Origin of the sequence: Amycolatopsis roodepoortensis (genome assembly GCF_014873915.1) — a bacterium.
GTDB classification, from domain to species: Bacteria; Actinomycetota; Actinomycetes; order Mycobacteriales; family Pseudonocardiaceae; genus Amycolatopsis; species Amycolatopsis roodepoortensis.
Map to the genome: position 1 here is coordinate 3,019,464 of NZ_JADBEJ010000005.1, position 57,671 is coordinate 3,077,134.

28 protein-coding genes and 1 pseudogene (2 of these 29 cut by a window edge) are annotated in these 57,671 nt (G+C 69.6%); 1 reads left to right on the top strand and 28 read right to left on the bottom strand.

Features of this window, described 5'->3' with window-relative positions; genetic code table 11:
• The 5 genes from H4W30_RS33575 to H4W30_RS33595 all read right to left on the bottom strand — a co-directional run.
• A protein-coding gene (locus H4W30_RS33575) for an alpha-hydroxy acid oxidase (protein WP_192746240.1) crosses the window boundary here: on the bottom strand, positions 1–88 show its 5' portion. Its footprint begins 986 nt before the window's first position; only the first 88 of its 1,074 coding nucleotides appear in the window; it begins with the start codon at positions 86–88; the stop codon falls past the left edge of the window.
• The gene (hppD, locus tag H4W30_RS33580) at positions 85–1,143 is read right to left on the bottom strand and encodes a 4-hydroxyphenylpyruvate dioxygenase (protein ID WP_192746241.1); all 1,059 of its coding nucleotides are present in this window, start codon (positions 1,141–1,143) and stop codon (positions 85–87) included. Before hppD ends, H4W30_RS33575 begins: the two co-directional genes overlap by 4 nt.
• Positions 1,144–1,244: 101 nt before the next feature.
• Complete coding sequence (locus H4W30_RS33585; RefSeq protein ID WP_192746242.1) at positions 1,245–2,435, bottom strand: cytochrome P450; 1,191 nt, start codon at positions 2,433–2,435, stop codon at positions 1,245–1,247.
• Between the two features lie 14 nt (positions 2,436–2,449).
• Positions 2,450–4,186 carry an amino acid adenylation domain-containing protein gene (locus H4W30_RS33590; RefSeq protein WP_192746243.1) on the bottom strand — a complete coding sequence of 579 codons (1,737 nt, stop codon included), beginning with the start codon at positions 4,184–4,186 and terminating at the stop codon, positions 2,450–2,452.
• A complete protein-coding gene (locus H4W30_RS33595; protein WP_192746244.1) occupies positions 4,183–5,013 on the bottom strand; it encodes an alpha/beta fold hydrolase in 831 nt (276 codons plus the stop codon). Before H4W30_RS33595 ends, H4W30_RS33590 begins: the two co-directional genes overlap by 4 nt.
• 170 nt (positions 5,014–5,183) lie before the next feature.
• On the opposite strand from H4W30_RS33595, the gene H4W30_RS33600 reads away from it, so the two are divergent.
• Entirely contained in the window at positions 5,184–6,470 is a 1,287-nt protein-coding gene (locus tag H4W30_RS33600) for an aminotransferase-like domain-containing protein (RefSeq protein WP_192746245.1), read from the top strand.
• 425 nt (positions 6,471–6,895) lie between these two features.
• On the opposite strand, the gene H4W30_RS33605 is transcribed toward H4W30_RS33600, so the two are convergent.
• From H4W30_RS33605 to vanH, 23 genes and pseudogenes are all read right to left on the bottom strand, one after another.
• Complete coding sequence (locus H4W30_RS33605) at positions 6,896–7,936, bottom strand: methyltransferase (RefSeq protein ID WP_192746246.1); 1,041 nt, start codon at positions 7,934–7,936, stop codon at positions 6,896–6,898.
• Positions 7,937–7,999: 63 nt separating this feature from the next.
• On the bottom strand, positions 8,000–9,847 hold the full coding sequence (locus tag H4W30_RS33610; RefSeq protein WP_192746247.1) for an ArnT family glycosyltransferase: 1,848 nt from the start codon (positions 9,845–9,847) through the stop codon (positions 8,000–8,002).
• A gap of 13 nt (positions 9,848–9,860) precedes the next feature.
• Positions 9,861–10,679, bottom strand: a complete 819-nt coding sequence (locus H4W30_RS33615) for a PIG-L deacetylase family protein (protein ID WP_192746248.1) — start codon at positions 10,677–10,679, stop codon at positions 9,861–9,863.
• Positions 10,680–10,743: 64 nt separating this feature from the next.
• The gene (locus H4W30_RS33620; RefSeq protein WP_192746249.1) at positions 10,744–11,868 is read right to left on the bottom strand and encodes a glycosyltransferase; all 1,125 of its coding nucleotides are present in this window, start codon (positions 11,866–11,868) and stop codon (positions 10,744–10,746) included.
• Positions 11,869–11,888: 20 nt separating this feature from the next.
• On the bottom strand, positions 11,889–12,701 hold the full coding sequence (locus H4W30_RS33625) for a class I SAM-dependent methyltransferase (protein WP_264082897.1): 813 nt from the start codon (positions 12,699–12,701) through the stop codon (positions 11,889–11,891).
• A 25-nt stretch (positions 12,702–12,726) separates the two neighbouring features.
• The gene (locus H4W30_RS33630; RefSeq protein WP_192746250.1) at positions 12,727–13,941 is read right to left on the bottom strand and encodes a glycosyltransferase; all 1,215 of its coding nucleotides are present in this window, start codon (positions 13,939–13,941) and stop codon (positions 12,727–12,729) included.
• Between the two features lie 15 nt (positions 13,942–13,956).
• The gene (locus H4W30_RS33635; RefSeq protein WP_192746251.1) at positions 13,957–15,174 is read right to left on the bottom strand and encodes a glycosyltransferase; all 1,218 of its coding nucleotides are present in this window, start codon (positions 15,172–15,174) and stop codon (positions 13,957–13,959) included.
• 21 nt (positions 15,175–15,195) lie between these two features.
• Entirely contained in the window at positions 15,196–16,353 is a 1,158-nt protein-coding gene (locus H4W30_RS33640; protein ID WP_192746252.1) for a glycosyltransferase, read from the bottom strand.
• A 12-nt stretch (positions 16,354–16,365) separates the two neighbouring features.
• On the bottom strand, positions 16,366–17,607 hold the full coding sequence (locus H4W30_RS33645; RefSeq protein ID WP_192746253.1) for a cytochrome P450: 1,242 nt from the start codon (positions 17,605–17,607) through the stop codon (positions 16,366–16,368).
• A 220-nt stretch (positions 17,608–17,827) separates the two neighbouring features.
• Positions 17,828–19,024 carry a cytochrome P450 gene (locus tag H4W30_RS33650; RefSeq protein ID WP_192746254.1) on the bottom strand — a complete coding sequence of 399 codons (1,197 nt, stop codon included), beginning with the start codon at positions 19,022–19,024 and terminating at the stop codon, positions 17,828–17,830.
• The gene (locus tag H4W30_RS33655) at positions 19,014–20,171 is read right to left on the bottom strand and encodes a cytochrome P450 (RefSeq protein WP_192746255.1); all 1,158 of its coding nucleotides are present in this window, start codon (positions 20,169–20,171) and stop codon (positions 19,014–19,016) included. Before H4W30_RS33655 ends, H4W30_RS33650 begins: the two co-directional genes overlap by 11 nt.
• Before the next feature lie 23 nt (positions 20,172–20,194).
• Positions 20,195–21,370, bottom strand: coding sequence for a cytochrome P450 (locus tag H4W30_RS33660; protein ID WP_192746256.1), 1,176 nt, complete (start codon positions 21,368–21,370; stop codon positions 20,195–20,197).
• Between the two features lie 325 nt (positions 21,371–21,695).
• Positions 21,696–21,905 (bottom strand): MbtH family protein, encoded by a 210-nt coding sequence (locus H4W30_RS33665; protein ID WP_126733878.1) that lies wholly within the window; start codon positions 21,903–21,905, stop codon positions 21,696–21,698.
• Positions 21,906–21,919: 14 nt separating this feature from the next.
• Positions 21,920–27,469 (bottom strand): non-ribosomal peptide synthetase, encoded by a 5,550-nt coding sequence (locus tag H4W30_RS33670; protein ID WP_192746257.1) that lies wholly within the window; start codon positions 27,467–27,469, stop codon positions 21,920–21,922.
• Positions 27,470–27,557: 88 nt separating this feature from the next.
• A complete protein-coding gene (locus tag H4W30_RS33675; protein ID WP_192746258.1) occupies positions 27,558–39,530 on the bottom strand; it encodes a non-ribosomal peptide synthetase in 11,973 nt (3,990 codons plus the stop codon).
• A 460-nt stretch (positions 39,531–39,990) separates the two neighbouring features.
• Positions 39,991–49,289 (bottom strand): annotated as a pseudogene (locus H4W30_RS33680) (amino acid adenylation domain-containing protein).
• Between the two features lie 32 nt (positions 49,290–49,321).
• Positions 49,322–51,268: an ABC transporter ATP-binding protein gene (locus H4W30_RS33685; protein ID WP_192746259.1), complete on the bottom strand. Its 1,947-nt coding sequence runs from the start codon at positions 51,266–51,268 to the stop codon at positions 49,322–49,324.
• Positions 51,269–51,547: 279 nt separating this feature from the next.
• Entirely contained in the window at positions 51,548–52,375 is an 828-nt protein-coding gene (locus H4W30_RS33690; protein WP_192746260.1) for a prephenate dehydrogenase, read from the bottom strand.
• Positions 52,376–52,563: 188 nt separating this feature from the next.
• Entirely contained in the window at positions 52,564–53,697 is a 1,134-nt protein-coding gene (locus H4W30_RS33695; RefSeq protein WP_043829840.1) for an IS701 family transposase, read from the bottom strand.
• A 141-nt stretch (positions 53,698–53,838) separates the two neighbouring features.
• Entirely contained in the window at positions 53,839–54,636 is a 798-nt protein-coding gene (locus H4W30_RS33700; RefSeq protein ID WP_371878873.1) for a helix-turn-helix domain-containing protein, read from the bottom strand.
• A 1,333-nt stretch (positions 54,637–55,969) separates the two neighbouring features.
• Positions 55,970–56,578, bottom strand: coding sequence for a D-Ala-D-Ala dipeptidase VanX (gene vanX, locus H4W30_RS33705; protein ID WP_192746261.1), 609 nt, complete (start codon positions 56,576–56,578; stop codon positions 55,970–55,972).
• Entirely contained in the window at positions 56,575–57,615 is a 1,041-nt protein-coding gene (vanA-Ao2, locus tag H4W30_RS33710; protein ID WP_192746262.1) for a D-alanine--(R)-lactate ligase VanA-Ao2, read from the bottom strand. The genes vanX and vanA-Ao2 overlap by 4 nt, the downstream gene beginning before the upstream one ends.
• A 1-nt stretch (position 57,616) precedes the next feature.
• Positions 57,617–57,671: the 3' end of a VanH-AOV family D-lactate dehydrogenase gene (gene vanH, locus H4W30_RS33715; protein WP_192746263.1), read on the bottom strand. It continues 977 nt past the right edge of the window; the window shows 55 of its 1,032 coding nt (coding positions 978–1,032); its start codon lies off the right edge, out of view; its stop codon occupies positions 57,617–57,619.

Consider the following 57,671-nt stretch of genomic DNA (forward strand, 5'->3'; position numbering starts at 1 on the left):
CGCTGCCCCCGGCGAGAAAATCCCAGATCTCGCCGGGGAGGGCCGCCCGCGCGGCACGTTCGAGGTCGTCCAGGCAGAGGGGGGTCATCGCTGGGCGGGGCCCAGCTTGCTCTGCCCGGTGCGCTCAAGCTCCACGGCTTCGTACAGGGCCTTGATGTTGGAGCTGCCGAAAGTGCCCGCGCCCTGGCGCTCGATGATCTCGAAGAAGATCGTCTTGCGCGGGTGGGTGGAGGCGGTGAAGATCTGGAACAGCTGGCCGCCGTGGTCCTCGTCGGCGAGCAGCTTCGTCTCGCGCAGGTCGTCCAGCGAGTGCGTCTCCAGCTCGATCCGCTCGCCGAGCAGGTCGTAATAGGTGTCCGGGGTCTTCAGGAATTCCACGCCACGAGCGGAAAGCTCCTTGACCGCGCGGACCGCGTCCGGGCTGGTGAACGCGATGTGCTGGACGCCGGAGCCGTGGTGCTCCTTGATGAAGTCGTCGATCTGGCCGGGGTCGGCGGTCTTGTCGGGCTCGATCAGGGTGAGGGTGACCGCACCCGACGCGCTCTGCACGACGGTGGAGTTCATCGCCTGGGCACCGACCACGATGTGCTCTTCGAAGATCTGCTTGAACCCGAGGGCCCGCTCGTAGAAGGCCACCGTGGAGGCGAGGTCGCCGGCGTTCAGGCAGACCGCGAAGTGGTCGATCTCGTTCAGGTCCACGCCGCCCTTGCCACGGAAGGCTTCCGGCGTTTCCCCGGTGCCGTCGCTCTGGATCAGGGTGTGCACGACATCGCCGAAACCGCTGACGGTGGCCGTGACCGAGTCCGCGCGCTTCTCCGGCTCGCGGATGGCCTGTGCGCCGGCCTTCACCGCGGTCTCGAAGGCGGCGGCCACGTCGGGGGTGCGCAGCGCGATGTCCGCCACGCCCTCGCCGTGGGTCTGCAGGTAGGTCGCGCCCGGGTGCCGGTCGGTCAGCGGCTCGGTGAGGACCAGCGCGATCCCGGCGTGCCGCAACGTCACGCTCCGGTGGTCCTCCGACCGGTCCGTGGCCGCGACGGAGAAGTCGTACCTGTCCATCCATCCGGACGCGGCGGCCTCGAGGTCGGCCACGTACATCTCCACATGGTCGATCTCGAAATTCTGCGTGTTTTCGTGAGCAGACAAGACATTCCTCCGTGGAATAGATGTGATCCTCATGGCAAGGATGGCGCGAAGCCGGTTACGCATCAATGCTGTCCGCTTGACAGATGGTCCTAATAGGACAGTCAGCGGCCGGTGAACCGCACCGGGAGCTCCCGGTACCCCTGCACGACGACCGCCCGCAACCAGGACGGCTCCTTCGTCAGCTCCACTCGCGACACTCGTGCGGCCACTTCCCGCAGCACGACCGCCAGTTCGATCCGCGCGAGCGCGGACCCGAGGCAGTGGTGCATACCGTGGCCGAAAGCGATGTGCCGATTGGGTTTCCGCCCGGGGCGGAACGTGTCCGGATCCTCGAACACGGCGGGATCCCGGTTCGCCGCCGGCAGCCACGCGACCACCGGCGTCCCCAGTTCCAGGTCGCGGCCGTTGAGGGTGACCTCCCCCGTCGTCACGCGCAGGACGTGCATCGCGGGCGACGTCCAGCGCAGCACCTCGTCCACGACGGTGTCGACGTCCACGTCGCCGTCCCGCACCTGCGCCAGGAGCCCTGGCACGGTGGCGAAAGCGTGGACCGCGCCGGTGATCGCGTGCCGCGTCGTCTCGTTGCCGCCGATCAACACGTTGTCGCAGTTGAGCAACACGTCGTCGATCGACAGCTCGTCGTCGGAGAGCAAAGTGCTGACGAGGTCTTCGCCGGGGCTCTCCCGACGCGCGGTGATCAGTTCGTCGAAATAGACGAGGATCTCGGTGTGCGCCTGACGCGGCGTCATCCCGTCGAACAGCTCGTCCTCGCCGCCGAACGCGTGATTGGTCAGGTCGATGAGCATGTCCTGGTCCTCGGCGGGCACCCCGAGGATTTCGCAGACGACGGCGGCGGGGATCCGCGGGCCGATCGCCGCGGCGACGTCGCACACGTCGCCGTCGAGCACCCGGTCCAGGACGGCGGACACCTCCGTCCGCACTCGCTCCGAGAGCTTGCGCGCCGCCGCCCTCGAAAGCAGCGGCCCGACCAGCTTGCGCAGCTTCCGGTGCTGGTCCTGTTCGGAGACCACCATCATCTGGCCGCCCGAGTTGTCGGGATGATCGCGGTCGAACCCGATCATCATCCCGTATTCGGAGGTGAACGGGGCCGACGGCCCGAGCACCGCAGCGCACGCCCGATGCGAGAACACGGACCAGAATCCGCCGGGCGAGCTGCCCGGCTCGCTCCACACCATCGCGTCTTCCGCCGCGTACTCGCGCCACCGGTCGTGCCGGTCCAAGCTCGTGTAGAGGTCGGGATTTCCGAGGTCGACGGCTGTCGTCGTCTGCATGACTGGTCTCCAGGTCAGGTGTGGGCGCCGTCGAGCACCTTGGCCAGCCGGGCCACCGTCGGCGCGTCGAAGAACGCCTGCACCCTCAGCCGGATCTTCAGGCGTTCCCGGATCCGGCTCACGAGCCGGGTGGCGAGCAGCGAATGGCCGCCGATCTCGAAGAAGCTGTCGTCCACGCCGACACTGCTGACGCCGAGCACCTCGGCGAACAGCTCGACCAGGATGATCTCCGTCGGGGTGAGCGGTTCCCGGCCCGCCGCCGCGCGCCCGGCGTGCTCCTCTTCGGGGGTGGGCAGGGCGACCCGGTCGATCTTGCCGTTGGGCGAGACCGGCAGGCTCGGCAAACCGACGATCACGTCGGGCACGAGATAGCCGGGCAGCTGCGCGCGAAGCGGCGTCAGGAGGCGTTCAGCGGGGACACGCTCGCCGCCGGTGCCGACCACGTAGGCGACGAGCCGGTTCTCGTGCTCGGTCACCACCGCCTGGGCCACCCCGTCGACCGCCAGCAGCGCGGCCTCGACCTCGCCCGGTTCGATCCGGTGGCCGCGCACCTTGAGCTGGTCGTCGACCCGGCCGACGAAGACGTACTGGCCGTCCGCACGCGTCCGGACCCTGTCCCCGGTGCGGTACATGCGGCCGCCAGGGGCGCCGAAGGGATCCGGCAGGAACCGTTCCGCGGTCGCGGCCGCTCTCCGGAGATAGCCGCGGGCCAGGCCGGGCCCCACCGTGTACAGCTCGCCGACGTCCCCGTCCTCGACCGGCCGCAGCCTGTCGTCCAGGACATAGGTGCGGACACCGGTGATCGGCCTGCCGATCGGCGGCGTCTCCTCACCGGTCAGCGGTTCGCTCGCGGTGACCGCGACCGTGGTCTCGGTCGGGCCGTAGGCGTTGATCATCACGCGGTCCACCGCCCACCGTTTCGCGACCGGGGCCGGGCACGCCTCGCCGGCGACCAGCAGGGTCAGCCCGGTGGGCAGGCCACCCGACTCCTCCAGCGGCGCCAGCGCGGACGGCGGCAACGTGACATGCGTGATGCGCTGTTCGCGTACCAGGCGGGAAAGCGGCTCGCCGGGGACCAGGTCCGGCGCGGAAGCCAGCACCAGGCAGCCACCCGCCTGCCAGATCGGCCAGAACTCGGCGACGGCGGCGTCGAAGCTGGGCGAGGCGAAGGCCAGCAACCTGCTGTCCGGCCCCAGTTCCTGGCGGCGCACGTAGTCGTCGGCCAGGTTCGGGATCCCGCGGTGGGTGACCAGCACGCCCTTCGGCCGCCCCGTCGAACCGGAGGTGTAGATGACGTACGCCGGGTGGTCGGGACGCAGGGGGCTGATGCGCTCCTCGTCGTCCAAGTTCGGCTCGGACAGCCCGGGTTCCCGTTCCACGCTGAGGACGACGGGGGCGCCGTCCACGTCCTGCCCCGGCAGGCACAGCAGGCAGTGCGCCGCCGCGTCGTCCAGCATCTGCCGCTTGCGTTCCTCCGGATAGTCCGGGTCGACCGGGACGTACGCGGCGCCTGCCTTGTGCACGGCCAGGATCGCGATGACGAACTCGATCGACCTCGGCATCGCCAGCGCGACGAGCCGCTCCGGGCCGACGCCGTGCGCGACGAGCCGCCGGGCGAGCCGGTTGGCCTCGCCGTTCAGCTCGGCGTAGGTGAGGGTGGTGGTGTCCATCGCCACCGCCTGCCGATCCGGCAGGACGGCCGCGGTCGCCTCGAACAGATCGGGTGTCGTGGCCGCCGAAAGGACGGTCATACGGTCTCTCCCAGTTTCTCGCGCGATCCGGCGCGGAGGAACCGGATCAGCTCGCGGTTCACCGCTTCCGGGTTCTCCAGGTAACCGAAATGCCCGCACTCGGGAATCGTGCGGTAGGTCGCGCCGGGGATCGCGGAGGCCAGCTCCAGTCCGCCGGCGGGGGGCGCCACGAGGTCGTGCTCGAACGAGATGACGTGACAGGGCACCTTGATCGCCTTGTAGGCGTCGAGACGGTCCGGCAGCGCGCTCACCAGCAGCTGCGCCCGGACGCCGGGTCCCCAGGCGCTCGACGCCGCGAACAGGTCGAGCCAGTCGGCCGCGGCGTCGTCGTCGGCCAGCGTCGCGGGCCCCAGGTTGTGCATGGCGCGGACGGCGGCGAGGAAACCGGGCGGCAGCTCGATCCCCCGCTCGATCAGCTGCGCCTCGCCCTCGGCGAGCTCCCGCTGGACGACACTGCTCTTGCCGCAGGCCGCCATCAGCACGACCGAATCCAGCAGTTCCGGTTGGGCGAGCGCGAGTTCCTGCGCGATGTACGAACCCATCGACGTGCCGACCACCCGGCAGGGCACCGCGTCGAGATACTCGATCAGCGAGGCCACGTCGTCGACGAGGTCCGCGATCGTGAACCCTCCCGTGCCGTCGTCGCTCGGCGGGATCCCGCGGTTGTCCATGGTGATCACCCGGAAACCGGCGGCGCGGAGCGCGGGTACCTGATGGAGGTCCCACACCGAACTCGGCGCACCGGTGCCGGTCAGCAGAAGAACGGGCGGGCCGTCACCACAGTCGTTGTAGGACAACCGGATCCCGTTCTCGGTTGTCATCAGCATGATGTTCCTCCGGGAAAATGGCCGCTGCGCCGGGATTCGATGGTGCGGCGCGGATCCGACCGTACCTTCGGGGATCGAGTGTCCGGACCATTCGACGATGGACATTATTCGGAAATGGCGTCCACGGCCCGTTCTTGACACCTCAACGGCGTATGGAAATCCTAGTATTCATGGATTCAAACGGTCTGTCCACTCACTGGAACGTGGAAACGCTGCACGGATCGCTCACCGATCCGGCCATCTCGTCGATGAATCTGCTCAACGAACTGATCGACGAATACCCTGTGGCCATTTCCATGGCGGCAGGCCGGCCGTACGAAGAGTTCTTCGACATCCGGCTCATCCACGAGTACATCGACGCTTATTGCGCACATCTGCGCGAAGATCGAAAACTGGACGAGGCGGGGGTGACCCGCACGCTCTTCCAATACGGCACCACCAAGGGCGTCATCGCCGACCTCATCGCGAAGAACATCGCCGAAGACGAGAACATCGACGCCGCCCCGGAATCCGTCGTCGTCACCGTCGGCGCGCAGGAGGCCATGTTCCTGCTCCTGCGCACCCTGCGCGCGGGCGACCGCGACGTCCTGCTCGCCCCGGCCCCCACCTACGTCGGGCTGACCGGCGCCGCGCTGCTCACCGACACTCCCGTGTGGCCGGTGCGCTCGACCGAAAACGGCATCGACCCGGACGACCTCGTCCTCCAGCTGAAGCGGGCCGACGAGCAGGGCAAGCGGGTGCGGGCCTGCTACGTGACCCCCAACTTCGCCAATCCCACCGGCACCAGCATGGATCTGCCGTCGCGGCACCGGCTCCTCGACGTCGCCGAGCAGAACGGGATCCTGCTCCTGGAAGACAACGCGTACGGGCTGTTCGGCTCCGAGCGGCTGCCCTCGCTGAAATCCCTCGACCGGTCGAACTCCGTGGTCTACATCGGTTCGTTCGCCAAGACCGGGATGCCCGGCGCCCGCGTCGGCTTCGCGGTGGCGGACCAGCGGATGGCCGACGGCGGCCTGTACGCCGACCAGCTTTCGAAGCTCAAGGGCATGCTCACGGTGAACACCTCCCCCATCGCCCAGGCCGTGATCGCGGGGAAACTCCTGCTCAACGACTTCAGCCTCACCAAGGCCAACGCGCGGGAAATCGCCATCTACCAGCGCAATCTGCGACTCACGCTGAGCGAACTCGACCGGCGGCTCGGCTCGTGCGCCGGCGTCAGCTGGAACACCCCTACCGGTGGCTTCTTCGTCACCGTCACCGTTCCGTTCGTGGTCGACGACGAACTGCTGGAAATCGCGGCGCGTGACCATGGTGTGCTGTTCACACCGATGCACCACTTCTTCGGCGGCAAGGGCGGGTTCCACCAGCTGCGGCTGTCGATCAGCCTGCTCACGCCGGAACTGATCGAAGAGGGTGTCGCGCGGCTGGCGGCGCTCATCACGCCTCGGCTTCCCTGAGCTCTGGTACGGGAAAGGCCCCCATCCCTTTGGTTCGGGATGGGGGCCTTTTCGTGTTCTGGTCTATGAAGGATTTAGGACGTCCCGGGGTTCCTTCATGGACTCGCAGCACGAGGGATTCGCGCCCCCGGAAGTACGTGAAGGCCCCCTTCATTGCGTCTAGCGCAGTGAAGGGGGCCTTCACGTACTCGCAGCACGAGGGGTTCGCGAGCCGAAAAGCGCGAATGTGACGTTGCGTGAGGGGTGTGTGGAAATAGAGACGTTGAGTGTCCCTATTTCCACACACCCCGCCACGAGAGGACCAGTCACAACTACGTGAAGGGGTCCTTCACGTACTCGCAGCAGATAGAGCACGTCGCGAAAGCCACTTTCGGGACATCAGACGTCCCGAAAGTGGCTTTCGCGACACGGGCCGGGGCAACCGATCAGGGCTTGGTCCCGGTCACCAGCGCGTGCTCGAACGGCAGCTCCACCGAGCGCACGTCCACACAACCCACCGACTTGAGCCACGCCGACGCCTCGGCCTGCGGCCAGGCCATCCCCCGCCCGGTGGCGAGAATGTTGAGGTACAACGAAAGCCGCGCGGAGAGCGGGCCGCCGGTCTCGTCGTCCGCGGCCGCGAACCCGTAGATCGAGATCTTCCCGCCCGACGGCAGCACCTCGTACGCCTTGGCCAGCAGCATGACGCACTGCTCGGCCGTGAAGGTGTCGAGCACGTGGCTGAACAGAGCGTGGTCGGTGCCGCCGGGGAAGGCGTCGGTCAGCAGGTCGGCCGGGTGCAGGGTGAGCCTGTCGGTGACCTCGGCGGGCACGCGCTGCGAGGCCAGCTCCACGCTGCTGGGCAGATCGAGCAAGGTGGCCTTGAGGCCGGGGTTGGCCTTCAGCAGGGCCGCCGCCGTGGTGCCGTCGCCGCCACCGACGTCGAGCAGGTGCCGCGACGACTTGACGTCGATGTGCTCCAGCAGCCCCGGCATCGTCTGCAGCGAGAACGCCGACATCGCCGTGTAGAAGATCCGCGCCTTCTCCGGGTCGTTGCCGAGCCGCGCGTACAGCGTGTCCCCCGGGCCGTCGAGGGCGTCGAGGGCCTCGTTGGTACCGGCGCGCAGCGCGGAGGTCATCCGCGCGAACGCCGGGTAGTAGATGGTCTTCCAGCTGAGCAGGATGTGCTGCCAGCTCTCCGGTCCGGTCGTGGCGAGCAGTTCGGTCGCGACCGGGTGGTTCACATAGTCGACGCCCCGCTTCTCGATCAGGCCCGACGTGGTCAGCGCGAGCATCAGGACGCGCACCTTGTGCGGCTCCAGGCCGGTGAACTCACCGAGCGCCGCGGCGTCGGCGCCGCCGCGCTCTTCCAGGAAGTCGAAGATGTCCAACTCGATACCGGACACCACCGCGTTGAACAGGGCAGGACCGTTGGCGATCAGCTGGAAACGGCGGTGGACCTCGGTGGAGTCGAGCGATTCCTGCATCGGCAGTTTTCCTTTCCGGCCGGCGGAGAATTCCGCAGACGTTGAGAACGACACCGGCCCGCCTCAGAACGAGCCGGACGCCGGTCCGGCATTGGCGTCGAAAGAGCTGCCGGAGTAATCGGGATGGAGTACGGAGAAGGCATAGGTGGCGGGCGCGGCGATCATCGCCGCGACACCGACGACGAGGGCGGCGGTGACCAGTGATTTCGAAGCGTTCTCACGCGTTCGAGCCACGATCAGCACGACGAGGGCGGCCACCCCGAGTGCGAGCGTGCCCCATTTCGCCCACGGCAGGAAGTTCGGGTAATGGGACCACAGCCAGGCGCCCCAAGCCAGCTCCGCCGCGATGGCGATCGGCAGGATCCAGCCCTGCCTGCCGCCGCTGTGGTACGCCCGCCAGAAAGTGACGATGCCGAGCGCGGAAAGCGCGGCGATCGCCGGAGCGAGAGAGGCCACGTACGCGGTGTGCGCGACAGCGCTCGCGCTGAAGACGAAGAGGAAGGTCACCAGCCAGACGCCCCACATCACCAGCCCGCCGCGCACCGGGTCGGTGCGCTCGGCGCGGCGCCACCACCAGAGCCCGCACAGCAGGGACAGCAGGGCGAGCGGGAACAGCCAGGCGATCGCGACGCCGAGGTGACCGTCGAGCAGTTTGGTCGCCCCCATCGGATCCGCGCGAGTCTCCATTTTGGACTCGTCCGGCTGCGGGCCGCCAGGGCCGAGCGGCTGACCGCCCTCGGCCTTCGGGCCGAAGTCGCCGTTCTGCTCGTCCTGGTGTTTGGTGCCGAAGTTCCCGTTCTCGTCCAGCCCCTGGCCGCCGCCGGGGCCTTGCGGATCACCGGGGCCACCGCCGGAGCCGTCACCCGGCCCGCCCTCGGGACCACCAGGGCCGGGGAAGTCGCCAGGACCGCCACCGGGGCCGCCAGGCCCACCAGGGAAGTCGCCAGGACCGCCTTCGGGACCGCCAGGACCGCCACCGGGGCCGCCCGGGCCGAGCGACGGCAGGCCACCGCGGCCGTTGGGGTCCTCGGCGCCGGGCAGGTGGATGCCGACGCGGCCGAGGCCGTTGTAGCCGAACACCATGGCGAACGCGCTGTTGTTCGTGGTGCCGCTGATATGCGGACGCGAGCTGTCCGGGGTGAAGGTGTAGAGCGCGATCCACGACAGCGACACCGCCAGCGTCACCACACCGGCGAGCGCCAGATGCTTCACCCGGCGGCGCAGCTCGACCGGGGCGCTCAGCAGGTAGCCGATGGCCAGCGCGGGCAGGATCATCCACGCCTGCACCATTTTCGCCTGGAAGCCGATGCCGACCCAGACACCGGCCCAGACGAGCGACCGGAGCCGCGCCTCGAGCACGGCGCGCTGGTAGGCGTCCACGGCCAGCACCAGGCACATGGTGAGCAGGCCGTCCTGCATGCTGTGCCCGAACATGGACGCCAGGACCGGGGTGAGGGTGAAGATGCCGGCGGCGAGCAGGCCGGGCACCACACCCGCCCAGCGGCGCACGACCCGGTACAGCACCAGTACCGAGATCACGCCTTCGATCACCTGCGGCAGCGCCAGCGACCATTCGTGGTAGCCGAAGATCTTCGCCGAGATGGCCTGCGGCGCGAACGATCCGGCGAGTTTGTCGAGCGTGTACGTCGCTCCCGGGTCGACAGTGCCGTAGAAGAACGCCTTCCAGCTCTCGGACATGCTCTTGGCCGTGTCCGAGTACAACGGCGCGAAGTCGACCCTCGGCAGGTTCCAGGCGTAGAGCACCAAGGCCACGAAGGCGATGCCCAGCAGCACCGGCCGGGCCCACCGCGGCTGATCGGCGGGTGAGCGCCAGAACGCCCAGCGGCCGCGCACACCTTCAGGGGCGGGGTCCGGTGACGGTGACGGCAGATGGGTGAGTGTTGCGGACACTCCGGTACCTCGCTTAACCGTTGTTTTCGTCGAGGAGAACGGGCCAGGTGGTTTCGCCGAATCCGCCCCGCGGCGAGTTCTTCCGCGCGTGCTCGTCCAGCCTTGCGAACAGATTCTTGTTCCTGCCGTTGAGCATCGCCAGCTGCGAAGAATAGCACTCGACGGCTTCTCGCTTCCGTTTCCAAGTCTCCGTCGTCGCGGATTCGAATTCGGAGGTGCCGAGCCGGAAACCGGCGGGAAGTTCGATCGTTCCCGGTTTGAACATCGAATAGGGAAGGTCTTCCCAGAGCCGTATCGGAACGTTCTTCGCGCGCGCGGCGGAGGACGCTGCCAACGCGGCGTCACGGGTGGCCAGGTTGTCGGGATGGTCGACGACGGCCGCGCACGTGACGATCAGCGTCGGCTCGAACTCCGTGACGGTCGCCTCGATGTCGTCCCTGATCTCGGCGACCAGACCGTCGTCGCCCGGTGAATCCTGGGCCACCGCGAGCTTTTGCCCGCCCTCCACGTGATCGGTGAGCCACCGGCCGTCCGGCAGCCTCCGGTAGATGGAGTCGAGGAACCGGCCGTGCCGGTACGCCAGCCCGAGGTGGGTGAGCGCGGCGATGTCCTCGTTGCGGCGATGGAGCGGCGCGTCGTCCTCCGGGGAAAGACCCCAGACCGCGTGCATTCGTTCCGCCGCCGCGGAATAGGGAGGCGGAGCCGTTCCCGCGAAGACCGTGTAGACGAGTACCTCCGCGCCGTCCAGCGCCGCTTGGGCGAGGCTCGCGCCGAGGGAAAGGACCGCGTCGTCCAAATGCGGGGAGATCGCCAGCAGCCGGCGTGGAATCATGGTGCTGATTTTGGTTACCGCCTTGTCTGGCTTCAACGGGATGGGCCTGGACAGTGCTCGGGTCTCAACGCGTAACCGCCGCGCGCACGAGGTCCGCGGCCACCGTCGTCCCGTCGGTGCGGATCGTGCCGGCGACGGTTTTCGCGCGTGCCGCGGTTTCCGGGGTCAGCGCCGTGACGAGCGCGGCGGACAGCGAATCGACGGTCGGGTTCGAGCCGTCGTGCGCCACCCCGATCCCGAGCTCGGCCACCTTGGCGGCGAAATGCGGGTGGTCCGCGATCTGCGGAACCACGATCTGCGGAACCCCCGCCAGCGCCGCCACATGCGTCGTGCCGGTGCCGCCGTGGTGGACCGCGGCGGCCACTCGGCCGAAGAGTGCCTGCAGGTTTTCCTCGCCGACGGCGAGGCAGTCGCCGCCGTCGTCCGGCAGCGTCAAACCCGCCCAGCCGTGGGAAAGAACGACCCGGCGTCCCTGGGCACGGATCGCCTCGACGGCCACCTTGGCGACGCCGTCGGGAGCGGGCGAACAGCCGAATCCCACGTACACCGGCGCCGGGCCTGCCTCGAGAAACGCTTCCAGCTCAGCGGAAAGCGGACGGTCGTCGGCGTGGATCCACGCGCCGGTCTGAACACCTGCCGCCGGTGCCAGGAGCGGATCCGCCGCCAGCAAAGGTTTGTCGGTGGTGCTGAAGTCGTACAGGTTCTTCACCGGCGGAAGACCGATCGACGCCCGAAGCTCGTTGAGCGCGCCGCCGAACATCCCGTCGGCACCGTTGTTGTACATGCCCCGGTGTTCGGGCGACGGCACCAGCGCCGGCGAAGGAACGACGTAGAAGTACGGGATGCCCAGCTTCTCGGCCACCGAGCGGACACCGATCGCGCCCGACAGCAGGCCGGTCGCCACCACCGCGTCGCAGCCTTCGGCGGCCGCCGGGATCTTGTCGAACTGCTCGGCGATCCCCGCGATCGCGGCTTCGGGTGATTCCGGCGGACCGCCCAGCTTGCCCGCCTCTTCGAGCACCGGCTTGCCGACCACGACATGCGGCACGCCGACCTCGGCCAGCCGTCCGGTGTAGTCGGGCGGTGCGCACATCCGCACCTCATCGCCTTGCTCGCGCAACCGCAGCGCCAATGCCACCAGCGGTTCGACCTCGCCGCGGGTTCCGTACGACCAAAACAACACGCGCATTTCGTATCCCCTGGTGTACTTCAGCGCCGGACCGCGGCGATGCCGACCGTGGCGTAGTTGATGGTGAAGGAACCACCGATCTCGTCGATGGCCGAGCCGAGATACGCCAGGAACCGGGCGCGCGCGTCCTCCGCGAGGTGGTTGAGCCCGCCCTGGGTCGGGATCTGGTCCAGCCACTCGTCACGGGTGCAGACACGCGACCACTCGAAGCGCAGTTCCTCCGGCCGGCTGAACGCGCCGGTCCGGAGAATGCCTTCGGCCGCCTTCACGTACTGCTTGGCGTAGACCTGCTGGACGTACTCCTCGACGTCTTCGTCCTTTTTGGACGGCGGCTCGAACTTCACGTCCGGCATCGCGTGCCGGTACGCCTCCCCCTGCGCCGTCATGACGGCCTCCGGCAGCTCGAAACCGTTGTCGAACAACGCGATCAGGCCATTCGGCGCGAGCACGTCCGCCACTTTGGCCGCGCCCGCGAACGGGTCCACCCAATGCCAGGCGGTCCCCGAGGTGACCGCGTCGAAGGTGCGGCCCGCCGGGTCCCAGTCCTCGAACTTGGCGACCTCGACGTCCAGCCCGCGCCTGCGGGCGACCTCCGCCATCCGCGCGTCCGGCTCGACGCCGAGCACCGAGCAGCCCGCCGCCTGGAACGGGCGGGACGAGAGGCCGGTGCCGCAGCCGACGTCCACGAAGTTCTTGCCGGGGCTCATCGAGACGACCCGGTCGACCAGTGCTTCGGGGTAGGTGGGCCGGGCGCGGTCGTACCGTTCGGCGTCGGCGCCGAACCACTGCGCCATCTGCCGGTTCTCGTGCGGTGCTGCAGCCAGATCGGACATTTTCCTCACCCTGGTCGGTTGATGGTCAGACGGAAACGCGGCCGACGGCGGCACGCAGGCGCTCGGCGGCCACGGTCGTCCCATCGGTGCCGATCGTGTCCGCGACGGCTTTCGCGCGGGCCCGGGTCTCCGGGGACAGCGCCGTGGCCAGCGCGGCGGACAGCGAGTCGAAGGTCGGGGCCGGGCCGAACTCCTCGAACGCCACGCCGATGCCCAGCGCGGCCACCTGCTCGGCGAAGTACGGCTGGTCGGTGATCTGCGGCAGCACGACCTGCGGAATCCCCGCCCGAGCGGCGACCGTCGTCGTGCCCCCGCCGGCGTGGTGGACGACGGCGGCGACACGGCCGAACAGCGCCTGGAGGTTCACCTCTCCGACGGCGAAACAGTCGGCTCCGTCGTCGGGCAGGGCCATGTCCGCCCAGCCCCGCGAGAGGACCACCCGGTGTCCCTGCGCGCGGATGGCCTCGACGGCCAGCTTCACCGTGTCCGCGATTTCGGGCGTACTGCCGAAACCGACGTACACCGGCGGCGGACCGGCGGCGAGGAACGTCTCCAGGTCGGCGGGAAGCGGCCGCTCGTCGGGCAGGATCCACGCGCCGGTCTGCACGGCGCCGAGTTCGGGCCGGGGAGGAGCGAGCACCGGGTCCGCCGCCATCCAGGGCTGTTCGGTGAAGCCGTACTGGACGAGGTTCTCCACCGGCGGCAGGCCGAGCGCCGCGCGACGGGCGTTGAACACGTCCGAGTACCGCCGGGAGAAGACCTCGTTGTAGAAGTCCCACAGCGCCCGGTTGTCGTCCAAGGCCTCCTCGGGCGGCCGTCCGTCGCCCCGCGACAGGGGCGGCGGGTAGTACGGCGACGGCAGATAGATCGGGCAGTAGGCGGCGTAGAAGTACGGGATGCCCAGGCTTTCCGCCACCGACCGCACGCCGATGGCGGCGGACAGGACGCCGGTCGCCAGCACCACGTCACAGCCCTCGGCCGCCGCCGGGACCGCGTCGAACTGCTCGGCGAGCTCGTCGGCGGGGCGCCTCGGTTCCGGCCCTTCCGTCATCCCCCGCATCATGGCGTGCAACGACTGCCCGACCGGGACGACCGGGATGCCGAACTCGGTCAGCCGCTCCTCGGTGTCCGGCGGCGCGCACACCCGCACCTCGGTGCCGAGTTCCCGCAACCGCACCGCCAGCGCGACCACCGGTTCGACGTCTCCGCGGAGTCCAGTCGTCGACAACAACACACGCATCTCGTACCCCTGGCTTCAGACGGAAACGCGGTCGACCGCGTCGAGGAGGAATTTCGCGGCCACGGCTGCCCCGTCGGTGCGGACCGTGCCCGCCACGGCCGCCGCCCGCGCCCGGGTTTCCGGGGCGAGTGCCGTTTCGAGCGCGGCCGACAGGGACTCGAAGGTCGGTGTCGGGCCGTCGTGCGCCACGCCGATGCCCAGCTCGGCCACCCGGCCGGCGAAGTACGGCTGGTCCGCGATCTGCGGGACCACGACCTGCGGGACACCTGCCCGCGTCGCCGTGGTCGTCGTGCCAGCGCCTCCGTGATGGACGGCGGCGGCGACCCGGCCGAACAGGAGTTGCTGGTTGCCCTCGCCCGCGGCGAAGCAGTCGCTCCGGTCGTCGATCAGCGCGAGATCGGCCCAGCCGCGGGAAATGATCACGCGGCGGCCGTGGGCGCGCACCGCCTCGATGGCGACCTTGGCGGCCTCTTCGGGAGCGCGCATGCTGCCGAAACCGACGTACACCGGCGGCGGACCGGCGGCGAGGAACGCCTCCAGCTCCGGGGACAGCGGCCGCTGGTCGGGCAGTGTCCAAGCGCCCGTCTGGACGACATCGAGATTTGTCGGCTGGAGCGGGGCGAGGGACGCGTCGGCGGCCAGCAGGGGGTGATCGGTGAAGCCGTACCCGAAGACGTCCTCGACCGGCGGGAGGCCGATCGCGGCCCGCTGGCTGTTGAGCGGCTCGCCGAAGCGGTTGAGCGCGCTCCGGCTGTTGCGCTCCCACAGCGCCCGGTTGTCGGTGCCTTCCGGCGCGGGAGGCTCGCCGAGCGGGGGCGGCGGCGCGTAATGCGGCGACGGGATGAAGCGCGGGCAGTAGAAGCCGTAGAAGTACGGGATGCCGAGCTTCTCCGCCACCGACCGGACGGCGACCGCGGTGGCCAGCATCCCGGTCGTCACCACGACGTCGCAGCCCTCGGCGGCCGCCGGGACCTCGGCGAACTGGACGGCCATCGCCTCGGCCGAAAGCCGCGGCCCGTCCTCGGGGGACGGCGGCTTCGCCCCCTTGATCGCGGTGCGGGTCGAACCTCCGACCGGGACCAGCGGGACACCGACCTCGGCCAGCCGTTCGGAGGAGTCCGGTGGCGCGGCCATCCGCACCTCGGCGCCCGCCTCCCGCAGCCGTACGGCCAACGCCACCAGCGGTTCGACGTCTCCCCGGCTTCCGGACGTCGCCAGCAACACGCGCTTCACGTAATTCCCCGTTCTTTCAGTTCAGGCGGGAACCGACGGCTTTTCCCGGCTGACCGCGTCGCGCAGCAGGTCCACGGCGACCGTGGTCCCGTCGGCGGGGATCGTGCCGGCGACCTCGATCGCCTTGTCCCGCGTCTCGGGGGCCAAGGCCGTGGTGAGCGCGGCGGACATGGCCTCGAACGTCGGGGCAGGCCCTTCGAGGGCCACCCCGATCCCCAGTTCGGCGACCCGGTCGGAGTAGTACTGCTGGCCGACGATCGACCGCACGATGATCTGCGGCGAACCCGCGCGGGTGGCGATATGGGTCGTGCCCGTGCCGTCGTGGTGGATGGAGACGGCGACCCTCCGGAACAGCTCTTGGAGGTTCACCTCGTCGACGGCGAAGCAGTCGTCCTCGTCCTCGGGCAGGTCCAAACCGGCCCAGCCACGGGAAAGGATCACCCGGTGCCCCTTCGCGCGGATCGCCTCGATGGCCACCTTCGCCGCGTCGGCGGTGCCGGACGAGCTGCCGAAACCGACGTACACCGGCGGCGGGCCGGCGGCGAGGAACGTCTCCAGGTCGGCGGGAAGCGGCCGTTCGTCGGGCAGGATCCAGGCGCCGGTCTGCACGGCCTCGTGCCGCGGCTCCAGCGGCGCGAGGATCGGATCCGCGGCCAGCAAAGGCTTTTCGGTGGAGCAGTAGTCGAAGAGGTTCTTCACCGGCGCCAGGCCGATCTCGGCCCGCTTGGCGTTGAGCGCTTCTCCGAAAAGGCCGTCGGCGCCCTGGTTGTACATCTCGCGCTGCGGCGCGTCGAGGTGGCTCGGCAGGTGGATAGGGCACAAAGCGACGTAGTAGTAAGGAATTCCGAGCTTCTCGGCCACCGACCGCACCGCGACGGCGCCGGACAGCAGACCGGTCGCCACGACGACGTCACAGCCTTCGGCGACGGCGGGCATCTGGTCGAACTGGTCGGCGATCCCGGCCGCGGCGAGCGCGGGGTCTCGGCGTCCGTCGTCGTCCATCCCGCGGTCCGGCCGGGCGACCGGCACCAGCGGCACGTCGATCTCGGCCAGCCGCTCCGCGCTGTCCGGCGGCGCGCACACCCGCACCTCGGCGCCGGATTCCTTCAGCCGCGCGGCCAAGGCCACCAGCGGCTCGACATCCCCGCGTGAGCCACACGCCCACAACAACACGCGCATTTCGCTTCCCCTCTACCAGGTGACCGGCAATTGATCCGGGCAGTCGATGAACGCGTTCCGGAGCTTGACCTCGTCGTTGGACACCGCCAGGCGCAGCCCGGGGAACCGCTGCCACAAGGACTGATAAGCCATGCGCAGCACCGACCTCGCGATCGCGGCGCCGATGCAGTAATGGATGCCGTGCCCGAAGCCGACGTCCGAAACCGGAGGGCGCCGCGCGTCGAGGACGTTCGGGTTCGGCGTCAGCGCTTCGTCCCGGTTCGCCATCAGGATCGAGCAGAGGACGTAATCCCCCGCCTTGATCAGCTGTCCGCCGACGACGACGTCCCTGAGCGCCATCCGCGGATTCGGCTGCTGCACGGGCGAGAGGTAACGCAGCAGTTCGTTGACGACGCGATCCGCCTGCTCCCGGCCTTCGAAGAGCAGCTGCTTCTGGTCCGGGTGGTCCAGGAGCGCGAGCACACCGAAGCCCAGCATTCCCGCGACGGTCTCGACTCCACCGAGCAGCAGCGCCGTGCACAGGCCCTTCAGCTCGTCGTCGGTGACGTTGTCGCCGTGCTCGCGGACCAACATGCCGAGGAAACCGTCGTCGGGAACCTTGCGCTGGCGGGTGATGAGCCCGAGCAGGTACTGGTTGAACGCCGCGCTGTCGGCCGCGCGTGCCTTGAATCCGCGGCTGAGATCGACGTTGCGCCGGATGCGGCGGATGAACTCGTTGCGGTCGTCGCGCGGGATGCCGAGCAGTTCACAAAGGACACCGCCGCCGACCGGGTCGGCGAAAAGTCCTTGTACGTCAGCGGGTGGGCCTTCGGCCTCGACCTCGTCGAGACGTTCGTCGATGAGTTCCTGGATCGCGGGTTCCAGCCGCCGGATCCGCCGGACGGTGAACTCCGGCGTCAGCATCCGGCGCAGCCGCGTGTGCTCGGGCGGGTCGTAGGTCGAGATCTGGCCGACGAACTGCGGCGCCATGGGAACGTCTTCGCCGTTCGTCGTCCGCTCGGCTTCCGCCTCGGTGAGCCGGGGTCGCGTCGTGAAGTTCTCGTGGTCGCCTAGGATCTTGCGCACGACGTCGTACCCGAGCGCCTGCCAGACGTAGCCCTTGCCGAGCTGCGTGGACGCGTCGCCGAGAATCCGGACCAGCGGTCCCTTCTCCCGCAACGTGAACATGTCCTCGTGCGGATCGCAGTGCGTCCTCATCATGTAGTTGGCCGTCGGCTCCACGGCCGGCGCGACCTCGTCGATTGCGTGCTCCATACCGATGGAAGCTCCTTCAGTGACCTGCGGTCCGGCCGTTGTGCCGCGCCGCAATCTTCATCCGCGATCGGGCGGGACGTCCAGCGCCGTCATGGACGACTCGTGAGTGGCTCAGGGGAAATGGGGAGGCGAAGCCGGCGATGTCGCGAAAGCCACTTTCGGGACATCCAGCGTCGCGAAAGTGGCTTTCGCGACACCGCACGTCACCACCGGCCGAAACTCACCACTCGACCATCAGGCTCGTGAGCCCGTAAGCCGGCGTGGTCAGGCGGAACATGGTGTCCTTCTCGGGATCCGCGAGCCTCAGGTCCGGAAAACGCTGCCACAGCAACGTGAAGACCGTCCGCAGTTCGAGCCGCGCCAGCGAAGCGCCGAGACAGTGGTGGATCCCGTGCCCGAACGCCACATGCGGCGCGGGGTCCCGCGTGAGGTCGAGCCGGTCCGGATCCGGCACCAGCGCGGGATCGCGATTCGCCATGGGGAGCGAGCAGAGCACGGTTTCGCCCTCCTTGATGACCTCGTCCCCGATGACGACGTCCTCCATGGCGGTCCGGGGTGTCGGGGCGTACGGCACCGTCAGGTACCGGATCAGCTCGTCGACCGCGCGGTCCGCCGCCTGGCCGTCACCCCGGATCGCGGCGAGCTGCTCTGGATGCCGCAGGAGAGCCAGCACACCGAGGCCGATCATGCCGGAGATGTTGTCGTCACCGGCCAGCATCACCTGAACGCAGAATCCCCGCAGTTCCTCGTCGGTGGCCTCGTCTCCGTGTTCGGCGACGACCGCGCCGATCAGTCCCTCGCCGGGTTCCTCTCGGTTCCTGGCGATCATCGCCAGCAGGTAACGGGAGAACGCCTCGCCGGCGGCCGCCCGCCTCCGCTGGCTCAGCGAGGCGTCGAGATGTCCGTGGCACAGCTTGAGGAACATGGCGCGGTCGTCACGGGGCACGCCGATCAGTTCGCACAGCACGGCTCCCGGCACCTCGTCGGCGACGAGCTCGATCACGTCGGCGGGGGATCCCTCGTCCTCCATGGCGTCGAGCCGTTCCGTCACGATCTGCTCGATGTACGGCTCCATGCGCCGCATCTTCCGCAGAGTGAATCCGGGGGTCAGCTTCTGCCGCATCCGGGTGTGCTCGGGCGGGTCGTAGTCCATCAGGTTGCCGACGAGCTCCTGCGGACGGAAGATGCCCTGCCCGCCGACCTCGTCCTGCTCGTGCCAGCGGCGCCGGGTGCTGAATCGCTTGTGGTCGCCCAAAACCTGGCGGACGACCGAGTGGCCCGCGGCCATCCAGATGGTTTCGGCGTCCGCCCCGGTGCCCACCGTGACCTTCGACAGCGGCCCGGCGGCGCGCAGTTCGTCCGCCGGATCGAGGTCCTGCCTGCGGATGTGCAGCGGACGCGTGTCCTCACCACTCAACGGGGAGCTCCTCGATGTTGAACGGGGCGGGTTTGCCCGCCACGAACCGCAGTTCCTCCTCCGGGACCGCCAGCCGCAGTGCCGGGAACCGGCGCGCCAGAATCGGCAGCGCGACCCGCAGTTCGAGCCTCGCCAGCGGGGCCCCGACGCAGTGGTGGATGCCGTGCCCGAAGGCGAGATGCCCCGGGCTGTTCTCACGGGTGATGTCGAACTTGTCGCCGAGCGCGCGGTTGACCGCCAGCATCGAGCAGGTCAGCACGTCACCGGCGTGGATGTCGTAGCCGGCGATGTTCAGGTCGACGAGTGCGGTCCGTGGAGAAGGCGCTTCGACGATCGTCGGAAAGCGAAGGACTTCTTCGGTCGCGCTGTCCACCAGTTCCGGGCGCTCGCGCAGCAGCGAGAGCTGCGCCGGGTTCGTCGCGAACAGGAGCACCGCCATCGCCAGCTGGGCGGCCATCTGCTCGACGGCCACGATCAGGATCGCCTCGGCGAGCCCCGAAAGTTCCTCGTCGCTGACCTTGTCGCCGTGCTCGCGCACGATGAAGCCGATCAGCTCGTCGCCGGGATCGCGGCGTTCGCGGGCGGCGAGCTTTTCGCAGTAGTTGACGACACCGAGGCTCGACTGGGCCCGCTGCTTGGGGATCCGGCTCTCCCGGCTGTCGCGGATCATCCGCGACAGATCGGCCTGGTCGTCACGCGGGACACCGAGGAACTCACAGGCGATCAGCGCCGGGATGGGCCAGCCCGCGTACCGGACGAAGTCGATCGGCGAACCCATGCTCTCCAGATCGTCGAGGCCCTCTTCGATGACTTCCTCGACCCGCGGCCGCAACCGCTCGATCCGCCGGACGCTGAACGCCCCGGCCACTGTCCCGCGCAGGCGGGTGTGGTCGGGCGGGTCGTAGGCCTGCAGGATCCCCGGCAGGTGGGCGCGGTCCGCCTCGTCGTCGACCGGCCGCATCGAGCTGAACCGCGTGGCGTCGGCGAGGATCTCGCGCACCTCGTCGTATCCGGTGACCAACCATTGCCTGCGGCCGTTCAGCCCGGTCTCCGTGTCGTACCTGTGCAGCGGGCCCTCTTGATGCAACGCCCAGAGCTCCGGCGCCGGATCGAGCCGGATCCGCTGATGCGGCAAGGGGACTACCATGATTCTCCTCAGGCTTTCTGGCGTTACCAGTCGAGCGGCAGGGCTTCCACGTCGAACGGTGGCGGTCCGAACTTGAGCTTGCGATCGGGCTCGGCGAGCCTCAGCTTGGGAAAACGCCGCGCCAGCGCGGGAATCGCCTCCCGGAACACCATCTCCGCCAGCGGCCTGCCGAGGCAGTGGTGGATCCCGTGCCCGAACGAGACATGCGGTGACTTCTCCCGGGTGATGTCGAATTCGTCCTCCGGCGCGGGGAACTTCGCCCGGTTCGCGCCGAGCAGGGAACACGTGACGGTGTCACCGGCCTTGACCAGACGGCCGCCGATCGTCACGTCCTCCTTCGCGATACGCGGGTGGAGCTTCTCGTCGGTGGTCAGATACCGGTTCAGCTCCTCCAGCCAGTCCGGGATCGTGTCCGGCTGCTCCCGCAGGATGTCGAACTGCTCCGGGAAATCGACCATCAGCAACGCGCCCGCCGCGAGGAACCGGGCGACCTGGTCGCCACCGGCGCCCATGATGAACGCGGCCACCCCGGCCAGTTCCGCGTCGGTGATCTCGTCGCCGTGTTCGCGCACCACGACGCCGAACAGGTCGTCACCGGGATCGCGCCGCACGCGGGCGACGGCCTTGTTCATGTACTGCATGTACTTGTTGCCCGCCGCGTTGCGCCGTTTGTCGGTCCGCTCGGTGCGACTGGCGTGCAGGGTGCGGGACAGGTCCGCCTGGTCGTCCCGCGGGATGCCGAGGAAGTCGCAGGTCGCCGTCGTGGCGATCGCCCAGCCGAAGTGCGGGACGAAATCCACCGGACCGCCCATGTCCTCGATGGTGTCCAAGACGTCTTCGACGATCTGCGCGACCTCGGGCCGGAAGTCCTTCATCCGCCGCATGGTGAACGGCGGGGTGACCAACCGGCGCAGCCGCGTGTGGTCCGGCGGGTCGTAGTGGGTGAGGAAGCCGGGCCACGCGATTCCTGCCGCGGTGCCTCCGTAGATCAGGCGCGCGCTGAACTTGTCCGAGCTGAGGACCTGGCGGACCTCGTCGTAGCCGGTGGCGAGCCACGCCGTCCGCCGTTCGCCGTCTTCCTCGGTGCCCAAGGCGGAGATGGGGCCTTCGGCCATCAGGGAAAGGAGTTCGGCCCCCGGGTCGAAACGGTTCCTCCGGTGGATTTCCAAGCCCTTGACGACGTTGAGCTCCTCGAACACGGCAGTTCCTTTCGCGATCGGGGCCGGCGCGCGCGGGAATGATGTTCTCGGCTTGGGCGGACGAGCGTCGAGTTCGTCCAACCGGCCGGAGCTGGGCGTGTTTCTCGTTCCGGACCCTCGCTACTCGGGCCGGAGCGTGTCGCGAAAGCCACTTTCGGGACGTCAGATGTCTCGAAAGTGGCTTTCGCGACACGGTCGCGATCGGGAGCGGGCTCCGGCGGGTCGTGAGTGGCGATTCGGGTTCTAACCCGAATCGCCACTCACGAGCACAAGCGGGCGCCGAGCTCGTCCAACCGCCCGGATTGAGCGGCTGGACACCCTCAGCTCAGCCGTTGACTTCGGCGATCAGGCTCTTCGGCCGCAGGTCGGTCCAGTTCTCCTCGACGTAGGCGAGGCATTCCTGGCGCGAGGCCTCGCCGTGGACCCGGGTCCAGCCCGCGGGCACCTCGGCGAACGTCGGCCAGAGCGAGTGCTGGCCCTCGTCGTTCACCAGCACGAAAAAGGAACCGTCTTCGTTGTCAAAGGGGTTGCTCATGATCGCTTTTCCTTTCACGCGCCCGGCCGAGGCCGGAGCTTCTCGGCGACGATGGATCCAATCTGGACCAACGCCGCGGGTTGCACCATGTCGTAATGGTTGGTCGGGATCTCGTGGTGTTCGATCGTGCCGCTGGTGAAGTCCTTCCAGCCGGCGACGGCCTCCGACACGGGCAGGTGCGCCGGCCGGTCCTCCGAGGCGACGAACAGCAGAATGTCGCCGTTGAACGGCGACGCCGTGTGCTGCGGCCCCACCTTCCAGAGGTTCTTCATGACCGCTTCCAGCCGTTCCCGGGCACCGGGGCCCTGGACCATGCCGCCCGCCAGCTCCAGATCCTGCTGTTTCCGTTTCTGGAGGCCGTCTTCGTCGCGGGCCGCCTCCTCGGTCACCGTGCCGGTCGCGTTCCGTCCCATGTAGACGGGGTAGGCGTCGAGCAGCGCGAGCAGGCCGAGTTCCTCCCCCTCGGCTTCGAGCATCGCGGCCATCGCCTGCGCGATCCGGCCGCCGAGCGACCAGCCGAGAAGGTGATACGGCCCGGTCGGCTGCACGGCACGGATATGCGCCAGGTAGTCGGCCGCCATCTCTTCGACGCTCTCGGGCAGCCGTTCGGTCCGCGCGAGGCCGCGGGCCTGCACGCCGTAGACCGGCTGATTCGCGGGAAGATGCCGCAGCAGCGGCCCGTAGTTCCAGCTGAGCCCGCCGCTCGCGTGCACGCAGAACAGCGGCGGCCGGTCGCCGCCCGCCTGCAGCGGCAGCAGGATCTCGTAGTCGCCCGTCTTCACCGAGGTGCTCGTGCGCTTCCGCTCTCCCACCACGATCAGGGTCTTGGCCGGGGTCTTGCGAGCGAGCAGACCGGTGTTCAGCATCCGGTGTCCCGGCTCGCCGAACGGGCACGGCTCGCCCGTCTTGCCCTCGTCCACCGCCGGTCCGGTGACGTAGAGATCGCCGACGACGCCCGGGGCGACTGGTCGCTTCTGTCCGTCGAGCACCAGCGCGCCGAGCGGACCCAGCTCCGCGACCACTGACGGCACCTCGCCCGCCCACCGCGCAGGCGCGATCGCCGGACGGCCGCGTTCGGTCTCGTCGAGGAAGAGGTCCAGCTCGCTGAGCCGCCGCTGGGGGTCCTCCGCGACCTGCTCCAGGACGTTGACCAGCCGCCGCGCGACCGATTTCGCCGTCGCCTCGTCGAAAAGATCCGCGGCGTAACGAAGAGTGCCTTCGAGACCGTCCTCGTCGAGCCGCTCGGTGAGCTTGAACGCGAGATCCAGTTCCGTGGCCTCGGTTCCGCCGGGTACGACGCTGGTGCGCAGCGCGGGCAGTTCCGCCGCGTCCCACGCGCCGATGTCCTCCTCGTCGATCTCCAGCCCCACCTGGAACACGGGGTGGCGGGACAGCGAGGCGGGCAGGTCCAGCAGGTCGACGATCCGCTCGAACGGCACGTCCAGCTGCTGACGCGCACCCCGGACGGCCTCCTGCACCCGCGTGACGACCTCGAGGAAGGTCGGGTCGCCGGAGAGATCCGTACGCAGGGCCAGCGGCCGGGCGAACGGCCCGATCATCGGTTCGAGGTCGATGAGGTCCTCGTCCCGCGCCAGTTTCGTGCCGATCACCAGGTCTTCGCCCGCGCCGAATTTGCTCAGCAGCATCGCGAGCCCCGCGTGCACGACGTGGATCGTTTCCGCGCCGAGCCTTTCCACCGCTTCGGTCAGCCGTTCGTACGGCTCGGCGCCCAGCCGCAGCGCGACCGCGCCCGCCCGTCGCGACGGGACCGCCGGACGCGGCCGGTCGAACGGGAGCACCGTCTCGCCTTCGATTCCGGTGAGGGTGTCCCGCCAGAAGACGACCTGTTCGTTGATCAGGCTGCCTTGTTCGTCCTCGTCCGCGAGGAGCCGCTGCTCCCAGATCGCGTAGTCGGCGAACTGCAGCGCCAGCGGCGCGCGCTCGGGAACGCGGCCAGAACGCCGTGCGCCGTACGCGGCCGACAGATCGCGGAAGAAGACGTCGAGCGAATCGTCGTCGGCGAGGATCCGGTGCAGCCGCAGATGCAGCACGTGTTCCTTTTCCCCCAGCGCGAACAGATCGCAGCGCCAAGGAACTTCGGCGGTGAGGTCGAAGACCGACGCGCGCAGCCCGGCGAGCAGACCGGGGAGTTCGTCCTCGGTGGCGGGCACCGGGGTCAGCTCGATGGCCGCGGGCTCGTGGACCAGCTGCCGGACGTTCTGCGCGTCCCCGGGGAACGTCGTGCGCAGCACCTCGTGCCGGGTCGCGACGTCGCCGAGCGCGGCCGCCAGCGCGGCCACGTCGAGCCTGCCGCGCAGGCGCAGCGCGACCGAGATCTGCAGTCCGGCGGTCTCCTCACCGGGATTGGCCAGCAGCCAGGCACGCAGCTGCCGCGCGGTGAGCGGAACCCGCTCGGGCCGCTCGGCGGGCTCCAGCGCGGGACGGGACTTCGCGGCGAGCGCCCTGGCGACACCGGCGGGCGTCGGCGAGGAGAACAGCTGCCGGATGGGCAGATCCACGCCGATCACCTCGCGGATCCGCGCGATGAGCCGCATCGCCAGCGCCGAACTGCCGCCGAGATCGTGGAAAGCGTCGTCGACACCCACGTTGTCGACGCCGAGGATCTCCGAGAACAGCTCACAGAGCACCTTCTCGGATTCGCTCTCCGGCGCCTTCTCCGACGCACGCCCCGCGAGATCCGGGGCGGGCAGCGCGCGGCGGTCGACCTTTCCGTTGGGAGTGACCGGAAGGCCGGGCAGGGCGACGACCGCCATCGGGACCATGTACGCGGGCAGCACGAGACCCAGCTGCCGCTTGATCTCCTCCGGGCCGGCGTCGCCGCCGTCGGAGACGAAGTACCCGACCAGCCGCTTCTCGCCCGGCTGGTCCTCGCGCGCCATGACGACGGCTTCGACCACGCCCGGCTGGGCGGCCAGCACGGATTCGACCTCGCCCAGTTCGACCCGGTAGCCGCGGATCTTCACCTGGTCGTCGGCGCGTTCGAGGAACACGACCTCGCCGTCGCGGGTCCAGCGGGCCAGGTCGCCGGTGCGGTACATGCGTTCGCCCGGGAGGAACGGGCACGCCACGAAACGCTCGGACGTCAGGCCCGGGCTGTCGAGATATCCGCGCGCCAGCCCCGTTCCCGCGATGTACAGCTCGCCCGCCACGCCAGGGGCGACCGGGCGCAGGAAGGCGTCGAGGATGTAGATCCGGCGGTTCGTCATGGGGTGACCGATCGGCAGTTCCCGGTCGACGACGTCGCCGGGTTCGATCGGGAGCCACGTCGCGCACAGGGTGGTCTCGGTCGGGCCGTAGGTGTTGCGCACCCGAAGGTTCGGCTGGGCCCGGCGCAGGTTCTCCACGGACTGCGCGGGAACGACGTCGCCGCCGGTGCCGATTTCGACCAGGCCGTCGAAGCATTCCGGCGAGGTCTCCGCGAGCGCCCGGAAGGTACCGGCGGTGAGGTGCACGTAGTTCGCGCCGCGGGCGACGGCCTGCCGCACCCCGGCCGCGTCGAGCACGCCGGGCTCGGTGAGCAGGACGCGGGCACCCGTCGAAAGCGGCACCCACATCGCGTACAGCGATGGGTCGAAGACGTGCGTCGCGTGCATGAGGACGCCGTCGCCGGGCCCGATCTGCCAGCCCTGGTCGCCGGCCAGACCCGCCACGCCACCGTGCGGGATCCCCACGCCCTTGGGCAGGCCGGTGGAGCCGGAGGTGTACATGACGTACGCCAGATCGTCCGCGCTGAGCCGGAATTCCGGTGCCGTGGCGGCGGAAGCGTCGATGGCGGCCCGCGTTTCCGGGGCGTCGAGGACGATCGTGTCCTTCGGCACGACGCCGCTGGTCGCCTGCGTGCACACCACGACCGAGACCGCGGAGTCGTCGAGGATGAACGCGATCCGCTCGGCCGGGTACTCGACGTCCACCGGGACGTAGGCGGCTCCCGCCTTCCAGATCGCCAGGAACGCGATGATCAGCTCCGGCGACCGTTCCATCGCCACGCCGACACGGTCACCGCGGCCGACACCGCGGTCGGCGAGGTACGCGGCCAGCCGGTTCGAGGCCTGGTCGACCTCGGCGTAGGTGAGGTCCGCACCCGCGGCGTCGGTGATCGCCACCGCCTCGGGCGCCTCGGTCACCCGCCGCGCGAACAGTTCGACGACGGAGTCGCCCGGCACGGGTCCCTCGGTCGCGTTGAATTCGTCGACCACCAGGGCGCGTTCGGCCTCGCTCAGCAGCGTCAACCGGCCGACGAGGACGTCGGGCTCGGCGACCAGCCGTTCCAGCACGCGGGCCAGCGCGCCGACGACGGACCCGGCGACCTTCTCGTCGAACAGGCCGCGGTCGTAGTCGAGGATGAGCGGCATCTGCTCACCCGGGCCGGTGACCAGGGTGAACGGGTAGTGCGAGGAATTGCGTCCCCGCTTGACCGGACGCAGGGTCAGGCCGTCGTGCGCCTGCCCGAGGCCCTTGCGGGGGAAGTTCTCGTAGATGACGAGCGTGTCGAACACCGCGCCGGGACCGACGACGGCCTGCACGTCCTGGAGGCCGAGGTGCTGGTGCGCCATGAGCGCCGACTGGTCGCGCTGTAGTTCGGCGAAGAGGTCGACCGCGCGCTTCGCGCCGTCGAGCCGCACCCGCACCGGCAGGGTGTTGAGCAGCTGGCCGACCATCGACTCGACACCCGCCAGTTCGGCGGGACGGCCCGAAGCGGTCGCGCCGAACACGACGTCGGTGCGGCCGGCGAGCTGTGACAGCACGACGGCCCACGCGCCCTGCACGACGGTGTTGAGTGTGAGGTCGTGGCCGCGCGCGAAATTCGCCAGCCCGTCGGTGAGTTCCGTGGACAGCTCGACGATCTCGGTGTCGATCTCCGGCACCCGGCCGGGATCGGCGGGCGCGACCGCGGTGGGCGTGTCGGCCCCGGCGAACTCCTCGCGCCAGGCCGCGCGGGCGATCTCCTTGTCCTGCTTGCCGAGCCAGGCGAGATAGTCCCGATAGGACACTGTGGGCGGCAGCCCGGACGCGTCCCCGCCCGCGGCGTAGATCGCGGCGAGTTCGCGGTGGATGATCGGCATCGACCAGCCGTCGGTCAGCACGTGGTGCAGGGTGTGCACCAGCCGGTGGCGGTCCGGGCCGAGCCGGATCAGGTGCAGCTTCATCAGCGGCGCCACCTCGATGCGGAGCCGCTCGGCCAGCTCGTCCGCGGCCAGCCGGTCCACTTCGCTTTCGAGGATCTCCTCCGGCAGCCCGGTCAGATCCGTTTCGCGCCAAGGGATCTGCGCGTCCCGCGTGATGACCTGCACCATCTGCGCGCCGCTGACGTAACGGAAACAGGCCCGCAGCGCGGCGTGCCGGTCGACCAGCACCTGCCACGTCGCCCGCAGCAGCGCGGCGTCGAGCGGGCCGTCGATGCCGTAGACGGTCTGCACGGTGTAGGTGTCGGGCCCGTCGTCGTCGAGCGCGGTGTGATAGAGCATTCCCTCCTGCAGCGGGGAAAGAGGCCAGACGTCCTCCACGCTGGAACGCGGCTTCGCGCGAGTGTCGTCAACGGTCACGATCTGCTCCTTGGTGAAGTGGGTGAGTGAACTCGCGTTCGCGATGGGGCTCGTGAGTGGCAAGGACGGTTAGAACCGTCCTTGCCACTCACGAGAACCCGGCCTCAAGCTGCTCCAACTGATCCGCGGAAAGCGCCACAAGGGATCCCCCTGCGGACTCCGGCTCCGGTTCCGGGGCGGCCTCGCCTTCGGCCGGGATCTCCTTGACGAGCGTCGCCAGCCGTTCCGGTGTCTTCTCTTCGAACACCTGCCACGGGCTCAGTTCCAGCCCCTCGCGGCGGGCGCGGGCCGACAGCTGCATCGAGATGATCGAGTCGCCGCCGAGTTCGAAGAAGCTGTCGTCGGGCCCGACCTGCTCCAGGCCGAGCACCTCCGCGAACAGCTCGCACAGCTTCGCCTCCATGGCCGTGCGCGGGTCGCGGCCGGAGGACAGGCCGGAGAAGTCGGGTGCCTGGAGCGCCCGGTGGTCGAGCTTGCCGTTCGGGGTGAGCGGCATCTTCTCCAGCGCCACGAACGCCGCGGGCATCATGTACTCCGGCAGCCGCGCGGCCGCCATCTCGCGCAGCACCGAGGTGAGCGAAACGTCGGCGCCGTCGGAGGGCACGACGTAGGCCACGAGCCGTTTGTCGCCTGGCCCGTCCCGGTGCACGGCGACCGCGACCTGGGCGACGCCCGGATGCTCGGCCAGCACGTTCTCGATCTCCGCGGGCTCGACCCGGTAGCCGCGCACCTTGACCTGCGCGTCGACCCGGCCGACGAAGATCAGCTCGCCGTCGGGATCCCAGCGGAACCGGTCGCCGGAGCGGTACATGCGCTCGCCCGGCGTGAACGGGTCGGCGACGAACCGCTCCGACGTCAGACCCGCCCGTCCGAGATACCCGCGGGCGAGTCCGGCGCCGGCGATGTACAGCTCACCCGCCACGCCCGGCGGCACCGGCTGCAGGTACGCGTCGAGGATGTAGTGCTTCACGTTCCGGATCGGGCCGCCGAGCGGGACGACCTCGTGTCCCGGCGACAACGGGGCGCTCATGGTCGAGCAGATCGTCGTCTCGGTGGGGCCGTAGGCGTTGATGAACCGGCGCCCCGGCGACCAGCGGTCGACCAGCGCGGGGGTGCACACCTCGCCGCCGGTCAGCACGCCGCGCAGCGTGTCCGGCAGGTCTTCCTCGACCGCCAGCACACTGGGCGACACCGTGAGATGCGTGATCCCCCACTGCCGCAGCGCGTCACCGAGGGTCACCCGCGGCGGCATGCTCTCCGCGTCCGCCAGCACGAGGGTCGCACCGGCCAGCAAGGACATGTACAGCTCGGAGACGATGGCGTCGAAGCCGATCGCGGACAACTGCAGCACCCGCGAAGACGCCGTCACACCAAGGCGTTCGATATGCGCGGTCGCCAGGTTCCCGAGCCCGGAGTGGGTGACCTGGACACCCTTCGGCACCCCGGTCGACCCGGACGTGTAGATCACGTACGCCGCGTCGGTCGTACTCACCGACGGCAGCACGACCGACGGATCCGCGGCGGGAAGTTCGTCCAGCAGCAGGATTTCGCCGTCGAACTGCTCCGGAACGACCGCGCGGGTAGCCGACGTGCACACCAGCACCTGCGGCGCCGAACTGGTCAGCATCAGCTCGATCCGCTCAGCCGGATAGTCGGGGTCGACCGGGACGAACGCCCCGCCGGCGAACGTCACGCCCATCATGGTCACCACGAGTTCGGCCGACCGTTCGACCAGCACGCCGACCCGGGTCTCCCGCCGGACACCCAGCGCCACGAGCAACCGCGCCAGCGTCTCGACCTCGCCGAGCAGTTCGCCGTAGGTCAGGGTCCGCTTCGCGTCCTCGATCGCCACCGCGTCCCGTGACCGCTCCACCTGACGGCGGAACAGCACCGGAAGGGCCTCGGCCTCGAACGGCACCTCGGTCCGGTTCCACTCCTCGATCACCAGACGGCGCTGCTCGGACCCGATCAGGGCGACCCGGCCCACCGGCACCCGCGGCTCGGTGACCACCTGGTCGAGCGCCCGGATGATCGAGGCGACGATCTCCTCGATCCGCGTCCGGTCGAACACGTCGGGCCGGTAGATGACCTCGCCGTGCACGCCGCCGCCTTCGGAAGCGCGGATCGACAACGGATAGTGCCCGGTGTCGTCCGGGATCCCGGCCGGTCGCAGGGCGAGGACGTCGGGATCGTCGGACGGCGGGGGCGGCGGCGGGTAGTTCTCGAACACCACGATCGTGTCGAAGGCCGCGCCGGGACCGGCGAGCTGGTTGATCTCGGTCAGTCCGACGTGCTGGTGCGGCATCAGCGCGACCTGCCGTGCCTGCAGATCCGCCAGCATCTCCAGGAACGGCTGGGCCCCGGTGAGCCGCGCCCGGACCGGCAGCATGTTCATGAACAGGCCGACCGCGGATTCGACGCCGGGGATCTCGACCGGTCGTCCGGCCACCGTGGTCCCGAAGACGACGTCTTCGCGTCCGGTCAGCCTGGCCAGCAGAAGTGCCCACACGCCTTGGAAAAGCGTGTTCGTCGTGACGCCGTGGCGCCGGGTGAACTCCATCAGGCGCGCGCTGAGGTCTTCGTCGAGTTCGAAGCGGACGCGGTCCGGCTCGATGGGCACGGCGATGGTGTCCGGCGGCACCACGTGGGTCGCCTCGTCGAGCCCGGCCAGCTCGGTCCGCCACGCTTCCTTCGCGGCCGCCTTGTCCTGGCGGGAAAGCCAGGCGAGGTACTCGCGGTACGACGTCGGCGCGGGCAACGGCCGGTCGTCTTCGTACGCCGCCATCACCTCGCCGAGGAACACCGGCAGCGACCAGCCGTCGGCCGAGATGTGGTGCGACCTGAGCACCAGCCGGTGCCTGCGATCGCCGAACCGCACCAGATGCAGGTGCAGCAGCGGCGCCTTCGCCAGGTCGAACCGCTCGGCGTGGGATGCCGCCGCGATCCGTTCGAATTCCGCCAGCGCCTCGTCCTCGGGCAGATGCGACAGGTCGGTTTCCTGCCACGGCACCGGAACGTCGCGGACGACGGCCTGCACGGCGGTCCCGGAGCCGAGGCGGTGGAAACCCGCCCGCAGCGCGGGATGCCGGTCGAGCAGGGTCTGCCACGACGCGCGGAACCGGGCGACGTCCAGCGGTCCGTCGAGGATGATGTCGCGGATACCGGCGTAGACGTCCGGTCCGCGCTCGTCGACCGCGTGGAACAGCAACCCTTCCTGCAGCGGGGAAAGCGGCCAGATGTCGTCCAGGCTCGGGACGAGCGCCTCGACGTCCGTCACTTCCTGCTGCGTCAGTTCGATGAGCGGGAAGTCCGACGGCGTGTGTCCGCCCGCGCCGCCCTCGGTGTGGAGAGCCAGCCCGGTCAGCATGTCGAGCCATGCCTGGCCGAGCGACTCCGCGTCGGCCTCCGTGAGCAAGCGTTCCGCCCAGGTCAGGGTCAACGTGAGCTCCCCGTCGAGCACGACCGCGTCGATCTCGACGGCGTGCCGCAGCGGCAGGTCGTCCTCCGCCGTGCCGCCGATGGTCCCGGTCAGCTGCCAGGGTTCCGCGTCGCCTTCGGGCCGGGCCGAGAACCGTCCGAGGTAGTTGAAGCCGATCTCCGGCGACGGCAGCGCCGCCAGCACTTTCCCGGCCTCCGCGTCGAGATACCGCAGCATCCCGTAGCCGAGCCCGCCGTCGGGCACCGCTCGCACGTTCTCCTTGACCTGCTTCAGCAACCGGCCAGGCGTGTCCGCCCCGGCGGTGTCCAACCTCAGCGGATGGACATCGGTGAACCAGCCGAGCGTCCGCGACAGGTCCATCCCGTCGAGCGGCTGACGGCCGTGACCTTCGACGTCCACCACGACCGCGGTGCCGCCACGCCACTGGGTGACCGCGCCGGCGAGGGTCGCCAGCAGGACCTCGTGGACGCCGCAGTGGAAGGCCGGGGGCGTGTTCTCGACGAGCACGCTCGCGCGTTCCCTCGGCAGGGTCCACGACTTGCGTCCCGAAGTCGCGATGGTGTCGCGCCGAGGGTCGAGTTCGCCGACCCGCGCCTGCGCGCCGTCGAGGATTTCCTTCCAGGTCTCCAGTTCTCCGGCCCGCTGCGGCGCCTGGTCGGCCAGCGTCCGCGCCCAGCGCCGGAACGAAACGGGCGGTGGGTCGAGCACCGGTTCCTCGCAGGCCGCTTGCAGATCCGCCAGCAGGACACGCCACGACACCACGTCGACCGCGAGGTGATGGGCGGCCAGCACGAGCCGTCCCTCGGATCCGGCATCCACCCAAACGGCCTGGAGCATCACGCCCGCGCCGGGGTCGAGCCGTCCGGCGGCCTCGTGCGCATGGCGTTCCGCGATCTCGCCGAGGTCACCGGCTCCGGCCTCGACCCGCCGAAGCAGCGCCGCCGCGTCGACGGATCCGCGTTCGGCCACGACCAGGCGGGAATCGATCACTTGGCTCCGCAGCAGGTCGTGGGTGTCGATCACCGCACGCAGCCCGGCCGTCAGCACCTCGAGAGAAAGGTCGCCGGGCACGCTCGCCGTCACCCACTGCGCCAGCGCGCCCCGCGACATCGCGCCGGGATCGCGTTCGAGCAGCGCCCGCACGACCGGCGTCCACGGCACCTCACCGACACCGTCGGCGACCTCGGCCTCCTGCACGCCGCGCTCGGCGACCGCCGCGAGACCCGCGGGGGTCTTCTGCTCGAAGACCTGCTTGGCACCGAAGACGAAGTCCTCGCGCCGGGCGCGGGCGGCCAGCCGCATCGAGAGGATCGAGTCGCCGCCCAGTTCGAAGAAGCTGTCGTCCGCGCCGACCCGGTCCAGGCCGAGGATCTCGGCGAAGAGATCGGTCATGACGCGTTCGGCCTCGGTCCGCGGTTCGCGGCCTGCCGGTTTCCCGGCGAATTCGGGGGCGGGCAGGGCGGCGCGGTCGATCTTTCCGTTGAGCGTCAACGGGAAGGTGTCCAGCACCAGCACCACTGCGGGCACCATGAACTCCGGCAGCCGCTCCGCGAGCCGGGTGCGGATCGCTTCGGATTCCAGTCCCGGTTCCGCGGTCACGTAGGCGATCAACCGCTTCTCGCCGGGACGTTCCTCCCGCGCCACGACGACGGCCTGCGAGACGTCGGGCAGCGCGGTCAGCGCCGCTTCGATCTCCCCCGGTTCGACCCGGTAGCCCCGGATCTTCACCTGGGAATCGGCCCGGCCGCCGAACAGCAGCTCGCCGTCGTCGGTCCAGCGCGCGAGGTCGCCTGTGCGGTACATGCGCTCACCGGCCGCGAACGGGTTCGCGACGAAGCGCTGCGCCGTCGCGGTCGGAGCGCCCAGATAACCGTGCGCCAGACCGGCACCAGCGAGGTACAGCTCGCCGGTCACGCCCGGCGCCACCGGCTGCAGGAACGCGTCGAGCACGTACGCCTGCCTGCCGGCCAGAGGTCCGCCGATCGGCAGGACGTCGCCCGTTTCGACGCCGGGTTCGAGGACGAGCCAAGTGGCGCACAGCGTGATTTCGGTGGGTCCGTACAGCTGCCTGAACCGGACGTCCGGGCAGGCGTGGCGCATCCGCTCGACGGAGGCGAGCGGCACCGCGTCGCCACCGGTCAGGATCTCCCGCAGCCCGGTGAAGGATTCCGGTGCTTCCTCGGCCACCACCCGGAAAGTCCCGGCCGTCAGGTGGATCGTGGTGACACCGCGTTCGACCGCTTCCCGCACCCGCTGCGCGTCGACCGCGCCCGGTTCCGCGACGACCACGGCGGCCCCGCTCACCAGTGGCACCCAGATCTCGACCAGCGACGCGTCGAACGCGTGGGAAGCGTGCAGCAGCACCCGATCCCCCGGTCCCTGCGACCAGCCCGGGTCACCCGCGAGCGCCGCGACACTGCCGTGCGGCACCGAAACACCCTTCGGCACGCCGGTCGATCCCGACGTGTACATCACGTAAGCCGTGTCGTGCGCGCCGACGGTGACCGGCGGCGCCTCCTGCTCCGTAGCGCCCATGACCAGCGGCTCGACGCCGTCCGGCACCGCGTCGCGGCTCGCCGCCACGCAGATCGCCAGCGCCGCACCGGAATCGGCCAGCATCCGCTCGATCCGCTCGGCGGGGTACTCCACGTTCACCGGAACCTGTGCCGCACCGGCCTTCCAGACCGCGAGCAGGGCGACGATCAGGTCCGCACCGCGTTCCATCACGACACCGACGCGGTCACCGCGCCGCACCCCGCGCGCGGCCAGATGTCCGGCCAGCCCATCGGATTCCCGGTCGAGTTCGGCGTAGGACAGCGTGCGATCCCCGTCGACGACCGCCACCGCTTCGGGGGATTCCGCGGCCCGCCGCCGGAACAGCTCCGGCACGGTGGCACCCGTCGTCGCCGCACCCGTCGCGTTCCACCGCTCCACCACGGACTCGCGCGCCGGTTCGCTCGTCACGCCGAGGCGCCCCACGGGAAGCGATGCCTCCGCCGACACGCGCTCCAGCACCCGAACGACCTGCCGGGCGACCTCGGCCGCCGTTCCCGCCTCGATCCGGTCGGGCCGGTAGGCCACGCGGATCAGCAGGCTCTTGCCGGGCGAAACACTCATGGTCAGCGGATAGCCGGTGCCGGTCCTGGTCTCGACCGCGCTGATCGAAACACCGCCGTCGTCACCGAGACCGTCGGCGTCGTGCGGGTAGTTCTCGATCATCACGATGGTGTCGAAGACGGCGCCTGAACCCGCCGCTCGCTGCACCTGCGACAGCCCCAGGTACTGGTGCTCGGTCAACGCGGACTGCCGGGCCTGCAGGTCCTGGAGCATTTCCAGCACCGGCAGGTCGCCGTCGAGCCGCACGCGGACCGGGATGGTGTTGATGAACATCCCCACCATCTGTTCCACGTCCGGCACGTCCGCCGGACGCCCGGAGACGACCGTCCCGAACACGACGTCCGTCCGGCCCGCCAGCCGCGACAGCACCAGCGCCCACGCGCCCTGCACGATCGTGCTCAGCGTCAGGCCGTGGCCGCGGGCGAACCCGGTGAGCGCCCGCGTCGCGGCCTCGGACAGCAGTTCGGCGTGCTCACCCGGCACGACCATCGCCTTGTCCGCGTCGGCGTCCACCACGGTCGGCTCGTCGGAACCGGCGAGTTCGGCCCGCCACGCCGCCTGCGTGGCCTGTTCGTCCTGGCGGCTCAGCCAGGTCAGATAGTCCTTATAGGACGGTGACTTCGCCGGGGGCGGCCCGCCCGCGTACGCGATCGACACCTCACCCAGTACCAGCGGCGTCGACCAGCCGTCGAGGAGGACGTGGTGCGACGTCAGCACGAAGCGGTGCCGCACCGGGCTCAGCTTGATCAGCATCAGCCGTAGCAGCGGCGCCTTGGTCACGTCGAAGCGCTCCGCCTGGTCTTCGGCGAGCAGGCGTTCGATCTCCGCGGCCGCGTCCGCCTCCCCGACGTGCGAGAGATCGACCGTGCGCCAAGGGATTTCCGCTTCGGGGGCGACGACCTGCACCGGCTCGCCGGAACCCAGCTGGTGGAAACCGGTCCGCAGCGTCTCGTGCCGGGCGACCACCTGGTTCCACGCGGCGCGCAGCCGCTCGGCGTCGAGCGGCCCGTCGAGGTCGAGGATCCGCTGGCTCTGGTAGACGTCGACGCCGTCGTCGGCGACGGCCCGCTCGAAGAGCATGCCTTCCTGCAGCGGCGAAAGCGGCCAGATGTCGGTCAGCCCCGGCGTCACGGCTTCCAGCTCGGTCACGTCCTGCTGCGCCAGGTCGACGAGCGCGAAGTCGGACGGCGTGTGCCCACCGGCGTCGGCATCGGCGGCGAGCGCGTTCAGTGTCGCCAGCCAGGCCTCGCCGAGGCGTTCCACCGTGGCGGGGTCGACGTCCCGGCCGTCGATGGCCAGCGCCAGCCGGGGTCCGTCCGGCGTGTCCTGGACCTCCGCGCCGACCTCGACGGGGTGCGCCAGGATCATGTCCGGGCCACCGCCGAGCGGTCCTTCACCAGCCGGCTGCCACGCCCTGTCCTTGGCGGAAAGGCTTGTCCGGCCGAGATAGTTGAAGCCGATCTGCGCGGACGGCAGCTCCGCGAGCCGCGCGCCGGTGTCGGGGTTTAGGTAGCGCAGGAGCCCGTAGCCGAGCCCGTCGCCGGGAACGGCGCGGATCTGTTCCTTGGCGGTCTTCAGCAAGTCCCCCGCCGAGACGTCGAAGCGGACCGGGTGCACGCTGGTGAACCAGCCCACGGTGCGCAGCAGGTCCTCCCCGTCGGCGGCCTCACGGCCGTGGCCCTCGACGTCCACCAGCACCGCGCCGCCGGTTCCCCGCAGCGCACCCGCGAGCCCCGCCAACAGGACGTCCTGGATCCCGCAGTGGAAGGCGCCCGGCAGCCGGGTCAGCAGGTCGTTCGCCACCTCGCCGGACAGCGTCGACGACCACGAGTGCGTCTTGCCGGGGCTCAGCTCCACGGCCGGTTCCGCGCCGTCGAGGAGGGCGATCCAGCGCTCGGTTTCCGCCACGGTGCGCTCGTCGCGCGCCTGCTCGGCCAGCCGCCGCGCCCACTGCCGGTAGGGCGTCGCCACGGGTTCGAGCGCCGCGTCTTCGTAGGCCGAGCGCAGATCGGGCAGCAGGATTCCCCACGAGACCGCGTCGACGGCCAGGTGATGAGCCACCAGCGCGAGCCGTCCCTCCCCGGTGTCGGGAGAGTCGATCCACACCACGCGCAGCATCGCCCCGGCCGCCGGGTCCAACGTACCGGTCGCCTTCCGGACCTCGCGTTCGGCGGCCTCGTCCAGGTCGCCGGCTTCGACGCGCGTCACAAGGGCGGCCGCGTCCACCGCGCCCGGCTCGGGCACGATCAGCCGCCCCGATTCCACCCGCGCCCGCAGCAGATCGTGCGTGTCCAGCAGCGCCTGCACAGCCTTGACCAACATGTTCTGGTCGAATCCCGAGGGGGTGACGATCACCCGCGCCTGCGCGAAGCCCGGGCGCACGGCGTTCTCGCCGAGGGCGAGCATCACCGGCGTCATCGGGATCTCGCCCACCCCGGACTCCACTGTGGACGGTGCCGCGGTTTCCTTGGCCAGCGCCGCCAGCCGCTCGGGCGTCCGGTGCTCGAACACCAGCCGCGGCGTCAGGGAGATCCCCTCCCGCCGGGCGCGGGCGGCCACCTGCATCGACGAGATCGAGTCGCCGCCCAGCTCGAAGAAGCTGTCCTCGACGCCGACCCGCTCCAGCCCGAGGACGTCGGCAAACACTCCACAAAGGACTCGTTCGTCCTCGGTCGAGGGTTCCCGGCCCGCCGCCTTCGCGGAGAAATCCGGCTCGGGGAGCGTCTGCCGGTCCACCTTGCCGTTGACGGTCAGCGGAAGTTCGTCCAGCACCAGGATCGCGGCCGGGATCATGAACTCGGGCAGCGTCTCGGCGAGTTGTCCGCTCAGGCGCGCCGGGTCGAGATCCTGCCCCGCTTCGGGGACGGCGTACCCGATCAGCTGCTCACCACGGGCGATCACCACGGCCTGGGCGACGCCGGGCAGGCGGCCGAGCGCGACCTCGATCTCCCCGGGTTCCACCCGGTAGCCACGGATCTTCACCTGGTCGTCGGCTCGGCCGGCGAACGCCAGCGTGCCGTTCTCCGTCCAGGACGCGAGGTCACCCGTGCGGTACATGCGCCCGCCGGGCGCGAACGGATCCGCGACGAAGCGCTCGGCCGTCAGCGTCGAACGGCCCAGATAGCCTTGCGCCACACCGGCTCCGGCGACGTACAGCTCGCCCGGCAGCCCCGCGGGCACGGGCCGCAGGAACGCGTCGAGGACGTAGACCCGCCGTCCCGCGAGCGGACGGCCGATCGGCAGCACCGATCCCATCTCGTCGCCGGGTTCGAGCACCCACCACGTCGCGCACAGCGTGGCCTCGGTGGGCCCGTAGAGATGCCGCACCCGCACGTCCGGGCACGTCCGCCGCACCCGCTCGACCGCCGCGGGCGGCACCGCGTCACCACCGGTCAGCACCTCACGCAGCCCGGCGACCGATTCCGGCGCTTCCTCCGCCAGCACCCGGAAACTCCCGGCCGTCAGGTGGGCGGCCGTGACGCCGTCCGCCACGTAGCCGGCCAGCGCCTCGCCGTCCACCGCACCCGATCCGGCGAGCACCACCCTGGCGCCCGAGACCAGCGGCACCCACAGCTCGAACAGGGAGATGTCGAAAGCGTGCGAGGCGTGCATGAGCACCGCGTCGCCGGGGCCGACGTCCCAGCCCGGTTCGCCGACCAGGGCGGCGACGTTGCCGTGCGACACCGCGACACCCTTGGGCGTGCCCGTCGAGCCCGACGTGTACATCACGTACGCGACGTCGTCCGCCGTGGCGCCGATCGACAGCCTGGCGGACTCCGCGACCGCTCGCCGGGTCTCCGGATCGTCGAGGACGATCGGTTCGAGACCGCCGTCCAGGACGGCGTCCCGGTGCGCTTCGGTGCACACGACCGCCGACGGCTCGGCGTCCGCCAGCATGAACTTCACGCGTTCAGCCGGGTACGCGGGGTCCAGCGGGATGTACGCCGCGCCCGCCTTCCATACCGCGAGCAGGGTCGCGACGAGATCGGGCGACCGGTCCATCACGACGGCGACCCGGTCGCCGCGCCGGACTCCCTTGCCGCTCAGGTACCCCGCGAGCCGCTCGGCGCGCTCGGTCAGCTCCCCGTACGACAACGTTTCGTCACCGGCGACGACGGCGATCGCGCTTTCGTCCTGGCGCGAGAACAGGTCCGGCGCCAGTACGTCCGGTGCCGGCTCGGCCGACACACCCCACCGGCCGACCGTTTCGCGCTCGGCCGCGGTGGAGACGTCGATGTCGGCGACGGTGACGTCACGCGACAGCTGGCGCAGCACGCCGGTGAACCGCTCGAGGATGACTCGCGCGGCGGCCTCGTCGAAAAGATTCGTCAGGTAGTCGAGTTTGACGAGCATCGACTCGCCGGGGACCGCGACCAGCGTCAACGGGTAGTGGGCCGCCTCCTGCCCCTGGTTCACGCGAATGCCGAAGGGCGCGACCGAATCCGGCCCGCCGAGCTCGCGCGGGAAGTTCTCGAAGACGATCATGGTGTCGAAGCTCGCGCCGGGTCCGGCGGCCTGCTGGATGTCCGCGAGCCCGACGAACTGGTCCGGGATGAGCGCGGACTGGCGTCTTTGCAGCTCCGCCAGCAGCTCGACGACCGGCGCCGAACCGCGCAGCCGCGCGCGCACCGGGACGGTGTTGAGGAACAGCCCCACCATTCCTTCCACGCCGGGCAGATCCGGCGGGCGCGCCGAAACGACCGCGCCGAACACGACGTCCGTGCGGCCGGAGAGCTGCGCGAGCACCATCGCCCACGCGCCCTGCACGACCGTGTTGAGCGTCAATCCGTTGCCGCGGGCCAACTCTTCCAGCGAGCGGGTGAGCTCCGGGGGCAGCTCGACCGTGATGCTCTCGGGAATGCCGGGCGCGCGCCCCGGATCGGAGGGTGCGACCAAGGTCTGCGCTTCGAGGTCGCCCAGCTCATTCGTCCAGGCCGTGAGTGCTTTCGTCTTGTCCTGACGGCTCAACCACGCGAGATATTCGCGGTACGGCGTCACTTCCGGCAGTTCCGCCGCCGCGTACAGCGCCGACAGCTCGTCGAACACGATGGGCAGCGACCAGGCGTCCATGATCGCGTGATGGCAGGTGACCGCGAGGCGGTGGCTGTCGTCGCCGAGCCGGATCAACGTCAACCGCAGCAACGGCGCCGTCGCGAGGTCGAACCGCTTCGTCCGGTCTTCCTCGGCAAGCTCTCGCACGGCCGCGTCGGGGTTTTCGAGGTGGGAGAGGTCGATCTCGCGCCAGGGCAGTTCCACCTGCCGGGCGATGATCTGGACCGTCTCGCCAGACTTGCGCTGCCGGAAGCAGGCACGCAGCGACGCGTGCCGCGCCAGCAACGCCTCCCACGCCGCCCGCAGCCTCGCCGCGTCCACGGGGCCGTCGAGCTCCAGGACCCAGTGTCCGATGTAGACGTCGAGCCCGTCACCGTCGTAGACCGCGTGGAAGACCAGCCCTGCCTGCAACGGCGACAGCGGCCAGATGTCCTCGATCCGCGACTGAGCCATCAATTTCTCCCTCGATCAGCGAAGTTCTTCGGCGAATCCCGTCCTGCGCGAAGTCGAGGCGCCGACGTCGAATGCGGCATGTCCCCCCACCGAATCGTCGCCCGAAGGGCCGACCCGGACAACATGTCCAACGGGCCCCGTTTTCCTGCCGTGAACGCGGGGTGTGTGGAAATAGGGACGTTGAGTGTCCCTATTTCCACACACCTCCTACTGAACGTCACCGCGCCCGGCAACGGCAGGAGCGAAGGGGACTTTCCCCGCGCCCGATACGGCGAAAGTCCCCTTCACACCAGCTCACCTCAGGCCGGGTGTTGCGAAAGCCACTTTCGCAACCTTCAACGTCGCGAAAGTGGCTTTCGCGACACCCAACACACGCCGCCGGAAAGCGAAAGGGGTCGTGAGTGGCGTTTCGGGTTAGAACCCGAAACGCCACTCACGACCCCAATGCGAACCGCAGCCTCTACACGGTGTCGAACTCCGACTCCAATTCCTCGATCTCGTCCTTCCCCATCTCGACCAGTTCGAAGTCGGCGGCGGGTTTCCGCGCCGCGGGCACCTCGTCCGGCTCCTCGCCCAGCTCGACGAACGACGCGAGCCCCGCCGGCGTCCGGTACTCGAACACCTCCCGCGCGCCGAAGGTCATCCCCTCACGCCGCGCCCGCGCCGCCAGCTGCATCGAGACGATCGAATCCCCACCGAGCTCGAAGAAGCTGTCGTCCGCGCCCACCCGCGCCAGTCCGAGCATCTCGGCGAAGAGTTCGCACAGCAGCCGCTCGATCTCCGTGACCGGTTCCCTGCCGGCGATGTGCCCGCTGAAATCGGGCTCCGGCAACGCTTTCCGGTCGACCTTCCCGTTCGCGTTCACCGGCAGCGCGGCCAGCGCCATCACCACCGACGGCACCATGTACTCCGGCAGCAGCCCGGCGATCCGGTCGCGCAGCCGCACCGGGTCCACCCCGGCGCCGGACACGATGTAGCCGATCAGCCGCCCGTCGCGGACCGCCACCACCGCCTGGTCGACGCCCGGCTGGTCCGCCAGCACCGCCTCGACCTCGCCCGGTTCCACGCGATAACCGCGGATCTTGACCTGCGTGTCCGCGCGGCCGGCGAAGACCAGCTCGGCTTCGTCGTTCCAGTAAGCCAGGTCTCCCGTCCGGTACATCCGCTCGCCGGACGCGAAAGGATCGGCGACGAACCGTTCGGCCGTCAACGCGGTACGGCCGAGGTAACCGTGCGCCACCCCGGCGCCCGCGATGTACAGGTCGCCCGCGACGCCCGGCGGCAGCGGCCGCAGGAAGACGTCCAACACGTACAGCCGCCGCCCCGGATGCGGTTTGCCGATCGGCAGCGTCGTGCCCAGGTCGTCACCGGGCCGGATCACCTTCCACGACGCGCAGAACGTCGTTTCCGTCGGCCCGTAGGTGTGCAGGACACGAAGGTCCGGGCACGCCTGCCGCACCCGCTCCACCGCGCCGAGCGGCACCACGTCCCCGCCGGTCTGGAAGTAGCGCAGACCCGCGAAACAGTCCGGTTTCTCCTGCACCAGCGCGCGGAACTGGCCGGCGGTGAAGTTCACCGACGTGAGGCCTCGTGCCGCGTGCGCGGCGAGGGTGTTCGCGTCGATCACGCCCGGCCCGGCGAGGATCACCCGCGCGCCCGCCACGAGCGGCACCAGGACCTCGTACAGCGCCGGGTCGAAGGTGTGTGGCGCGTGCATCAGCACGGCGTCACCGGGATGCAGATCCCACACCCGGTAGCCCAGCAACGCCGCGACGGCACCGTGCGGGACGGCCACACCCTTCGGCGTCCCGGTCGAGCCGGACGTGTACATCACGTACGCCAGATCGTCCGCCCCGACCGGGACCAACGAAGCCTCACCCTCGACCGGATCGTCCACGAGGATCCGCGGATACCCGGACGGCGTCGCGGTCCCGGCCCGGCACACCACCGCGGTCGCCGCGGAATCCTCCAGCATGAACGCGACCCGCTCGGCCGGATAGTCCGGATCGATCGGCACGTACACCGCGCCGGCCTTCCACACCGCGAGCCAGGCCGCCAGCAGTTCCGCCGACCGCTCGACCACGACACCGACACAGTCGCCTCGACGCACACCCCGGGCCGTCAGCACCGTCGCCAGCTTGCCGGACCATTCGCCGAGTTCCGCGAACGAGTACTCCCGGTCCGCGGCCACGATCGCCGTCGCGTGCGGCGTCCGTTCCACCTGACGGCCGAACAGCTCCACCGCCGACGACGCGTCCACGATGTCGTCCGTCTCGTTCCAGCGCTCGACCACCAGCGCACGGCCGGTCTCGTCGAGCACGTCCAACCTGCCGACCGGCGTCCCAGGCGCCGCGATGATCCGCTCCAGCACCAGGGTGAGCCCGTCCAGCGCCGCCTTGGCGACGGACGCTTCGACGGCGTGATACTGCAGTTCGATCTCGAGGCTTTCGCCCGGCATGACACCCAGGGTCATCGCGTACGGCGTCGCCTGGTTGAAGTCGCGCAAAGTCAGGCTGAGCTCGGACGGCGAGCCGCTCGCCGGATCGGCGTAGTTCTCGAACACGACGATCGTGTCGAAACCCGCTTCGCCCAGCTTCTGGATCTCCGGCAGACCGAGATGGTGGTGCGCCATCATCTCCGACTGCCGGTCCTGCAGCTCCGTCAGCATCCGCAAGACCGGCTGGTCGGCGTCCAACCGCACCCGGACCGGCACGGTGTTGATGAACAGCCCCACGGTCTGCTCCGCGCCTGGCAGTTCCGCGGGCCGACCGGAGACCACCGCGCCGAACACGACGTCCTGACGGCGCGCCAGCCTCGCCAGCACCAGCGACCACGCGCCCTGCACGAGCGTGTTGAACGTCAACCCGTTGCGGCGGGCGAATTCCGCCAGCGCGGAGGTGAACTCCGGCGAATGGCGGACGACCTCGCTCGAGGGCAGCCCGTGCGCCTTCCCCGGAGTTTCCGGCAGCCCGAGCGACGTTCCGTCGGCCCCGTCCAGTTCCGCGCGCCAAGCAGCCTTGGCCGCCTCCTTGTCCTGCTTTCCCAGCCAGGCAAGGTAATTCCCGTACGAACCAGGGGCACGCGCGACGCCACCCGTCGCGTAGATCTCCAGGAGGTCCGCCTCGATGAGCGCCCGCGACCAGCCGTCGATGAGCAGGTGATGGCTCGTGGTCACCAGGCAGTGCTTGTCCGGGCCGAGCCGGATCAGCATGAGCCGCAGCAACGGCGGCCGTGTGAGGTCGAACCGCGTGGAGCGTTCCTTCTCCGCGATCGCGTCCACCTCGGCGAGTGCGTCCCCTTCGGACAGACCGGACAGATCGCGTTCGGCCCACGGAAGTTTGACCTCGCGCGGGATGAGCTGGATCGTCTCGCCGTTCTTCCGCCGCTGGAAGCTCGCCCGCAGCGCGGCGTGCCTGCCGAGCACGGCCTCCCAGGCCTTCCGGAACCGTTCGGTGTCCAGTGGCCCGTCGATGATCTGCGTCTGCTGGATGAGATGGATGTCGGGCGCCTCGTCGTCCAAGGACGCGTGGTAGAGCATGCCCGCCTGCATCGGGGAAAGCGGCCAGACCTCGGCCAGTGCCGATCCAAAAGGGGCCGATCCAGAAGTTGTCGTCGAAGTGTTCACGATGCCCGGCCTTCGCTGAGTTCCGCTGCCAATGCTTCGAAGCTCTCGATCTCGTCCTGGTCCAATTCGAGGAGACCGAAATCGGATGCGGTGTGCCCGCCGGCGGCGGGGTCTTCCGCTTGGGAGGCCAGTCCGGACAACACGGCCAGCAGTTCCTGGACCAGTCGTTCGATTCCGGCTTCGTCGAACACGTCGTCCGACCATTCGAGCATGAGGATCAGTTCCGGCCCGTCCGGCAGATCCTGGACGATCATGTTGACGTCCAGCGCGTGCGGCAGCCGCATGTCCGCGTCGATCGAGCCGCCGATCTCACCGACCTGCTGCCACGCCCGCACATCGCCACTTTCCCCGGCGGCGAACCGGCCGAGGTAGTTGAACCCGATGCGTGCCGACGGCAGCGCCGCCAGCACCGGCTCGGTCTCGGCGTTGAGATGACGCAGCAACCCGTAGCCGAGCCCGTCGCCTGGCACCGCGCGCGACTGCTCCTTGATCGCCTTCAGCAACGTCCCGGCCGCCGCGTCCCCGGCGAGTACCCCGTTCAGGTCGATCCCGGAGACGTCGAGCCGCACCGGATGCGTGCTGGTGAACCAGCCCACCGTCCTGGACAGGTCCATTCCCTCGGCCGGATGACGGCCGTGGCCCTCGACGTCCACCAGCACCGAGTCCGACGCGCTCCACCGGGCCAACGCGCCCGCGAGCCCGGCCAGCAGGACCTCGTGCACGCCGCAGTGGAACACCACCGGCGCCCGCCCGGCCAGCACCGACGTCTGCGCGGAAGGCACCACCCACGACTTCGAGCGCACGGCGCCCGCCGGTTCCGGCTGCTCACCTTGGCCGAGAACCGCTTGCCACGCCGGGAGTTCCGCGACCCGCTCGGCGGAGACGGCCCACTCCTGGAGCAAGCCCGCCCACCGGCGGAACGACACCGCCACCGGCTCCAGTTCCGGCTTCCGCCCGGCCGCCGCGGCCTCGCACGCCGTTCGCAGATCCGACGCCAGGACTCGCCACGAAACCCCGTCGACCACGAGGTGGTGCGCCACCACGACGAGCCGGCCGACCCGGTCCGCTCCGGCGTCCAACCACACGATTTGGACGACCACGCCCGCGGCGGGATCCAGCCGCGCGACGGCCTCCCGCGCCACTTCGTCCAGCGAGCGGTCGTCGGCCTTCACGCGGGTGAAAGTCCCCGCAGAGCCACGCTCGCCGACCACCAGCCGCCCGTCGACCATGCGCGCCCGCAACATGTCGTGCGTATCCAGCACCGCCGAGAGTCCGGCAGTCAACGTCTCTTCCGTCAGATCCGCCGGAGCGCCCAGGACCATCCACTGCGCGAAGCCCGGCGCCGCGGTGCCGTCCCCGAACAGCCGCATCACCGGCGTCAGCGGGACTTCACCGACCCCGTCGGCGATCGTTTCCCGCTGTGGCACAAGCACTTCCGTCACGAGCTGCGCGAGCCGTTCCGGCGTCCGGTGCTCGAACACCTGCTTCGGGGTCAGCGAGATGCCGTCACGACGCGCGCGGGACGCGACCTGCATGGACGAGATCGAGTCCCCGCCCAGCTCGAAGAAGCTGTCCTCGACCCCGACCCGCGCCAGCCCGAGCACCTCGGCGAAGACCTCGCACAGGATCCGCTCGGCCTCGGTCGCCGGTTCCCTTCCAGCCGTCTTCGACGAGAAATCCGGTTCGGGCAACGCCTTCCGGTCGATCTTCCCGTGCGCGGTCAGCGGCAGGACGTCCAGCGCCATCACCGCCGCGGGCACCATGTACGCGGGCATCCGCTCGGCGAGTTCGGCCCGCAGCGCCTCCGGGTCGACGTCGCCCGGCGACACGTAGGCGACCAGGCGCCCCTGACGAACCGTCACCGTGGCCTGCGTGACCCGAGGGTCGTCGGACAGCGCGAACTCGATCTCGCGCGGCTCGACCCGGAACCCGCGGATCTTCACCTGGTCGTCGGCCCGGCCGGCGGACACCAGCTCGTCCTCGTCCGTCCAGTAGGCCAGGTCACCGGTCCGGTACATCCGCTCGCCGGGCACGAACGGATCCGCGACGAACCGCTCCGACGTCAGCGCCGCGCGTCCCAGATATCCCCGCGCCACCCCGATTCCCGCCAGATACAGCTCACCGACGACGCCGCGCGGCAACGGCCGCAGGAACGCGTCCAGCAGATAGCCGCGCACCCCGGCGATCGGCCCACCGAACGGGATCACCTCGCCGCGCGGCGCCAGCGGCATGCTCACCGTCGCGCAGATCGTGGTTTCGGTGGGCCCGTACGCGTTGAGCATCCGGCGGTCGGCCGAAAGCCGGTCCACCAGTCCGGGAGGGCAAAGCTCCCCCGCCGCGGTCACCGTCTGGACCCCGGCCGGGAACACGTCGACGGTGGCCAGCACCGACGGCGGAGCCTTCACGTGCGTGACGTCCCAGCGCTCCAGCGTGTCGCTCAGCGACGCCTGCGGCGGCAGATCCTCGTCCGGCGGCATCACCAGCGTCGCCCCGGAAAGCAGCGCCATCATCACCTCGGACACGATGGTGTCGAAGCCGAGCGCCGCGAACTGCAGGACACGGGACGACGGCGTCACGGCCAGCCGTTCGATATGCGCCATCGCCAGGTTGCCCAGGCCCGAGTAGGTGACGATCACGCCCTTCGGGGTTCCCGTCGATCCCGACGTATAGATCACGTACGCCGCGTCGCGCATCCCCACCTTCGGCAGGACCGGGTCAGGGGCCGCCGAAAGGTCCAGCTCGTCGAGCACCATGAGCCGGTCCGCGAATTCCTCCGGCACCGCCTCGCGCGTCTTTCCCTGGCACACCACCAGCATCGGGTCCGCGCTGCCGAAGATCAGCTTCACCCGCTCGGCCGGGTACGCGGGGTCCACCGGGACGAAGACGCCGCCCGAAAGCGACACCCCGAGCATCCCGATCAGCCACCACGCGGACCGTCCGGCCACCAGGCCGACCCGGCGCTCCCGGTCGACTCCCGCCGCCCGCAGGACGGCGGCGAACCTCGTCGCCCGGTCCCACAGTTCCGCGTAGGTCAGGTCGCCTTCGCCGTCCGTGACCGCCACCGCGTCCGGCCGCTCGGCCGCCATTCGCCCGATCAGCTCCGGCAGCGGCTCGCCGTCGATCAACGCGGGTGCCCAGCGGGGCAACGGGATCTCGCCCATCCCGGTCCGTCCGACGAGCGCGGACGGCTCCTCGACGATCGCGCCGAGCGCACCCGCGAACCAGTCCAGCAGGGAATCAGCGACGGCCTCGTCGATCTGCCCGCGCCAGTAAGCGAGCTGGATCCGGAACTCTTCGCCCGGGATAACCCCGACCGTCACCGGATAGTGGGTCCCTTCGACCGTACCCAGATACGAGAACTGCTCGGCGAAGTCCCGCGGGTAGTTCTCGAACACCAGCAGCGTGTCGAACATCGCGCCGGGTCCGGCCGTCTTCTGGATCTCCGTCAGCCCCAGGTGCTGATGCGGCATCAGCTCGACCTGACGCCGCTGGAGACCGGTGAGCATGTCCACAACGGACTGCCCACCATCCAGCGAAACCCGCACCGGGATCGTGTTCATCATCAGCCCCGGCATCGATTCGACGCCGGGCAGTTCGGCGGGACGGCAGGCGACCGTGGTGCCGAACACGACGTCGGTCCGCCGTGCGAGCCGCGCCAGCACCAGCGCCCACGCGCCCTGCACCACCGTGTTGAGCGTCAGCCCGTGGTCGCGGGCGAAACCCGTGAGCCGGGTGTACAGCTCCGGCGCGAGATGGGTGACGCGGTAGTCGTAGCCCGTCGCCGTGTCCGACTTGGCGACCAGCGCGGGCACGTCGATATCCGACAACTCCGCCTGCCAGGCCGCGCGCGCCGCGTCCTTGTCCTGCCTGTCCAGCCACGCCAGATAGTCGCGGTACGAGGCGGCCGTCCGCTCGGGGAACTCACCTGACGTATACGCCTCGGACACCTCGTTGAGGATCACCGCCACCGACCAGCCATCGGTGAGGATGTGGTGGTTGACCACCAACAGCCGATGCCGATCCTCGCCGGTTTTGATCAGCACGAGCCGGAACAACGGCGCCTTGGCGAGGTCGAACCGGTCTCGCTGCTCCGCCGCGGACAGCGCCTTGACGGCCTCCTCGACATCGCCGGCGCCGGACAGGTCGACCTCGCGCCACGGCAGCTCGACGCGGCCGGCGACGGCCTGCACCGCCTTGCCCGAAGCGAGCCGGTGGAAGGTCAGCCGGAGTTCGGGATGCCGGGCGAAAACCGCCTCCCACGTCGACCGCAGCCGGGCGACGTCCAGCGGTCCGGTCAGCTCCACGATCCACTGGGTCTGGTAGATGTCGGGCCCCTGGTCGTCCAGGGTCGTCTGAAAGAGCAGCCCCGCCTGGAGCGGCGCCAACGGCCAGACCTCGACAGCGTCCGGCAGTTCCGTCTCGTCCTCCGCGGTCAGCTCGACCAAGGGGCCATCGACGGGCCGGTCGGCCGTCGCGATGCCCGCCACCGCGGCCAGCCGCGCGGGAGTCCGCTCGCCGAAGATCTGCGACGGCGTCACCAGCAAGCCGGCCTTCGCCGCACGGGCCGCGACGCGCACCGCGAGGATCGAATCCCCGCCCAGTTCGAAGAAGCCGTCGTCGACGCCCGCACGATCGATGCCGAGCACTTCGGCGAACAGTCCACAAAGGACACGCTCCGCCTCGGTGACGGGTTCGCGCCCGTCGGCCTTCGCGGTGAAATCGGGCGAGGGCAACGCCGCCCGGTCCACCTTGCCGTTGCCGGTCAGCGGCAACGCGGCCACCGCCATCACCACGACCGGGACCAGGTAGTCGGGCAGGACCGCTTGAAGCCGCTCGCGGACGAGCGCGGGTTCCACGTCCGCCACCACGTAACCGATCAGGCGGCCGTCGATCGGCACGACGACGGCCTCGTGGACGTCCGGCTGCGCGGTCATCGCGGCTTCGACCTCACCGGGTTCGATGCGGAACCCGCGGATCTTCACCTGGTGGTCGACGCGGCCCGCGAAGAGCAGTTCGCCGTCCGGTGTCCATTTCGCGAGGTCACCGGTGCGGTACATCCTCTTGCCCGGCGCGAACGGATCCGCCACGAACCGCTCCGCGGTCAGCCCGGGCCGGTCGAGGTAGCCATCGGCCAGCCCGGCACCGGACAGGTACAGCTCGCCGACCACGTCCGGGGCGACCGGCCGCAGTGAGTCGTCCAGCACCCAGGCCTGCCGCCCGGACAGCGGACGCCCGATCGGCAGGACCGCCACCGGGTCGTCGTCCGGTTCGAGCACATGCCACGTGGCGCACAACGTCGTTTCCGTCGGCCCGTACAGATGCCGGATCCGCGCGCCGGGCGCGGCGTGGCGCACCCGGTCCACCGCGTGCGCGGGTACCAGGTCGCCGCCGGTCAGGATCTCGCGCAGTCCCGCGAACGACTCCGGCGCTTCCTCCGCCACCGCACGGAAACTGCCCGCCGTGAGATGCGCCCGCGTCACCCCGCCCGCGACCGCTTCCCGCAGCCGCCGGGCGTCCACCGGCCCCGGCGCGGCGATCACGACCCTGGCGCCCGACACCAGCGGCACCCAGATCTCGCACAGGGACGCGTCGAAGGAATGCGGCGCGTGCATGAGGACCGCGTCGTCGGGTCCCATCGCCCAGCCGGGTTCCCCGACCAGTTCCGCGACGCTGGAATGCGGGACGGCGACACCCTTCGGCTTGCCCGTCGAGCCGGACGTGTACATCACGTACGCGAGGTCATCCGGGCTCGCCGGAACGACCGCGACCTCGCCCGCCTCATCCGCGACGGTGATCGCCTCGACCCCGTCCGGGACGCTGTCACGCGTCTCGGCCGAGCACAGCATCAGGGACGCACCCGAATCCGTGACCATGAACGCCACCCGCGGCGCGGGATACGAGGCGTCCACCGGCACGTACGCCGCGCCCGCCTTCCAGACGGCGAGCAAGGCGACCAGCAGATCAGCCGAGCGGTCGAGCATCACCGCGACCCGGCGAGCGCCGCGGGCGATCAACCGACCGGACAGCCTGCCCGCGAGGTCATCGAGCTCCCGGTAGGTCAGGGTCCGGTCCCCGTCGGCCACGGCCACCGCGCCGGGTGCCCGGCCCACCTGCCTGGCGAAGAGATCGAGCACCGTCGGTGCGGCCTGCGCTGCGGAACTCATCGTCATCCTCCGTAGACCACGGTGTCCAGCGGCTCTTCGTCGAACTCTTCTTCCTCAGGCTCCGGCTTGGGCGCGTTGTTCTCCGGCCTGGCGAACTGCGTGTGGTACAGCTCCGAATACAGCCCGCCCCGCGCCAGCAACTCGTCGTGCGTCCCGCGTTCACGGACCGTTCCGCCGTCGATCACGAGGATCTGGTCGGCCTCACGGATCGTGGACAACCGGTGCGCGATCACCAGCGACGTCCGGTCGCGCAGCGCGGTCTTGAGCGCCCGCTGGACGGCGGCCTCAGACTCGGAGTCCAGATGCGCGGTGGCCTCGTCCAGCACGACGACCGTCGGCGCCTTCAGCAGCAAGCGGGCGATGGCCAGCCGCTGCTTCTCCCCACCGGACATGCGGTACCCGCGGTCTCCGGTGACGGTGTCGAACCCGCGGGGCAGCGACTGGATCAGCTCCCAGATCTGCGCCCCCTTGCACGCTTCGACCAGCTCTTCCTCGGTGGCTGTCGGGCGGGCGTAGAGCAGGTTCTCCCGGATCGTGTCGTGGAAGAGGTAGGCGTCCTGGCTGACCACCCCGACCGTGCCGCGGATCGAGTCGAAGGACAGATCGCGCAGATCGTGCCCATCGAAGCGGACCGCGCCGCCGTTCGGGTCGTACAGCCGCGAGACCAGGTGCGTGATGGTGCTCTTGCCCGCGCCCGACGGGCCGACGAGCGCGGTGAGGGTCCCCGACGGCGCCTCGAAACTGATGCCGCGCAGGACGTCCGCCGTCTTGTCGCCGTTCTCCCGCTTGGTCCGCAGGTGTTCGAGCGACGCCAGCGAGACCTCGTCCGCGGTGGGATAGCGGAACACCACGTCGTCGAACTCGATGCCCGGCGCCTTGCTCTTCTCGAGTTCCTTGGCGTCCGGGCGTTCCTGGATCAACGGCTTGAGGTCGAGCAGTTCGAAGATCCGCGCGAAGCTGACCACCACGGTCTGCGCGGTCTCCTGCAGCCCGGACAGCTGGGTGATCGGCCCGAACAGCCGGCCCAGCAGGGTGGCGATGGCGATGAGCGTCCCGAGCTGGAACGCCCCCTCGATCACGAGCCCGCCGCCGACGCCGTAGACGACCGCCGTGGCGATCGACGCCATCAGCGCCATCATGGCGAAGGACATCCGCGCCCAGATGGAGATGCTGACGCCGATGTTGCGGATCTTGCCCGCCCGCTTGCGGTAGTCGGCCATCTCCTCGTCCGGGCGGCCGAAGAGCTTGGAGAGCATCGCGCCCTGGACGTTGAACCGCTCGTGGAGGAGCCCGCCGAGCCCGGCGTTCGTCTCCATCAGCGTTCCGGTGCGGCGCTGGATGATCCGGCCAACCCAGATCCAGGGGATGACGAACAGCGGCACCAGCACCAGCGTGACCACGGCGACCAGCCAGGACAGGTAGAACAGCTCGGCCAGCACGAGCAGGACGGTGACCACACTGGTCGCCGCCATCAGCAGATGACCGAACGCCTGCTGCGCCATGATGAGCTCGGTGTGCAGCCTGCCGACCAGCACCCCGGTCTGGGTGCGGGTGAAGAACGCGATCGGCAGCCGCCGGACGTGGTCGAGGGCCTGCACCCGGAGGTCGTAGGTGACCCCCTCCCCGATCTTCGCGGAGACGTAGGCGGACAACAGCGACAGCAGCGCGCCCGCCACGGCGAGGCCGGCGGTCAGCACCGCCATCAGGATGACGACCCCGAAGTCGTTCTTCAGGATGCCGCCGTCGATGAGTTCCTTCATCAGCAACGGGGTCGCGACGACGACGAACGCCTCCATCGCGGCGATCAGGACGAAGATCGCCACCTTGCCGACATGGGGGCGGAAATACGCGAGAACTCTGCGCACCGTCCCCGGACGGACCCGGTTCGACCAGGGATCGGGGTCGTCATCGCTCTTGGGCGACGCCCCGAAGCGCAACATTACTTCCATTTGGGCATCCCTCTCACGCACGGAGTCGGCGACTTCAATCGTGCTGAATCGTGTCGATGTCCACGAGTGCCCCTCGCGGAGCATCTCCGGTCACTTTGTCCACAAAGGACACTTTTGCTCTTACGCCCCCGATCACGTGAGTTACGCCCCCAATCACGCGAGTTGCGCCCCCGATCACGCGTGTTACGCCCCCAGCCACGCCACTCACGACTCCGCGTCACGTTGCGAAAGCCACTTTCGCACCATGCCACGCTTGCCTTACCCCCGGAGGATCACCCGCTACCGGGCGGGGATCCGGCCCTGCCCGTCCACCCCACGCCACAGCAGATCCGTCACGCCGTCGAGGTCGTCCGCCCGCAGCGCCGTGGCCGCCGAGGCGAGGTCGGCCGCGATCCGGTCGAGCACCGCCGCCACCGGCAGCGCGTTCCCGGCGAGGATCTCCCGCCACAGCAAAGGATTTCCGGCCGCGATACGGGTGACGTCACGCAATCCCTGCCCGGCGAGACGCAAGGCGACGTCGTCGCCACCCGCCAGGCTCGCCGCCACCGCCGAGGCGGCCACGTGCGGCGCGTGCGACACCAGCGCCACCGCCGAGTCGTGCTCGGCCGCGCCGACGGTGACGGCCTCGGCCCCGCACAGCGACACCAGTTCGCAGGTCAGCCGTAGTGCCTCGGCCCCGGTTTCGACGCCGGGGCACAGCGCCCACGGGCGGCCCGCGAACAGGCCGGCGCGCGCCGCGGCCGGACCGGATCGCTCCCGTCCCGCGAGCGGATGCCCTGGTACGTAAGAGATCAGGTCGCAGCCGAGCCGCTCCGCGTCGGCGATCGGACCGGCCTTCACGCTGGCGACGTCGGTGTACGCCCGTGCCGCGCCCTGCTTCTGGAGTGCGGCCAGCCGCTCCCCCACCAGGTGCGGCGGGACGGCGATCACCGCCAGATCCACTTCCTCGCCGGTCCAGTCACGGCCGGCGCCGAGTTCCCGCGCCACTCGTACGGCGTGTTCGTCGATGTCGGTGAGCTGGACGGCGACACCCTTTTCCCGCAGGGACAACGCGGCCGACGTGCCGATCAGGCCGGTGCCGACGACAAGCGCCTTCTCGATGGTCACAGCTACTTCTTAGTACTGCAACGGCAGTTAAGGAAGTGGGTAGCCGCGGCGTTTGTAGTGGCTGAGGCGGGCTTGGTGTTGTCGTCGGCGGCGGAAGCGTGACCAGGACCAGATGTGTTCGGCGGCGTCGGCGACACGCAGGACCAGCTTGGTGAGCAGGCGCCGGATCTCCGGTAGTGTAAAGCTGATCATGTCTGGTTCGGCGATACCGATTCCCCTTTTATGGCAAGGGATTTGGCGACGGCGAGCCAGGCGTGGGCGAGCATCGACAGGGTGATGTGGGCGTACCACGCCCGCCAGGACCGGACCTGGTAGTGATCCAGTCCGGCTTCGTTCTTGGCCTGCTGGAAACACTCTTCGATCCGCCAGCGCGCCCCGGCGATCCAGGCCAGGTTCAGCAGGGTGGACCGGCGGGGCCCGTAGCAGATGTAGTAGGCGATCTCGGTCGGATCAGAGATCGAACGCCGGGCGAGCAGCCAGTGCCCGCGCCCGGCCTGCCAGCCAATCCGGACCGGCACCCGTGCCCAGTCGTACTCGCGCGGCCCGTGCGCGCCGGCACCGACCGACAACCGCCGCCACGCCCGGGCGGGCAGGTCCGCGATCAGCTCATCGGCCCGCTGTTCGGTGCCCTCGGCGGTGATCAGGGTGTCGTTGACCTTGGTGGCCAGCACGTACGCGGCGTCGTGTTCCTCCAGCCAGGCTCGCAGGTACTTGACCTGCCCGTAGGCCTCATCGGCGGTGACCCACGCGAACGGCACACCCGCCTCGAACGCCCGCGCCAGCATGCCCATCGCCTGCCGCGGCTTCGTGGCGAACTCGACCTCATCCGGAATCCCCGCCCGTTGGCACCGGTCCCGGTCGGCGATCCACGGCTCCGGCAGATACAGCGCCCGATCGATCAGCGCATGCCCATGATCACCGGCATAGGCGAGAAAGGTCCCGATCTGACAGTTCTCGATCCGCCCCGCCGTCCCGGAATACTGCCGCTGCACCCCGGCCGAGCGCACACCTTTCTTCAGGAACCCGGTGTCGTCCACGATCAGCACGCCGCCCGGCTCGCCGAGATGCTCGACCACGTAGTCCCGCACGTCGTCACGCACCCCGTCGATGTCCCAGTCCGCCCAGCGCAACAACCGCTGCATCCCATCCGGAGACACCTCACCGGACTGCTCCGCCAGTGTCCAGCCGTTCTTCCGCTCCAACCCCGCGACCAGCCCGGACACATACTCCCGAGCCCGGCCCCGCGGCTCCGACCGCCTGAACCGTCCCGCGATCCGATCATGAACCCGATCCAGCTGCCCCATCACCACATCGACCACCACAACGATGATCTACCACACGACGACCAACTGCCGTTGCAGTATTAGGCCGCTCTCCCGGCGATGTCGAGCCACGGGGCCTGGGCACCACGAAGGGGACTTCTCCGCGCCACACGCGGAAAAGTCCCCTTCGCGGCTAGCCGGTCACCGTGCGGCCAGATCGGTCGCCCGGCTCTCCAGGTGATCCGCGAACCCCGCCCAGACCCGGGCGTGATCCCTGGCGAAGCCGGCGACCACGCCGTACAGGTGCGGCGGGACCCCGTGCAGGATCCGTTCCCATTCCTGCCCGTCCATGGAGTGCATGGCGAGCATGCGCAACAGGATCCGGCCGACCTCGCTCAACCGCAGCGCCGGGTCGGCCTTGAGCCGCTCCAGCACGGTGAGCCGTTCCCGGTCCAGCGAGTGACCGAGGTCGGTTTCCGTCAGGCTCAACGGATCCGGCTTCGTGCGCAGCCGCCTGCTCCCGTCCGGGGTCGGGCTTTCCCCGCGCTCCAGCCTGCCGCGCACGTCCCGGACCGTCTCCGGGGAGATGCCGACCTGCTTGGCGACCTGGCGCAGTGAAAGGCCGGGATCGTTGCGGATCAGCTCGGCGGCGAGCTTCCGCCGCTCGGAGCTGTCCACCGGCCGGATCCGCCCGTCCCGCCCGATCCTGGCGCCGTTCCCGCCTTCGCCGCCCCGCCTGCGCAGATCCGCCACGGTTCCCGCGGAGATGCCGGTCGCCGAAGCCACCCGCCGGTCGGACCACTGCGGATGCGTCCCGATGATCTGGACGGCCGCCCGTTTCCGGTCCGCGAGGGAAAGCGGCAGGCCGTGCCGGATGTTCGCTTCCACCGCGAGCACGAAGGCGTCGGATTCGGCGCCGTCGATGAACCTCGCGGAGATTTTCGTATCGCCTCGTACTCGCGCCGCCTTCAGCCGGTGCAGGCCATCGACCACCTGCATCGTCGGGCGGTGAACGAGAATGGGCGGTAGCTCCCACTCCGCCGACAACAGTGTCTCGACATGCTCTGGATCCTCGCCCGAAGTTCGCGGCGAACACGCAGTGGACAGTCTCGACAGCTCGATTTCGACGACAGGGAGAGCGGACAAGTCAACTCTCGTCGGATCCACCTAGCCCCCATTGAATCTGTTGATTCAGCAACTTTCGCACATGGCACGGAAACCTCACCGTCCAACTGCTTGGCTTCGGTGGTTGGACACCATGAACCCGTCCGATGCCGGCTTCGGCAGCAGGGCGGGGTGTCCTCGACGGTGAGGATCCCTCAAGCGCCACAAAGGAAGAACCGCATGCGGCGGCTCGCCCCGACGGTCTCCCAGTCGACCGCTGGCGCGTGTTCCGACGAACTACCGAAGCTGAACGGCATCCTCCCATCGCCCCGACGGCGATTTGCGAGACGAACGCTCGGCGACTTCGGCCCGGCAGGGCCGACACTTGGTCAGCCTGACGGAACCGACACCCGCTTCGGCGCGAGGTCCCGGACATGTCCGATCTATGGACTCCATACCTGCTCGGTTCAGAGGATCGGCGAGTGAAGTCTTTGGTTTGCCTCGTGGTCGCGAGTCACCGACGCACCCCCTCTGTCCCCAGCAAAGCGTGCACACCATGTCAGCCCCAGCTGATGCGCACCTGTGCAGCATGGCATGAACAATCCATGTCGGCAATTGACGAACAGTGTGATTTTCGTAGTGAACGACGCGCCCAAGATCAATATCCGGAACTCCGCATGCGGTATTGACTCGATTGGCGAACATAAGTAAAGGGCCCGCCTACAAGCTCGTTCCCGGTGTCCCGGTTAGCCTGTTCGCAGGTCTTGTTAGGCCGTTCGCGCGGCTCGTCTTCTACCGGGATGATCACAGCACCGGCGGTTCATGTTCCGTTCTTCGATACTTATTCACACGAACGGCCGAGCCCTCGTCCCACGGTCCGGGCGGAATCTCACCCGGACGGGGAACACCCATGAGCAAAGCGAAGCGTGGCAGGCTGGAAGCCGGCCCCGGTTCGTCCGCGCCGCCCTCTCCGGCGGCGTCGTCCATCGATCCACCGGAAGGAGGTTCGTGCGCGCGGGGTGGCGAATGGACAGCGTTCGGCCCCCGGTCACGACACGGGACGAGCCCCGCGGTTCGGCCGCCACACTCACCAGAGCCGCACGGATATTCATGGGATGAAATGGTGTTCGCGACAATTGTCGCGGCGCGGGCCTTCACAAACCCCGAAACGCGTGAAGGCCCCCTTCCCTCGGCTCAGCCGAGGGAAGGGGGCCTTCACGCGCGACACCTACGCGATGGGGAAATCGAAATAAGTGTCCGGGTAGGGCTCGTCCTTCAGGTTGTAGTGCCACCACTCGCACTCGTACGAGCTGAAGCCCGATCCCTCCATGACCGCGCACAGGTGCGCGCGGTTCTTCGCGGCCTCTTCCGTGACGCCCGCCGCCCCGTGATGCGAGACGACGTCCATCAGGTCGTGGTCGCCACCCATGTCGGCGAGTTCGCCGGTGTCCAGGTGGTAGAGCGTCAGGTCGACCGTGCTGCCGCGGCTGTGGCCCGACTTCGTGGCCACGTAGCCCTTCTCGAACATCTGAGGCCGGTCGATGTTCGGGTAGTGCCGTGCCTTCTTCCGGCCGTCTTCGGGCTCTTCCGCCCAGCGCATGAAGCGGTCCACGGCGCGCTGCGGGCGGTATCCATCCCACAGGAGCAGCCCGAAACCGAGCTCCTCGGCCTTGTCCCGCGCCTTCTCCAGCGCCGCGCAGAACGCCCGCGTGCCGACGATCCGGTTCACCAGGTAGCCGTCCACCGGCTTGCCGGTGAAGTTGTCCCACGTGGCGTACTTGGCGTCCCAGCGGATTCCGGAGACGACCTCGTCTACGAAGACGAAATCATCCTTCATTCGTCACGGCCCGCCAGCGTCAGGTTCACCAGCCGGTCGATCACGTCGCCGAGCGAGAGGCCGGCGGCGTTCATCATGCGCGGGTAGCGGCTGTAGGAGGTCAGGCCGGGCAGGGTGTTGACCTCGTTGAGCACCACGCTCCCGTCCTCCTTGAGGAACAGGTCGACCCGCGCCAGCCCGCGGCAGCCCAGCGCGCGGTAGATGACCTTCGCCGTCTCCTGGACGCGGTCACGCGAGGAGTCCGGGATGTCGGCGGGGACGATGAAGCTCGAGTTCTCGGAGCCGGTCTCGGGGCTCTTCTCCTGGTGGATCTTGAAGAAGCCGTGGGTCAGCGCGACCCGGTCCACCTCGCCCGCGAACAGGTCGTCGCCGTTGCCGAGGATCGAGCAGCCGATCTCGCTGCCGATGACGGCCTCTTCGATCAGGATCTTCGCGTCGTACTGGCGCGCCTCGGCCAGCGCGGCGGGCAGCTCTTCCTTCGAGGAGACCTTGCTGACGCCGAACGACGAGCCCGAGCGGGCGGGCTTCACGAAGACCGGGTAGTTCAGCTGGTCCGGGTCGACGTCGTTGTCCGACGTGACGATGTAGAAGGTCGGCGTCTCGATCCCCGCGCCGCGGACGACGGAGTAGGTCAGGGACTTGTCGATGCACATGACCGAGCTCGGGAGGTCGCAGCCGACGTAGGGGATGCCGGAGATCTCCAGCAGGCCCTGCATCGCGCCGTCTTCACCGAACTTGCCGTGCAGGACCGGCAGCACCACGTCGAGGGCGATCGTCTCGTACTTGCCCTCGTCCAGGACGAGCAGGCCGTGCACGCCGCGGTCCGGCGACAGGACGGCCGGACGGACGTTGCCGTTCTCCCAATCCTCGGCGGGGCCGTCGCAGAGCATCCAGGAACCGCTCTGGGTGATCCCGATGTAGTACGGCTCGTACTTTTCGAGGTCGAGGTTCTTCTGGACCTCGCGCGCAGATTTGATGGAGATAGGATGTTCTTCGGAAAGCCCGCCGAACAGAATTCCGATTTTCAGCCTACCCATACTACTTCCCGCTTTCGAATTGGAGACAATTGATGATGGAGTTCTCGACAGTGTCA

What these genes read in the sequence shown, in the direction of transcription:
- H4W30_RS33625 (WP_264082897.1), bottom strand. Translation starts at nt 12,701, where the DNA reads ATGTCCGATCTGGCTGCAGCACCGCACGAGAACCGGCAGATGGCGCAG.
- H4W30_RS33645 (WP_192746253.1), bottom strand. Translation starts at nt 17,607, where the DNA reads ATGGAGCACGCAATCGACGAGGTCGCGCCGGCCGTGGAGCCGACGGCC.
- H4W30_RS33585 (WP_192746242.1), bottom strand. Translation starts at nt 2,435, where the DNA reads ATGCAGACGACGACAGCCGTCGACCTCGGAAATCCCGACCTCTACACG.
- H4W30_RS33630 (WP_192746250.1), bottom strand. Translation starts at nt 13,941, where the DNA reads ATGCGTGTGTTGTTGTCGACGACTGGACTCCGCGGAGACGTCGAACCG.
- H4W30_RS33665 (WP_126733878.1), bottom strand. Translation starts at nt 21,905, where the DNA reads ATGAGCAACCCCTTTGACAACGAAGACGGTTCCTTTTTCGTGCTGGTG.
- H4W30_RS33595 (WP_192746244.1), bottom strand. Translation starts at nt 5,013, where the DNA reads ATGCTGATGACAACCGAGAACGGGATCCGGTTGTCCTACAACGACTGT.
- H4W30_RS33640 (WP_192746252.1), bottom strand. Translation starts at nt 16,353, where the DNA reads ATGCGCGTGTTGTTGTGGGCGTGTGGCTCACGCGGGGATGTCGAGCCG.
- H4W30_RS33600 (WP_192746245.1), top strand. Translation starts at nt 5,184, where the DNA reads ATGGATTCAAACGGTCTGTCCACTCACTGGAACGTGGAAACGCTGCAC.
- H4W30_RS33590 (WP_192746243.1), bottom strand. Translation starts at nt 4,186, where the DNA reads ATGACCGTCCTTTCGGCGGCCACGACACCCGATCTGTTCGAGGCGACC.
- H4W30_RS33655 (WP_192746255.1), bottom strand. Translation starts at nt 20,171, where the DNA reads ATGGTAGTCCCCTTGCCGCATCAGCGGATCCGGCTCGATCCGGCGCCG.
- vanA-Ao2 (WP_192746262.1), bottom strand. Translation starts at nt 57,615, where the DNA reads ATGGGTAGGCTGAAAATCGGAATTCTGTTCGGCGGGCTTTCCGAAGAA.
- H4W30_RS33700 (WP_371878873.1), bottom strand. Translation starts at nt 54,636, where the DNA reads ATGCAGGTGGTCGATGGCCTGCACCGGCTGAAGGCGGCGCGAGTACGA.
- H4W30_RS33615 (WP_192746248.1), bottom strand. Translation starts at nt 10,679, where the DNA reads ATGATTCCACGCCGGCTGCTGGCGATCTCCCCGCATTTGGACGACGCG.
- H4W30_RS33620 (WP_192746249.1), bottom strand. Translation starts at nt 11,868, where the DNA reads ATGCGCGTGTTGTTTTGGTCGTACGGAACCCGCGGCGAGGTCGAACCG.
- vanX (WP_192746261.1), bottom strand. Translation starts at nt 56,578, where the DNA reads ATGAAGGATGATTTCGTCTTCGTAGACGAGGTCGTCTCCGGAATCCGC.
- H4W30_RS33685 (WP_192746259.1), bottom strand. Translation starts at nt 51,268, where the DNA reads ATGGAAGTAATGTTGCGCTTCGGGGCGTCGCCCAAGAGCGATGACGAC.
- H4W30_RS33605 (WP_192746246.1), bottom strand. Translation starts at nt 7,936, where the DNA reads ATGCAGGAATCGCTCGACTCCACCGAGGTCCACCGCCGTTTCCAGCTG.
- H4W30_RS33675 (WP_192746258.1), bottom strand. Translation starts at nt 39,530, where the DNA reads ATGGCTCAGTCGCGGATCGAGGACATCTGGCCGCTGTCGCCGTTGCAG.